Below are 54,627 nucleotides of genomic sequence, written 5' to 3'. Positions count from 1 at the left end.
CGGCTTCACCCCGGCGGCCTGTACTTACCTGATTCACGAATTGGGCAACAAGGCAGCGCCAGGCATCTGGCTGACCGGCGCAGCAGTGCTGGGCCTGGTGGCCACACTGGTGCTGTTCCGCAAGGGCGGGCAAAAGCTTGAAGCGCCCGTGGCGGCTTCAGCCAGCTGATCGATCGCTGCATCGCAAAAGAAACCCCGGCTCGAGCGTCTCTCGGCCGGGGTTTTGCGTTTTCAGACCTTGCGTTTCCAGGGACGAAAGCTGAGCCAGAGCAGCACGCCAGGCAATTGCAGCGCAATCATGAGGCCCAACGACCACTGGTACGCCTCGAGCGAGTGACCGGCGCCCTGGGACGCTGGCCATAGATTAAGTACGACTCCCATCAACCACTGGAGGAAAAACGCCAGCACGAACACCACCAGATTGAATGAAGAACTCACCCTGCCCGCCAGTTCCGGTGATACCGATTGCGCCACAATGGCGTAGTTCATGGTCGTCGAGGTGCCGAAGAAGCTGAAGCCCATGGCAACCAGATAGGGCGATACTGGCAAGCCGCTGGCCATCAGCACCTGAAAACCGACAAAGATCAGCATACCGGTGCCACAGATCATGATTGGCTGCACGCCGAACCTGCGCAGATAATCGGTGATCGCGCCGAACGTCAGGGACCCCGCCACCATCGCGATAGCTCCGAACAACAGCACATTGGCCATCCCGGAATCGCTCAAACCCGCCATATCACGTAACCATGGCCCCATCCAAAGAGACAGTACCGACATGTAGATGGCGTGCGCGAACACCGAGTACAGCGCCAGACGCCAGAACGTCCACGACGAGTACAGTTTGCCGACCGCGGCAAACATATCGCTGTAACGAGTTTTTTTGCTCTCGTAGGCTTTGGGAACGCTGAGGTGTATGACCACCGCCACACAAAAGGTCAGCAGCGCCAGAACCAGAAACGCTTCTCGCCAGGTCAACCAGTTCAGCAGCGCATGTAATGGCGTGGTTGACGCCATCGCGCCCAGCCCGCCAATCGACAGCAGGCAGGCGGTACTCAGCGGCAAACGCTCGACCGGCAACCAGATGGCACACGCTTTGATCGCACTCATCAGCGAGCCCGCTACCCCCAGGCCAATCAGCCCTCGCCCGATCAACAACCCTGTCTCGGTGCTGGAAATACTGAAGATGACCGAGCCGGCGACCGCGAACAGCAGCATCGGCGCCTGAACGCTGCGCGGCCCATAGCGGTCCAGCATGACGCCGAGCGGAATCTGTGCGGCGGCGAAGGTCAGAAAATACACGCCAGTCAGCAAACCCAGACTGCTGGCGGGCAAGCTCAGGTCGGTTTGCAGGTCGACGTAGATCACTGCGTTGACGGTACGAAACAGGTAGGAAACGAAATGCCCCAGCCCAAAGGGGATGAAGATCGTCAGAAACAGCAGGAAGAAGCTGCTTTTGAGGGGGTGTTGCGAACCGTCCAGGGCCGAACTGCTCATCCTTGATACTCCATCGTCCAGAAAATCTGCGCGCCACAGATTCTCATGGTCCGCCACAAAACAAAACGGGCCGAAGCCTGCTTGCGCAGGGTCCGGCCCGTTTATCTGCTGCCCTGGTCAGACCGGACAGCTCAAGCGTTCAACGTTTACTGCGGGAAAGCTGGCGGATTGACGTCTGCCATGTCTTCCATCACGCGAACCACTTGGTGGCTGTAACCGAATTCGTTGTCGTACCAGACGTACAGCACAACGCGATTGTCGTTGACGATGGTGGCTTCGGCGTCCACCACACCGGCGTGACGCGAGCCGACGAAGTCAGTGGAGACCACTTCCTGCGAGTTCACGAAGTCGATCTGCTTGTGCAGGTCCGAGTGCAGCGCCATGTAGCGCAGGTACTCGTTCATTTCTTCGCGAGTGGTCTGCTTCTCGAGGTTGAGGTTGAGAATGGCCATGGACACGTTCGGCGTCGGAACACGGATCGCGTTGCCGGTCAGCTTGCCAGCCAGCTCAGGCAATGCCTTGGCAGCAGCGGTGGCCGCACCGGTTTCGGTGATGACCATGTTCAACGCGGCGCTGCGACCACGACGGTCGCCCTTGTGGAAGTTGTCGATCAGGTTCTGGTCGTTGGTGTACGAGTGCACCGTTTCGACGTGACCGTTGGTGATGCCGAACTTGTCGTTGACTGCCTTGAGCACCGGCACAATGGCGTTGGTGGTGCAGGAGGCCGCCGAGACGATCTTGTCGTCCGCAGTGATTTCACCGTGGTTGATACCGTGCACGATGTTCTTCAGCTTGCCTTTGCCCGGCGCGGTCAGGACCACGCGGTCGATGCCCGGGCAGGCCAGATGCTGACCCAGACCTTCGGCATCACGCCATACACCGGTGTTGTCCACCAGCAGGGCGTCCTTGATACCGTACTGGGTGTAATCCACCTCGGACGGGTTCTTGGCGTAGATCACCTGAATCAGGTTGCCGTTGGCGGTGAGCGTGCTGTTGGCTTCGTCGATGGTGATGGTGCCATCGAACGGACCGTGAACCGAGTCACGGCGCAGCAGGCTGGCGCGCTTGACCAGATCGTTTTCCGCGCCCTTGCGGACCACGATGGCGCGCAGACGCAGGCCGTCGCCACCACCGGTCTTCTCGATCAGGATCCGCGCCAGCAGGCGACCGATACGACCGAAACCGTACAGCACGACGTCAGTGCCCTTGCGAGGGCTGGTGCCCTGCTGACCCACTACACTGGCCAGTTCCTCACGAACGAACTGCTCGGGCGTGCGGCCATTGCCTTCGGTCTTGAACTTCACGGCCAGCTTGCCCAGGTCCACCGAAGCGGCACCCAGCTTGAGCTCGCTCATCGCCTTGATCAGCGGGAACGTCTCGTGTACGGACAACTCAACCGCATCGGACTGACGATGACGCGCAAAGCGGTGAGCTTTGAGAATCGCGATGACTGAACGGTTGATCAGGCTACGGCCATAGATCGAGCTCACCACATTATTATTGCGGTAGAGCTGACCGATGAGCGGGATCATCGCTTCGGCGAGAGCTTCACGATCAATCCATTCACCAAGACACTGGTCGGGCTTCTGAGTCACGGGAACCTTCCACATGTAGGGGCTGAAAAAAGGGGCTACATTATGACCGCGCCTTTGTTTATGAGCAATGCACGGCTGTCATATCGACACGCACTACATAATTTTCGCCCGTAAATACTCGGTAATACTCCGGAAAACTGACAGCCACCACCTTCCCCCGTTACAATCGCCGCCCCTGTTGCAACGCCTGGAGCCCGACCTTCCCGTGCCAGTTCTGCGTCTACCGCATCTTTCTGCCGCTGCAGGCAAACAACACTGGGGCAATCTTCCCGGTGCCACACTGAGCCTGGCCATTGCCGAAGCCGCCAGCGCGGCCAAGCGCTTCACCCTGCTCCTGACCGCCGACAGCCAAAGCGCCGAGCGGCTTGAGCAAGAGCTGAAGTTTTTTGCACCTACGCTGCCGGTTCTGCACTTCCCGGACTGGGAAACCCTGCCCTACGACCTGTTTTCGCCGCATCAGGACATCATTTCCCAGCGTATTGCCAGCCTTTATCGCCTGCCGGAACTGGAGCATGGCGTTTTGGTAGTCCCCATCACCACCGCCCTACACAGACTGGCGCCGACCAAATTTCTGCTCGGCAGCAGCCTGGTGCTGGATGTCGGCCAGAAGCTCGATGTGGAAGCCATGCGTACGCGCCTGGAAGCCAGCGGCTACCGGTATGTGGACACGGTCTACGAACATGGCGAGTTCACCGTGCGCGGGGCGCTGATCGATCTGTTCCCGATGGGCAGCAAACTGCCGTTTCGGATCGACCTGTTCGACGATGAAATCGAAACGCTGCGCACCTTCGATCCGGACACCCAGCGCTCCATCGACAAGGTCGAGTCGGTGCGCCTGTTGCCTGCCCGTGAATTCCCGTTGCAGAAAGAAGAAGTCACACGTTTCAAGGCGCGCTTTCGCGAGCGCTTCGACGTGGACTTCCGGCGCAGCCCGATTTTCCAGGACTTGAGCAGCGGCATCACACCTGCCGGCATCGAGTACTACATACCGTTGTTCTTCGAGGAAACCTCGACGCTGTTCGATTACCTGCCGCAGGACACCCAGGTGTTCTCCCTGCCGGGCATCGAACAGGCGGCCGAGAACTTCTGGAACGACGTGCGCAATCGCTATGAAGAACGCCGCGTCGACCCTGCAAGGCCGCTGCTGCCGCCGGCCGAGTTGTTTCTACCGGTGGAAGACTGCTTCGCGCGCCTGAAAAACTGGCCGCGCGTGGTCGCCAGCCAGCAGGATGTCGACGCCGGTGCCGGACGCGAGCGTTTCCCGGCGCAGTCCCTGCCGGACCTGTCCATCGAAGCCAAGGCCACTCAACCACTGGCGGCCCTGTCGAGGTTTCTGGATGACTTCCCCGGTCGCGTGCTGTTCACCGCCGAGTCCGCCGGACGCCGGGAAGTGCTGCTGGAACTGCTCGAACGTCTCAAGCTGCGCCCCAAAACCGTCGACAGCTGGCTGGATTTCGTCGACGGCAAGGACCGGCTGGCAATCACCATCGCACCGCTTGACGAAGGCCTGCTGCTGGAACAACCGGCACTGGCGCTGATCGCAGAAAGCCCGCTGTTCGGCCAGCGCGTCATGCAGCGCCGGCGCCGCGAAAAACGCACCGACGGCGGCAACAACGACGCAGTCATCAAGAATCTCACCGAGCTGCGCGAAGGCGCGCCGGTGGTGCACATCGATCATGGCGTAGGCCGCTATCTCGGGCTTGCGACGCTGGAAGTCGAAAACCAGGTCGCCGAATTCCTGATGCTGGCCTACGCCGAAGACGCCAAGCTGTACGTCCCGGTCGCCAACCTGCACCTGATTGCCCGTTACACCGGCAGCGACGACGAAACCGCGCCGCTGCACCGCCTGGGCTCGGAAACCTGGCAAAAAGCCAAACGCAAGGCTGCCGAGCAAGTGCGTGACGTGGCCGCCGAGCTGCTGGATATCTACGCGCGTCGCGCAGCCCGCGAAGGCTATGCGTTTGCCGACCCCAAAGCCGATTACGCGACCTTCAGCGCAGGCTTCCCGTTTGAAGAGACACCGGATCAGCAAACCACTATCGATGCCGTGCGCGCCGACATGCTGGCGCCCAAGCCGATGGATCGTCTGGTCTGTGGCGACGTGGGTTTCGGCAAGACCGAAGTGGCCATGCGTGCCGCCTTCATCGCCGTGCATGGCGGGCGTCAGGTGGCCATTCTGGTCCCGACCACCCTGCTCGCCCAGCAGCACTACAATAGTTTCCGCGACCGTTTCGCCGACTGGCCGGTGACCGTCGAAGTGATGAGCCGCTTCAAGTCGGCCAAGGAAGTCAACGCTGCGGTTGCCGATCTGGCCGAGGGCAAGATCGACATCGTTATCGGGACGCACAAGCTGTTGCAGGATGACGTCAAGATCAAGAACCTCGGTCTGGTGATCATCGACGAAGAACACCGGTTTGGCGTGCGCCAGAAAGAACAGCTCAAGGCGCTGCGCAGTGAGGTCGATATTCTGACCCTGACCGCAACGCCGATCCCGCGCACCCTGAACATGGCCGTGTCGGGCATGCGCGACCTGTCGATCATCGCCACGCCACCGGCGCGCAGGCTGTCGGTGCGTACCTTCGTGATGGAGCAGAACAAGCCGACCATCAAGGAAGCCCTGCTGCGTGAGCTGTTGCGCGGCGGTCAGGTCTATTACCTGCACAACGACGTCAAGACCATCGAGAAATGCGCCGCTGACCTGGCCGAGCTGGTGCCGGAGGCGCGTATCGGCATCGGCCACGGGCAGATGCGCGAGCGCGAACTCGAACAGGTGATGAGCGACTTCTACCACAAGCGCTTCAATGTGCTGATCGCCTCGACCATTATCGAGACCGGCATCGACGTACCGAGCGCCAACACCATCATCATCGAGCGCGCCGACAAGTTCGGTCTGGCCCAGTTGCACCAGTTGCGCGGCCGCGTCGGGCGCAGTCACCACCAGGCCTACGCCTACCTGCTGACGCCGCCACGCAAACAGATCACCCACGACGCCGAAAAGCGTCTGGAAGCGATTGCCAACACCCAGGACCTGGGCGCGGGCTTCGTGCTCGCCACCAACGACCTGGAAATCCGTGGCGCAGGCGAACTGCTCGGGGACGGCCAGAGCGGTCAGATCCAGGCGGTGGGCTTCACCCTGTACATGGAAATGCTCGAGCGCGCGGTGAAGTCGATTCGCAAGGGCGAGCAGCCCAATCTCGATCAGCCGCTGGGCGGCGGACCGGAAATCAACCTGCGCGTGCCGGCACTGATCCCCGAAGCCTACCTGCCGGATGTGCATACGCGCCTGATTCTCTACAAGCGCATTGCCAACGCCGCTGACGAAGAGGCCCTCAAGGACCTGCAGGTCGAAATGATCGACCGCTTCGGCCTGCTTCCGGAACCGACCAAGAACCTGGTGCGTATCACGCTGCTCAAACTGCACGCCGAACAGCTGGGCATCCGGAAAATCGACGGTGGCCCGCAAGGTGGCCGTATCGAGTTCGCGGCCGAGACGCCAGTTGACCCACTGACCCTGATCAAGCTGATTCAGAGCCAGCCCAACCGCTACAAGTTCGAAGGTGCCACGCTGTTCAAATTCATGGTTCCCATGGAGCGCCCGGAAGAGCGCTTCAACACGATCGAAGCGCTGCTTGAGCGCCTGACCCCGAAAACTGCTTGAAGGATTCACGCATGCTTCTGTTTCGTTCATTGATCCTGCTGCTGACGCTGATCGCGCCGGCAGCGTTCGCCGATGGCCTGTATCAGGTCGAGATTCTGCTGTTTCGCCAGAACGGCGAGCCGGCCTCGACCCGCCAACTTGTACCGGAAAACTGGGACAAGGGCGCACAGAAGATCGACGCGAATGATGAACGAAGCCCCGCGCTCAATGATCTGGCGAGCAAACTGCAAAGCAGCGGCCACTATGAAGTGCTGATGCAGCGCGCCTGGCAGCAGAGCATCGGCAGCGAACCGGGCAAAGTTGCCATCACCAGTGGTGAAGAGCGGCTTGGTCATTACCCGATCGAGGGCACCGTGAGTCTGGCGATGGCACGCTTCACCGATATTGGTGCACAATTCTGGGTCAACCAGCTGGACCCGCATGGCGTGGTCATCAGCAGTGAACGATTGAAGCAGACTGCCAGGGTAAAGAACGGTGAGCTGACCTATCTGGACAACGGCAACCTCGCGTTGCTGATCAAGGTTTCTCCTCTTTGATCTTTACGTACGCAAGGGACGCCCAGGCGTCCCCTTTCTTTTTGAGCATCGCTGCGGCGTAGGGCTTTTTAAAACTTGTCGTCCATTCTCGAAAAAGTCCTGGCTGCGGCCTGGACAGACCTATTCCACGAGCGAACGCTTGAGCGAGGGCGCGACTACGCCCGGCAAAAACGCATCGTGCTGGAAGACTCCAGCCCGCAGATCATCCGCACCGCCTGTCGGGGCTCGGGCCTGGAAATCTACACCCAGACGCTGCTGTTCAAGGACCCCGATCGCTATAAGAACTACCTGACCTGCAAATGCACCTGCCCGGTTCGCAACGATTGCAAACATTGCGTGGCCGCCCTGCTGTTTCTGCAAGACCCGCACAACCGTCCGCTGCTGCAGGCCGCACTGGCCTCGCACCAGCAAGAGCCGGAAAAGCCCGTCGAGCAGAAGCCCAGGCTGCCGGAGCGCCTGATCGATGATCTGCAGCCACGGCCCAGGCTGATTCTGGCCAGCATCGAGTTCAGTGCCTACGAGCCGCGCAACGGGCGCATGCAGCGGCACATTCAGCACCGTGCCGCGCTGGCCTTTGCCTACGGCAAGCATTACGCGGTTGGCACCACCAACGTCAGCATTCTGGTCAGTTCGCTGGGCAGCGATCTGGTGAACCAGAAAAGCGACATCATCGAACACACCGACACCGAAACCCTGCGCATCCGTCGTCAGGGCGAACGGGAGCGGCAGTTGCGTCAGGAACTGGCCGATCTGGGTTTCAAGGTCGCCACCCGGCAAAGCAAGGCACTGCCCGACAGCGCCGGCGACATGTACGAACTGCCCAACGACAAGGCCTGGCTGCATTTTGTCCTCGATGACCTGCCGCGCCTGCGCGAACAAGGCTGGGAAATCGACATTCAGGAAGAGTTCGGCTTCGACGTCACGCCGGTGGAAGACTGGTACGCGGTCATCGACGAAGAGAACGAACGCGACTGGTTCGACCTGGAGCTGGGCATCATCGTCAACGGCGAGCGCCTGAGCCTGTTGCCGATCCTGATCAACCTGATCCGCAGCCATCCCGAACTGATGAGCCCGTCGGCCGTGGCCAAGCGCGGCGACGAAGAACAACTGCTGGTGCAGCTCAATCACTTCACGCAAAGCGGCGGCAGCCCGATACAGATCGCCCTGCCCTACGGCCGGCTCAAGCCGGTACTGGCGACACTGGGTGACTTCTACTGGCGTCAGGAAGGCAACAACGCGCTGCGCATGAGCAAAGCCGATGCCGCGCGCCTCACCCAGCTCGAAGACCTGCCGCTGACCTGGCAGGGCGGCGACCGCCTGCGTCACTTTGCCGAGCGCCTGATCAACATCAAGGACGCGCCGGTCAGCCTGCCCGATGGCCTGAACGCCACGCTGCGCCCGTATCAGTTGGAAGGCTTGAGCTGGATGCAGTCGCTGCGCGAGCTGGAAGTCGGCGGCGTACTGGCCGACGACATGGGCTTGGGCAAGACCCTGCAGACCCTGGCCCACCTGCTGATGGAAAAACAAGCCGGCCGCCTCGATCGCCCGGCACTGGCGGTAATGCCGACCAGCCTGATCCCCAACTGGCTGGACGAGTCCGAGCACTTCACCCCGGACCTCAAGGTGCTGGCACTGTATGGCGCCAACCGACATCAGGACGCCGGCAACCTTCAGGATTACGACCTGATCCTGACCACCTACGCTTTGCTGCCACGGGACCTGGAGCTGCTCGAAAAACAGCCCTTCCACGTGTTGATTCTCGATGAAGCGCAGTACATCAAGAATCCCAACAGCAAGGCCGCTCAGGCCGCACGCAACCTCAACGCCCGCCAGCGCCTATGCCTGAGCGGCACGCCACTGGAAAACCATCTGGGCGAGCTGTGGTCGCTGTTTCACTTCCTGATGCCCGGCTGGCTGGGCAACAGCAAGGAATTCAACAGCAACTACCGCACCGCCATCGAAAAGCATGGCAACCAGGACCGCCTGCATCACCTCAATGCGCGTATCAAGCCGTTTCTGCTGCGTCGCACCAAGGAGCAGGTCGCGACCGAACTGCCACCCAAGACCGAGATCATCCACTGGGTCGACCTCAACGACGCGCAGCGCGATGTGTACGAAACCGTACGTCTTGCGATGGACAAAAAGGTCAGGGACGAAATCACCCGTAAAGGCGTGGCACGCAGCCAGATCATCATTCTCGAGGCGCTGCTCAAGCTGCGTCAGGTCTGCTGCGACCTGCGCCTGGTCAATCAGGACATGCCGGTCAACAGCAAACAAGGCACCTCGGGCAAGCTCAACAGCCTGATGGAGATGTTCGAAGAACTGCTGGCCGAAGGTCGCAAGATTCTGTTGTTCTCGCAGTTCACTTCGATGCTCAGCCTGATCGAGGAAGAGCTCAAGCAACGCGGTATCGCCTATGCCCTGCTGACCGGCTCGACCCGCGATCGCCGCACGCCGATTCATGATTTTCAGAGCGGCAAGCTGCCGATTTTCCTGATCAGCCTCAAAGCAGGCGGCACCGGCCTCAACCTCACCGCCGCCGATACGGTGATCCACTACGACCCGTGGTGGAACCCGGCAGCGGAAAACCAGGCGACCGACCGTGCGTACCGTATCGGCCAGGACAAGCCGGTATTCGTCTACAAGATGATCGCGCGCGGCACCGTGGAAGAGAAAATCCAGCGCCTGCAACGGGAAAAATCAGCGCTGGCCTCGGGCGTGCTCGACGGGCGCACCAGCGGCGACTGGAAATTGCGCGACGAAGACCTGCAAGCGCTTTTCGCCCCACTACCCGCTGCGCCGAAGAAAACCCGCAAGTAAGCCCGTCAGGCGCTTATTCGACAGCAACCTGCTGGAGAATCTGCGCCGTCGACAGCACCGTAGCGTACTCGCCGTGCAGGTTGGCCAGTGACATCGCGTGCACTTCTTCGGCACTGCGCGGCGTGCCGAAGAAGTCCTGTTGATCGAAGGTAAAGCAGGCATCGTGCGCGACCAGCACGTCAAACCCCAGATTGCCGCCACTGCGCGCGGTGGACTCGACCGAGTTGTTGGTGACCACCCCGGCAATCACCAGTTGCCTGATCCCGTCGAAGCGTAACCACATTTCCAGGAAAGACCCGCAAAACGCGTCGGGTACCTGCTTGCTCAGCTCACGTTCATCGGATTGCGGCAAGAACGCTGGCTGGTACTCGACCCCTGATTGTTGCGGCCAGAACACTGATTCGGGTGACGTCGAGAAATGCCGGACGTGAATCACCGGCCGCCCGGATTGCCGCCAGGCACCGAGCAGAGCGCTGACATGGATCTCGGCCAGCGGGTTATTGCGTCGCCCGAGCTTGGGATGATGGATGCCCTGCTGCAGGTCGATCAGGATCAGCGCGCTGTTGTCTTGAATATCCATGATCAATCAGTCCGAACTTTTGGTTCAGCAAGACTATCGCAATCAAGGTCTATTCTGGTCGCAATCGTCGACAGGCTCAGGCTTGTCCGAGACCTGCCCCTAAGGAGAACATCATGATCGAACACCTTAAACTCGCCGGCAAAGTAGCGCTCGTGCAGGGCGGCTCACGTGGTATCGGCGCGGCCATCGTCCAGCGCCTGGCCAAAGAAGGCGCTGCCGTGGCGTTTACCTACGTCAGCTCCGAAGTCAGCGCTCTGGAGATTCAGGACAGCATCGTCGCCAATGGCGGCCGGGCCCTGGCCATTCGCGCAGACAGCGCCGACGAAAAAGCCATCCGCCAGGCCGTACAGACCACTGCCGAGACCCTAGGCAGGCTGGATATCCTGGTCAACAACGCCGATATTCTGGCCATTGCGCCGCTCAATGAGTTCAGCATGCAGGACTTCGACAAGACCCTGGCCATCAACGTGCGCAGCGTATTCATCGCCAGCCAGGAAGCCGCGCGACACATGGAAGAAGGCGGCCGCATCATCAACATCGGCAGCACCAACGCTGACCGCATGCCCTTTGCGGGCGGCGCCACCTACGCCATGAGCAAATCGGCGCTGATCGGCCTGACCAAAGGCATGGCCCGCGACCTCGGCCCGCAAGGCATCACCGTCAACAACGTCCAGCCCGGCCCGGTGGACACCGACATGAACCCTGCACAGGGCGAATTCGCCGAAACCCTGAAAGCGCTGATGGCCCTGCCCCGCTACGGCACCAGCGAAGAAATCGCCAGCTTCGTCGCCTACCTCGCTGGCCCTGAAGCGGGCTACATCACAGGTGCCAGCCTGACCATCGACGGCGGCTTCAGCGCCTAAGGCCTGCACCACAAGCGGCCCTTTGCCCAAGGGCCGCATCCCCCACCAGGGCCTTTTACTGACGAATCAGCGTTTATTTGCTTAAGCGCATGAAAAATCTGAAAAAAAGTTTTGCGTTAGGAAAAGCTTTCGACTACATTAGCGCGCCTCGGCAGACACAACGTTGTCGTCGAGATACGGTGAGGTGTCCGAGTGGCTTAAGGAGCACGCCTGGAAAGTGTGTATACAAGAAATTGTATCGAGGGTTCGAATCCCTCCTTCACCGCCATATTGATACAACGCAAAACCCCTGAATTCTGAAAGGAATTCAGGGGTTTTGTGGTTTCTTGGGCCTGAAAATATGGCCGTGGGATGGGTTGTTCAGAGGCAAGCGCTCGGCGTCGTATTGATTGAATTGATCGCGGCTCATCTGGGCGGCCCCTTCAAGGGGAGTTGTCCATAGCCATCAACTCATTAAGACGCGCGTCGACTTTCCAGGATAGGTAAAAAGTACATGCCGGCCAGCATGCCTAAAAAAAATATGAGAGCTTGCATGGACTTACCCCTACAAAACCGGACACCAACGCCCCGTTAAATTAATGCTGCCGCTAAGCGCCTGAACCCCCTCGGTGAACGATATTCAAGGTGCTGTGCGGATGCTGCTCGTTGTAATGCTCGAAGGCAATTGCCAGGTTGCGCAACGCCGTTAGCCGATCCGGCTTTGCATGTGCGCCACGTCGCTTGATCGTCCTCACGAAGCTCTCTGCCATGGCGTTGCTCTGCGGGCTGCGCACAGGCTTGGTCACCGGCTGTAAACACTTCACTGAACGCTTGGGATGGAATACCCTGCCGAGATGGCCAAGGCTGTGGTCTCGGAAGCCACCGAGTTTTCCAATCGAGCTTAAGGTTCAAGTGTCCCGAACAGCAGGGCTGGCGATACCAAAAAACGAGAGAGGCGCACTTGGACTATCTAGCAGCACTGACCGCTTTCGTAGAGTCTGCCAATGGCAACAGCTTTTCCAAAGCAGCAGAGCGTTTGGGGATCAAAGCGTCTACGGTTTCGCGTTACATCAAAGATCTAGAGCAAGATCTCGGCATTGCACTTTTCAATCGATCAACACGAAAACTCGCATTGACGGAGGGTGGGCAAACGTTCTTATACCATGCCCAAAAAGTCCTCTTTGAATTGTCAGAAGCCAAGGCGGCAACGTCAGCCCTCAATCAAAATCCCCGAGGGAGATTGAAGGTTAGTCTTCCGCCTGCTTTTGCGCGTCATCATATACTCCCTTTAGTAGGCGAGTTTATTAAGCGTTACCCAGACATCACACTAGATCTCTGTCTTGAGGAGTCACAAGTCGATCTGATCGCCACTGGAATCGATCTTGCGATTCGAATTGGCAGGCTGGCCAACTCCAATCTCAAGGCGAGAAAGCTGGCTGAGGTAAAGACTTTCCTGTGTGTGAGTCCAGAGTTTGCCGCTCGCTATTCTCAACCGGATTGCCCTGATCAACTGCCCGTCGACATGATGATCATCGGGCGCCAGTGCCCCGAGGCGTTGATATGGGCAAACGACAACGAGCAGGTTTCGTTGCCCGTTGGTGCTGTACTTTGGATAAATGACCTTGACGCTCAACTAATCGCGGTGAGCAGCGGGTTGGGAATGGCATTGCTCCCAGACTGGCTTGCCAGTGCCAGTTTGCGCGATGGTCGACTGGTGCGTTGGCTGCCTGATTGGGAGATCAAGACCTCACAGGAATCTGGCGCCGTCTGGTTTGTATATCCGCCGAAGCGAATCGTTTCTTCGAAGGTGCGATGCTTCATTGATTTCATTGCTGAACGCGTGGTTGACCCGCCCGTGTGGCAGCAATGATTCCCGGTATGAGCTAGTCATGCCGGGAGTCTATTTAGCTGAACCGAATATCCAGTGATCGCAGATATGTCTGTAGACCTGCATCCTGAATCGGGATCAGAAATGCTTCGCGATCCGACTCGTTGAAGTGAGCATGCCAATAGCCAGGTGGTGTGACGAACGCCAGCCCTGGTGTCCAATCTACGCGTTTTGGATTGCGAATCTGGCCATTTTCGTCCAGTTCGGTACCGACAAGCGAATAGCACCCGGCTGGGCAGTCAATGATGAAGTCCAGGGCGATGGATTGATGCCGGTGAGGTTTTTGGATCGAGCCGGCTGGGAGGATGCCATACATAGCCCACAGCACATGGGTCACTGTGCGTGTCTGAGGGAAGTTGCTGTTACCAAGCAAAATGCTGATGCGGCTGCGATCCTGTGCACGTGGATCATCAGCGGCTTCACGAAGCTTTGCCGATGCGACATCCGCAGGGTACAGCGTCGGGGTGAAGCGGTCTTCACTTCTGCTCACGCCTAAGTAGCGAAGAAGAGGCTCATCATGTACCCAGTAGAATCGTGCGTCCGCCGACGCCCTGAGGATTGTGCTGTTCATCCCTGGCAGGGCGATAAAACAACCCTTCGTCCATTCAAACGCCTCTTCACCGTACACAAAGCTGCCGCTACCATCGATGACATACAGAACCTGTGAGGTCGCGTTGGGCGCTAATGTGACGTCATCGCCGGCGTTCAGTCGAATGAAACTAGCGCAAAGACCTGGGCCGGTGGCTGGGCCTTCACACGCTAGTGTTTCGCTCAAATCGAGAGCAACTGTTCGAGATGGGCCCGAATCATAGAGCGAAGCAGGGAAGCTCTGGTACGGGATGCGGGTAATCAAGTTTGCGCTGATCGGGTTTGCCGCTTTGCTGTACTCGAAGTATTCGGCATCGATCTCATGTGGAGATACTTCCAGGTTTGAATGCGGTTGAATTGCACTGTTCATAATGAATCCTCGTTCCGGGTCTCATGATCAGGACGCTGCGGGAGCCAGCACGCCACGGTGGATTCAATATACGAGTCTGGTACGGCGCTATGAATAACCGCACCGGCACATCACTTGTGCGCAAAGGGGTGTTGATCCCCTCCCGATTTTGACTTTGAAAGGTTGGGGGCATTGTGATGCGGAAGTAGCGGCTTAATCTCACTCGCGCGCTGCGTCGGCAACTCGCTCATTTCTGAGCCATGCCGAATGCCTAGCCAGTGAAACCTGCCTTGATTCAACCGGCGAGCCGCCAGCCAAGTGCCGAAACCGCCATGCACCAGAACTTTCATCCGAGTGGTGCGCGTTTGGAAAACAGATACGCATAAGGAATGAAAGCTGGCAGCGCGACGCAGCACGGGGGAATTGCACTGTTAGCCTGAAGCGATAGTGTTTTTATGAATACGATCAAATAACCACAATCAAAATCCGAGCCCAGTCCTTAAGCCATCCGCCTCATGGACAAATTCATCTGCCCCATCAGGTCTCGTTGTTCCCTCAAAGAGAGCACCAGCCGCGCGATGGATCGGCTGCTGTCTACCTCGGACAGGGACAGCCCCGTTACGTAGAGCTGGATATCACCTGACTCGGGATGGAGAAGCTTCACCGAGAAGGTTTCATTTGGCGCGACGACGCACTCGCACTTTGAAGGCAGAAAAGCTGTTTCAAGAACTCGCTGAATATCGGGTTTTGAAAACATGGGGCGTCCTCTGGAAGGGGCCGAAGCGTGATGTGAAGTGTAGACGAGTTTCAGGCGAATAGGTTTCCGAGCTGCGCGCCGGATGCACGCGGCGCGTGGGGCTTTTTGTGGCGGCTGCCTGGGACTGTTTTGCCTGATCAAGGCAACTGCCTGCAACACCTCACGCTCTCTGGTCTAAAGTACCCTCTCCTGAACTCCCCGAGCCTCGACCGACATGAATGAACGCGCACGTGAACTGGCGTCTCGTCTGATTCGCAATTTCAACGAGGCTCCCCTCGCACATGAAGTTCGTGAACCGCTCTATGAAAGCTCGGCAGCCCGCCTGGGCACTGGCACGGCCGCGCAAAAGCTGGGGGCCTCGATTGACGTCGTGGCGCCGGGCAAGCGCTCCTGCCCTTATCATTTTCATCACGTGCAAGAAGAGATGTTCGTGATCATCGAGGGCGAAGGCAGTTTGCGTGTTGCGGGCGAGATGCTGCCGATCAAGACGGGGGACGTCTTGTTTATCCCTGCGGGTGCCGATTACCCGCATCAGCTAATCAATACCTCGCAGGCGCCGCTGAAATACCTGTCGATCAGCACCCGGGAAACACCCGAAGTGTGTGAATACCCGGACTCGGGCAAGTACCAGGCCATGGTTTCTGTCCAAGGCACCCGAGTGTTCACCGCCAACCAGCGGACCACGGAAAACCTCGATTACTGGGACGGCGAACCGTGATTTGAATTGTTTATAAATTGTATCCGGCAGTTCACGCTTTTTTCACGTTCGCGGGTTTATTGTTAACTCAATTCCCAGCAAGACCTTAAGCCCGCTACCCCCCATCGCGGGCTTTTCTTTGTCTGCGATTTGAGCATGCAGCGTTTGGCATGAGTCAAGAGACATCAGGGACACGACTGCTCAAGCAAGCGTCGGGCAGACAGGGAACATCATGCAGAATACGATTTCCAAGCCCTACCTCCCGGATGAAACCCGTCAATCATGAAAAACACCCTGAAAAAACTGCTCCTCGCTGTGGCATGTCTGGCGGCTGGCCCTGCTTTCGCTGCGTGTCAGATGACGCCAGTGGCGTACGACATGCCTTCGCAACGTCTGGACGAGGCCTTGCAGCAACTGGCGCATCGGTCCGGCTGCCCGGTGAAGGTCAACCTGGGCGCGGACAGCAGCAGAAAGGTCAAGAAATTCAAGGGCACCTTTACCCCGGATCAGGCGTTGTGGCTGGTCTTGAAAAAAACCGGACTGGAAGGTTATGTCGAAAATGACGGTCTTACGGTTGACCGTCGAGGCCAGGATTTTGTAAACCAGCGAGCAACTGAGCTGCGCACGGCTATCGATGAGGCTGGCACACGGATGGAGGCCAGAAAGAAGAAGCGCTTCCTTCATCAACTGGACACCATTGAGTCCGGAGCGAAGAAGGTGGTTCTTGAACAGAGCTTTGTCAGCGCAGCCGAGATGGCGAGTTACAAGCGTGACTTCGACGAACTGTCGAGCCAGATACCGGCCAGCAAGTGATCCCGCGATAATTGCGCTAAAATTTGCCCATTTTGAGCGCAATGGCCGAACGCGCAGTGGATGACCGATGAAAAAAACCGCATTACTCCTGATGGCACTGACCCTGCCTGCGCTTGCTCAGGGCGCAGGCGATGCCGAGGCCGGGAAAGCCGTGTTCACCCGCCTCTGCTCGGGCTGTCACAAAATCGGCCCCTCTGCACGCAGCGCATTTGGCCCGCCCCTCAACGGCATCATTGGTCGTCAGGCGGGGCAGCAGGAAGGCTACGTGTACACCGACGCGATGAAGAACTCGGGGCTGGTCTGGACGCGCGAAGAGTTGCGCACGTATATCAAGGACCCGAGCGAAGTTGTCCCCGGTACACGCATGAAGCTGTGGTGGATGGGTAGCGATGAGCGAATGGAAGATCTGCTGGAATACCTGGACGCCAACAAGTAGTACGAGGGGGTAAAGCGAGGTCCGGATATAAATCGCCCCCGGTACTCACCGAGGGCAATCTGTCAGCTACTTGTCCGGCGTGTAAGGCGGGTAATCATCCTTACTGCCTTTATCGGTAGCAGGCGTCTTCGCTGGCTCGGTAGGGTCGATCTGCGGGTCTTGGGTGTTCGGCGACTTCTCGTCGAAACCCGGATCGTTCTTGTTTCCGCTGTTGCTGCCTGGCTGGGTGCCGGTCATATGCGCCTCCGTTTTTAAATTCAGGACCTGATATTCAGAGAGCCTGTGGCCACAGCCGTGCGATGTGTCTGACGAACGGGCCTGGCAGAGGGATATGGCAGCGACAAAGAGCAAGTGGTAGCCTTGCGCCATGCTCGCGTCCAGTAGGGATAACCTCATGAAAAGGCTTTCAATAACGCTGTCGGTATTCGCTTTGCTGGGCAGCGGCGCAGCATACGGCGAGATCTTCAAATGCACATCACCCCAAGGCAAGGTGAGTTATGCATCTATCCCGTGTGATGAAAGCGCGCAAAGCGCACTGCAACGCGAAGGCCCGGCCTATATGCGGAACGCAGACGAGCCGCTGGACTACGTTCACAAGACCAACCTCAAGGCTATCGAATACCTGAAGGTCGGCGGTCGCACTCGAGTGCAAGTGATCGAGACCGAGCGCTACAAGGCCTTCCAGAGAAACCGCCCGCCTCCCCCGAACATTCCTTCGCAGTGCCAAAGCCCGCGTTACGACAGCCAATGTTTCGATCCATCGGGTGGAATGTCCTCGAAAAAACAGGCGGCCTTTCGGGATACCGCTCGATAATCTACTGAGCGGTTTTCACATCGGCACGCACTTCACTGATCTGAATTTCAGGGATCAGGTCGGTGTAGTTGATGATATCGGCATTGATCTGCTTTGAATGCGGCCCCATGCCGGCTTCAAAGTCTTCAATGGAATCACAGTAAATGTGGCACATGCCGATATACACAGGGTCGGAGCCTGGTGTGGCTCCGCCTATGCCGCGGTCCACGCTGTAACCCTTGCAGTACTTGCCCATCAGTTCCTGTACCAGCGGCATGTGTTTGTCACGATAGTAATCGTGGTCGAAACGGGCACCCTCTTCATACGCATACAGCACGCTGATTTTGATCATAACGACAGGTTCCTGTTCAAGTGGTCGATAAATTCGTGCGGACAACCGTTTGCAAGTGCTGACATCAAAAGCCACCTCCCTCACAATCACGCGGTCTTGCCAGACTATTAAAAGAGACAGCCTGGCTATCGAAACGTTTGAGGCAAAACCACATGAATACACTTGAGTGGAACGAGGCCGCGCTGGCGAAATACCTCGCGACCCATCCGACCCTGAAGGATGAAATCAGCGCCTTGAGCCCCAAGGAGCAACAGCAGCAAGTGCAATGGGCGTTCGAAGACGAGGCCGAGAGCCAGGGTATCGAGACCTGGGAGCTGGCGCTGGAACTGATTGCCGAGTCGCCCGAACAATTGCAGAGCATGCGCCTGGAAGCACACCGCCAGGTCGCCGAAGCGCTGGGGATGGAGTGGGAAGAATATTGCGGATTCAACGATATCCAGACATGACGCGGCGCGCAGTCGGCGCAAAATCAGCCATTGATCGGCACGCCATTCAGTGACCCGGCAGTCAGCGCTTTACCTGTTCCTTATGGATGAGTAACGTCTGCTCACTTCAATAAAGGAATCACGTCATGAGTGATCTGGTCTCGTACTATCTGGACGACGGCGTCGCCACGCTGACCCTGAACAACGGCAAGGTCAATGCCATTTCCCCGGACGTGATCGTTGCGTTCAACGCCGCACTGGACCAGGCCGAAAAGGATCGGGCCATCGTTATTCTCACCGGCCAGCCGGGCATTCTGTCGGGCGGTTACGACCTCAAGGTCATGACCTCCAGCGCCGAGGCCGCGATCGAGCTGGTCGCACAGGGCTCGACGCTGGCACGGCGCATGCTGTCGCACCCCTTCCCGATCATCGTCGCCTGCACCGGCCACGCGGTTGCCAAGGGTGCCTTTCTGCTGCTGTCTGCCGATTATCGAATCGGTGTCGCCGGGCCGTTCAGTATCGGCCTGAACGAAGTGCAGATCGGCATGACCATGCACCACGCCGGTATAGAGCTGGCGCGCGATCGCCTGCGCAAATCGGCGTTCAATCGCTCGGTGATCAACGCCGAGATGTTCGACCCTGAAGCAGCGATGGCCGCCGGCTTCCTCGACCGGGTGGTCAGCGTCGAGGAGCTGCGGAGCACCGCACTGGCCGTCGCCGGGCAGTTGAAGAAGATCAATATGAACGCGCACAAGAAGACCAAACTCAAGGTCAGAAAGGCCTTGCTCGACACGCTGGAGGCAGCGATCGAGCAGGATCGGCAGCACATGCTCTGATCCCCAACCGAAGCCCGTGTAAACGGGCTTTCGTTTATCGGCGAACTCATACGCGTTTGATCAATCTGATCAGCGACCGCGCATGTTTTTGCGCCACTGACAAATTGAAGAAGCGATAGCGCCATGGGCCGAGTTGTTGCAGCAGCGGTGTACACAAAGGGCAAAAAAGTCCGTGATATTACCCTCGATGAGGGCGCTGCCTGGGCAGCCAAGCCCGATCATTTCGTCTGGATAGGACTGGAGCAGCCCACCAACGCGGAGCTGACCAGCCTCAAGGAGCAGTTCAACCTGCATGAGCTGGCCCTTGAAGACGCGCTTGAGGTGCATAGCCGTCCGAAGCTGGAAACCTTTGGCGATGCACTGTTCATCGTGACTTACGCCCCCGTTCGCGACAACGGCAAGCTGCTGTTCATCGAAACCCATATCTTCGCCGGCAAGGGTTACATCATCACCTCGCGCAACGGTCACTCCAAGTCCTACGGGCTGGTGCGTCAGCGCTGCGAAGCCAGACCACTGCTGCTGGAGCATGGCGAAGATTTCGTGCTCTACGCGCTCTTGGACTTCGTGACCGAGAACTACCAGCCGGTGACCGAAGCCATCCACGCCGAGCTCGAGCAACTGGAGCAGAGCGTCATTGGTGGTTCGTTGCGCGAGTCCGACATCCAGCACATTCATGCTCTGCGCCGCGATCTGTTACGCATGCGCCGCTACGTAGCACCGATGGTGGAAGTGGGTGAGGAATTGCAGAAACTGAGTTTTCCGTTCATTGACAAGAACATGCGTCCTTACTTTCGCGATGTCGAAATTCACGTCAAGCGGCAGATGGAAGACCTAGGCAACCTGTGTGACATCGCCAGCCAGACAATCGAAATCGGCCTGCTGCTGGAGTCGTCGAGGCAAAGCATCGTGCAACGCAAGTTTGCCGGATGGGCCGCGATTCTGGCATTCCCGACGGCCATTGCCGGCATCTACGGCATGAATTTCGAGAACATGCCTGAACTCAAGTGGGAATACGGCTACTTCATCGTGCTGGGCGTCATTCTGGGCGGGTGTACGGCGCTGTTCGCCAGTTTCAAGCGCTCCGGTTGGCTATAACCCCGCCACCGCATTCCCATTCAAACAGTCCGCCGAGCGCATGACGATGAGTCGTGCGTCGGGTCAGACGGACTGTTTTTCCGGATTGTGCGCCACAAAGCGCATCATCCATTCCGCCACCGTCGCACCATGATGGTCGTGATCCAGGCTGGCGACACCCTGCTGGTAAATCTGCTCGCCCAGCGCTTCTTGGCGAAGGTCAAGCAAGGTGCGGGAAAAGTCATGAATGAACTCGGGATGCCCCTGGAAACAAAGCACCTGATCATTGATATGGTAGGCCGCAAACGGGCAGAACTCGCTGGACGCAAGCACCGTCGCGTTTTCGGGCAGCGCGGTGACCTGATCCTGATGGCTGATCAGCAGCGTGAGCTTTTCCATCGCCGGCGTCATCCACGGCCTGGCGGGGGCCAGCTGATAATGGTGAATGCCGACGCCCCACCCTTGCACCGCACGCTCGGTCTTGCCGCCCAGCAGCAAGGCCAGTAACTGATGACCGAAACAGATACCCAGCAGTTTTTCGCCGCGCTGATACAGCTCCAGCAGATAGACCTTCAAGGTCTGAATCCACGGGTCGGTGCCAAATGAGTCGGCCTTGCTGCCGGTCACCAGGTAAGCATCGAACTGCTCGTCTGCAGGTGGATAGTCCCCTTGCACCACGTTGTAAACCGTAAGCTCTGCGGCGATGGGCTGGCGGGCGAAAAGTGTTTCAAACATCCGCCCATACCCGTGGTATTGCTCGACCAGTTCAGGCCGCAGATTGTCGGTTTCCAGAATACAGATGCGTAAAGACATAAAAGGGACCCTGAAGCAGTAATGAGGCAATAGCGCACCGGCAGAGCCTGCCTTGAAGACCTCGGCAAATCAAGCAGCACCCCAGCCCGTTTCAGACGTTTATTCCATGTAGGAAAATTCTGTCCCGGACGAACGGTACAAAGCTGACGAGCAAAGACGAAGCGTCTAGAAAAGGACTGTGCGTTCAGTGCCGCACCCGGTAATAACGTTCGCTTCTAGATAAGAAAATTTAGATTCCCAACAGTTCTAAGCTAAACGGTACCTCGGCTCTATGGTTATATCTGTAACAGGAGGCGCGCAAAATCCTTTCAGCGCTCGGGCCAGCGGTCGAATGACCGGACCCACCTGTTCAATGTACAACCTTGCCAGCAGTCGATTATCTGTCTTGCAGATCGGGCCTGCTTCTGTCGCTCAGGAATAACAACAAAAGGCGGTCAGCCATGTTCAAGTACAAACACTCCAAAGTACGTCAGGCGGGATTGATCCTCTTCACCACTGCGCTGTTATTGATCGTGCCTAACCTGAATCGATTGTTTGGCTGATCCACGCGCTTTCGATCGACGTTCAACTGTGCCACTCTTTCCATTCGCACTGAGGGAGGTGGAGTTTATGCGCCAATGGATTGCTGTTTGTGCACTTGTCAGCAGTTTCGCAGCACACGCGGGGATGGTCGATCAGGCTGCGGCCGTGGCAGCGCTGAAGGAAGGCAAGCTGGCGATGGATGTACGCAGTCAGACCGACTATGACGCAGGCACGGTACTGAACGCCGTGCGCGTCGATGACCGACGGCTGGTCAATCAGATGAAACAGGTGCTCAACGACCGCAATGCGGTGTTCGTGATTTTCAGCAGCACGGACAGCAAGGCCGACAAGGCTCAGGACCAGCTCAGGGCCGCGGGCTACTTCAGCGTCATCAATGGCGGCAACTATGAAGAGCTGCACAACGCGCTCTACGACATCACCGACGACCCCGCCGAATAAGCAACGGCCGGGAACTTGAGCCCGGCCATTGCATGATGCACAGCCCAGTTACGCGTTACTGATGCTGCGCCTGGACCTGCACACGGGTTTTCACTTTCGGCGTGCCGGTCATGGGCGACACCACGACCTTGGCGTGCATATGCTCGGATCCGCCACCGCGCCGCATGCCGCGCACCGGACAGGCGTCCAGATAATCCAGCCCTACCGCCAGTTTCAAATGACGCTCGGGAATGGCCAACTGATTAGTGACATCGAAACTGTACCAGGCGTCGTCTATCCAGGCCTCGGCCCAAGCGTGGCTGGACAGATGCTCGCTGTCTTCGCTGCACAGGTAACCGGAGACATAACGAGCCGGCACCCCGAGACTGCGGGCACAGGCCAGAAACGCGTGGGTATGGTCCTGACACACGCCCGAGCGTCCGGCGAAAGCCTGCGCGGCACTGGTGTCCACCTCGGTCGCGCCCTGGGTGTAGGTCATGTGCTGGTTGAGCGCCTGCATCAGGTCGATCAACCCGGTGCGGTCAGCTCGTTTGCGGCACTCCATCGCCGCAAAACTGCGAATCGCTTCGTCAGGCTCGGTCAGTCGGGTCACGCGCAAAAACGGCAATGCCGACTGGCTTTCGTGCTCGGCCTCGCGGGTCTCGTCGATCTCCACCTGCCCGCGCGCGCCGATGATGATCGATTCGTGCGGCTCTTCCAGGCTCAGAACATGCAGGATATTGCCAAAGGGGTCTATCTGCGCACGCACCGGACGTGGCAACGTCAGCTGCCAGCTGAGCACTTGCTGACGCTCACTGTCGTGAGGTGTCAGGCGCAGATACTGGATACTTGAGCGCACCTGGTCATCGTAGTGATAGGTGGTCTCATGGCTTATCGAAAGTCTCATGCAGCCTCCAGATACGAAGTGTGAATGGCATCACCCAGTTGAGCCAGCATCGGAATGAATTCGTTCAACCACTCATGCAGGCCTTCAGACAGAATCTCGTCGATGCTGGTGTAGCGTAATCTGGCGTCCATCTCGGCCGCCATGCGCTGTGCGGGTCGACCGTTGACGCCGGGCAGGCTGGCCAGAATGACGTCCATCTCCTCCAGACAAGCGCGTAGCGAGCGCGGAATATCGGCACGCAGCAGCAACAGTTCGGCAACCTGACGCGCGCCTGGCGCATCCCGATAGACCTCAGTGTAAGCCTCGAACGAGGACAGCGCGCGCAGCAAGGCGCTCCACTGGTAATACCCGGCCGCCGAGTTGTCTGCCGCGGCGTTGGCCTGTGGCCCACGCAATTCAAGCATTTCATAACGGGCATCGAGCATGCGCATGGTGTTGTCGGCGCGCTCGATGAATGTGCCCAGACGGATGAAGCGGAATGCATCGTTACGCATGATGGTGCCGTAGGTCGCGCCACGGAACAGGTGCGAACGCTCCTTGACCCACTCGCAGAAACGGCTCATGCCGTAGCGGGTCAGGCCCTGCTGGGCGATGCCGCGAATCTCCAGCCAGGTGGAGTTGATGTTCTCCCACATGTCTGCGGTGATACGCCCGCGCACCGCGTGCGCACTGGCCCTTGCTGCGCCCAGGCAGCTGTAGATGCTGGCCGGGTTGGTGGCGTCCAAGGCAAAGAAATGCAGCATCCGTTCGGCGTGCAGCTCGCCATGACGCTCGATATAGGTTTCCAGCGTTCCAGTGATCAGCAACGGCATGGCTATTTCATCCAGCCCGTCGCCCCGCCCGTCCTGCGGCATCAGCGACAGCGAATAGCTCACGTCCAGCATTCGGGCGAGGTTCTCCGCTCGCTCCAGGTAACGCGACATCCAGAAAAGATCAGAGGCAGTTCTACTTAACATTGGCAGGCATCCTTAATCCTCGACCACCCAGGTGTCTTTGGTTCCGCCACCCTGTGACGAATTGACCACCAGCGAGCCTTCACGCAAGGCCACTCGGGTAAGCCCGCCAGGCACAACGCGGGTTTCACGACCGGACAGAACAAACGGGCGCAAATCGATATGTCGCGGGGCAATGCCGTTCTCGACAAAGGTCGGACAGGTCGACAGGCACAAGGTGGGTTGGGCGATGTACGCATGCGGCTTGGCCTTGAGGCGTGCCCGGAAGGCTTCGATCTCGGCGGCGGTCGCTGCGGGACCGACCAGCATGCCGTAGCCACCGGAGCCCTGGGTTTCCTTGACGACCAGGTCGCCCAGGTTGGCCAGCACATGTGACAGCTCTTCAGGCTTGCGGCACTGCCAGGTCGGCACGTTCTTGAGAATCGGTTCTTCGTCCAGATAGAAGCGAATCATGTCGGTGACGTAGGGATAAACCGACTTGTCATCCGCGACGCCGGTACCGATGGCATTGGCCAGCACCACGTTGCCGGATCGATAGGCAGACAGTAGCCCAGGGACGCCCAGCATCGAATCGGGGTTGAAGGCCAGAGGATCGAGAAATGCGTCATCGAGGCGACGATAGATCACGTCAACGGCTTTCGGGCCGTCGGTGGTGCGCATGAACACGCGGTCATCGCGAACAAACAGATCAGCACCTTCCACCAGCTCGACGCCCATCTCGCGAGCCAGAAACGCATGCTCGAAAAAGGCGCTGTTGAAGCGGCCTGGCGTCAGCACCACGACACTCGGGTTGTCCAGATGGCTGGAACTCTTGAGCGTATCGAGCAACAGATTCGGGTAGTGATCGATTGGCGCAATGCGCTGCGCAGAAAACAGCTCCGGGAACAGGCGCATCATCATCTTGCGGTCTTCGAGCATATAGCTCACGCCGCTCGGGGTGCGCAGATTGTCTTCCAGCACGTAATAGGTGCCGTCACCGTCGCGCACCAGATCAACGCCGGAAATATGCGAGTACAAATCGCGGTGCAGATTAAGACCCTGCATTGCCAACTGGTACTGCTCGTTGGCCAGCACCTGTTCGGCGGGAATTATCCCGGCCTTGATAATCCGCTGGTCGTGATACAGATCGGCCAGAAACATGTTCAGCGCCTTGACGCGCTGAATGCAGCCACGCTCGACAACCCGCCATTCGCTGGCCGGGATGCTGCGCGGGATGGTATCGAAAGGGATAAGCCGCTCGGTGCCCTGCTCATCACCATAGAGGGTGAAAGTGATCCCGGCACGGTGAAACAGCAGATCAGCTTCGCGCCTGCGTTGAGCCAAAAGCTCGGGAGGTGTATCACCCAGCCAGCGGGCGAACTCCCGATAGTGCGGACGGACTACGCCGGCCGCATCGTACATCTCGTCATAAAAGGTGCGGATCATGCCGTACTCCTTGTCACCATGGACACCAAGACCATCGCAAAGCCCGTGCCACCGGCATAAACGCTTTGATTTCAAAAGGTTAGGTAAACACTCGACGCTCTACGCACCATTCCTGTGCACTAAACGCCCAAGCCAATTCTTTTGCGCCTCATTCGGAAGCGTCATTCAACCGTGAAATCTATGATCAGCATAGTCAGAGTTGATTTCCGCCAACGACATTAGTTCGCCACACTCCACAGCAACCGAGCAAACAGGGCGCCAAACGCCGATTTTGCCCTAAACGATATTTTGTCCAGCAAGCCAAAAATGCCTGCGGATTTTAAACAGACTTCCCTTTGCGCCACTCGTTTGAGTGGCTTTTTTTTGACCACTGCTTATGAACCAGGCCCAGAAACAGAACCGGCCGATGCGGAACGTATCCCGAATCAGCCGGTGTTGGTGTAGTGCCTGACAATCCGCAGCCATCAAGCGTGCAGTCTTCTGATCTCCTGAGTAACGCCCCATCCCTCGACTTCGCCGTCCATAGGTGAAATGACCGTCTGGAAGTCCTGCTCGAAGTCACCAATGCCGTCATAGGTGGCGTACATGACTTTGCTCAATTGAAGGTGCCAATGACCGTCATCACGTACGTTTACCTGGGTGTTGAGGGATTCGCCGCGAAATTGCTCTGCGGCCTGCCGTGCCCGCTCCTCGTCCGGGAAGATGGCGTAGAACTCGATGGGATAGATTCGCGCGAAGTCAAAACCGCCTTCTTTCATGCGGCGCAGTACGTTACTGCTGATGTCCTCTTGATAGGCTGTGCTCATGAAACGTCCTCCTATGCAACGATAGATAGAGTTTCAACTCTTCCTGAGCGACCGCCGAGTCTTCGGAGGGCGCCTCGCGACAGATAATCCGACGCGGGGAATCAAGCATGTAGCTAACCGGACCAGGCTTGGCACCGGTCGGGTATCGAGATGTCAGAGGCTGCCTGAGCAGCCTCATCTGCAGAGTAGCCCCATCGTGGGCCGGATGCCAAGTGGTTGCCACTAAAAGGTTTTTGATCAGCGCAGATCAGGCGACTTCTGTAATGGAAATGATCTGCACACTGTTATGGTCCTTGAGCGTCTTCACGGTAGGATCTTCAGTACGCCCATCAAGATCATTCAGATTCAGCTCGTCGGTGACTGGATAGAGATCCTTGCGCAGGAAACGCGCGGCCTCCTCCTCACTCGGCCGCTCATCAAAACCAGCCTCGCGGTGCTGCTGCACACCATCCTTGTCCAGATACGAAATGGCCCACTGTTTCATCAATGCCTCCCATACGAAGCCAGGCACTCTGGCTTATGTGATCTGGACCTTTTGGCCCGTGTATTCGTTCAACCGATTGCGCCGCAGGGCCAGCCATGCCGGGCAAAAAAAAGACCCTCGCAGTCAATGCCGAGGGCCCTTGTCGCTTGACTGATCCGACTCGCCGGTCGCCCGGACGAGTCGGTTGTCATCAGTTGCGGTTCTTGCTGGCTTCTACACCTGCCGTGTTATCCAGAAGGCTCTTGGTGGCCGTCTGCAGGAAGCTTTCCAGCTTGCGCTTGAGCTCCTGCGTGTCGGGCGCATCAGGCACTTCTTCGGCATGCGGCTTGGCGCCAAGGGTGTAAGTCAACAACTTGGCAGGCATCTCGGTCGGCTCGATCAGGATACGGTTGCCGCTGATGATAGCGACCACCTGCTCACTGCCCGACGGCTTGATCACACCGAAGCCCTTGTCACCCTCAGGCAGGTTCAGCAGATCGCGGCCCCAGCACTGGTTGCGGTTCAGACCACCCAGACGTCCCATGATGGTCGGCACGACGTCGACCTGCGTCCCCACGATGCTGCTGCGCTGACCGAACTTCTCCTGCACACCAGGGCCGATCAACAGCAGAGGCACGTTGAAACGGCCCAGGTCCATTTCGGTCAGTTGCTTGTCGTTACCGAAACCGTGGTCGCCCAGCACTACGAACAGCGTGTTCTTGTAGTAAGGCTCTTTTTTGGCCTTCTCGAAGAACTGGCCCAGCGCCCAGTCGGCATAACGCATGGCGGTCAAATGCTCGTCCAGCGAGCCGTGCCCGGTGACGCGCTCGACCGGCAGAGGATCCGGCAGCGCATACGGCGTGTGGTTGGACAGGGTCTGCAGCAAGGCATAGAACGGCTTTCCGTCCTGACGGGCCTTGAGCTCCTGCGCGCCACGGTCGAACATGTCCTGGTCGGAAACACCCCAGGTCGGATCGGAGAACACCGGGTTGACGAAGTCTTCACGGCCGACAAAGTTCGTCATGCCCTGGTTGCTGAAGAAGCCCGACTGGTTGTCCCAGGCAAAGTTGCCGTTATAGACGTAGACGTCGTCGTAGTTGCGACCCGTGCTCAGCAATTGCGGAAGCCCCGACAGCTTGTGGCTGCCTTCCGGCGTCTGCATCAGGTACTCGAAGCCCGGCAGGTTCGGGAAACACGCCATGGTGGCGAACATGCCCTGGTGGGTGTGGGTACCGTTGGAGAAGAAGTGATCGAATAACAGGCCTTCCTTGGACAACTTGTCGAAGTACGGCGTGATGTTGGCATCGTTGCCCAGGGCGCCCACCGAGTGACCGGCGAAGCTTTCCATCAGGATCACGACCACATTGCGGATCGGCAAGGTGTTCTCTGCCGGCGGCGTGAAGTCGCGACGCACAGCGGCAATATCCGGCTCGACCAGCTTGTCATTCGGGGTCAGCAGCATGTCGCGCACGGTCTGCTGGGCCTCGTTCTGTGGCAGCGTGGCTTTCCAGATGTTGTCGCGATCTTCGGACATACGGCTCTTTGCCGCAGTGATCAACGTCAGTGTGCCGTTGAGGCCCAACTGGTTGGCGAAGTTGGAGTCAGTGGTGTAAGCGTCGCCCCAGCGCAGCGGCGGGCCTTGACGCAGAGTGCCACGGATGCAGACCACCATGACCAGCAACACCATAACGAACACCCCGGCGCGCACATACCACGGCGCGACAGAGCGAGTGGCCTCCGGGCTGGTTTTTGCAGCGACACGTGGACGGGTTGCACGGTCAATGCCCTTGAACACCAGGCTCAGCAGCCATGTCACCACGGCCCATGCCAGCAGGTAACGGACCACCGGGAAACCGTACCAGAGCATGCTTAGAACAGTCTTTGGGTCTTCCTTGACGTATTGAAACACCAGACCGTTCAGGCGCTGGTGAAACTCACGGTAGAAGTCCATTTCCATCAAGCCGAAGAACAGCGTAATGCTGCCAACCAGCGTCAGCCAGAAACGGAAGAACCCGCGTGCCGCCATGGCGCGTGCGCTGAACAGCGACAGCACCAGCGGAATGAGCAGGTACACGGTCAGGCGCAGGTCGAAGCGCGTGCCGTTGAACAGTGCTTCAAGGAACGTCGAGGCAGGCGTGTCGCCAATCATCTCGCGGTTGTAGACCAGCAGACCGATACGCAACAGCGTGTACATCACCATCAGGGCGAAGCCGCTGAGCAGGATGTACGCCAGATGCGATTTGACAGTGGGGTTTTGCAGGCGGGCTTGCCGATGAATCTGGGCGTCCGTTTTGGCCATGGTTGTCAGGATCCGGTGGATTCAGGGGTAGGTTCAGAGTGCAGCGCCGCCCTCTTCTTGAAGGAGACGGCGCGCGACAGGGCGCAGATATTACTTGATTGCGGGTCGACAGGGGCCAGGTCAGCCCATGAAGACGCGTGCCTGTTCAGCTTCGCGCGCAATTTTGTGACAGATCGTGTGAAATTTCTGTCGCGAATTAAGCGCTTATAAAGCCTCACAGGCCACGCTCGAGAAAATCCGGCTCGAGGAGCCGGACCGACTCATCAGTCGTTGCTGGCCTTGCCTACGGCCTGCAGAACGTACTGCGGCAAGGCGAACGCACCGATGTGGACTTCCGGATTGTAATAACGCGTAACAATACCGCTGCCCGAGAAACGCTGACGCAGGGTTTCCAGCGGCAGTTTGCGATAGCTCTTGTTGGTTGAGCCCCAGGCGAAGGTCATTGCTCCGCCGATGTAAGTAGGGATCGCAGCGTGATAGAAATGCCAGTCGGCAAACAGACCGTTCATGCGCCCGGCTGTGGTCTGCACGCCACTCAACTGCATGAAAGGCGTGCCATTCTGGGTGACCAGAATGCCGCCTTCATTGAGGCAGCGATGGCAGGCCTGATAAAAGTTTTCCGAGAACAGGACTTCACCCGGGCCGATCGGATCGGTGGAGTCGGAGATGATCACGTCGAACTTCTCTTCGGTGGTCGCGACGAAGCGCATGCCATCGTCGATGACCAGGTTCAGACGTGAATCGTCGAAGGCACCGCTGGAATGATTGGGCAGATATTCCTTGCACATCTCGACCACGGTCGCATCGATCTCGACCATGGTGATGTGTTCGACGCTCATGTGCTTGGCGACTTCACGCAGCATGCCGCCGTCGCCGCCGCCGATGATCAACACACGCTTGGCCGCACCGTGCGCCAGAATCGGCACATGGGTGAGCATTTCGTGGTAGATGAATTCATCCGCTTCGGTGGTCTGAATGACGCCGTCCAGCGCCATGACACGGCCCATGCGCGGGTTCTGGAAGATCACCAGGTGCTGGTGATCGGTACGTACTTCGTGAAGCATTTTTTCAATACGAAAGCGTTGGCCGTAGCCTTCGTATAACGTTTCCTGATAATCGCTCATGGGTAAGCTCCCGCTGGGTACTGATGACAGGACGGCCGACCGCCCACAACAAAGGCGCGCATTCTACGTCGAGGAACATGACAGGTCGAACCTCTATGCAGCTTAGCGTGTCACTGCCGCCGCGAATGCCCGGCGCATGAAACGAAAAACGCCTGATTACCCAGGGTAATCAAGCGTTGTTTGCCCAGCGTATGGACGTATCACATACGTACGTTGCCACGCGGCCCGAGGATTGCCCAGATGATCAGGCCCACCACAGGAAGCAGTACGATCAGCAATACCCAAAGGATTTTCTTGCCAGTCTCGGCACCGCTTTTCAAGACGTTGATGATGGCCCAGATATCGAGCGCCAGAATGATCAAGCCTACCAGGCCGTTGAAGCTAGAACCCATGGTGTTGCCCCTAAATTGAATGCTTACCCTCCTAGGATAGTCGCGCCGTTCGGGGGTTCCGTTGAACCAACCTTATATTCTCGGGCTCCCAGACGGGGTCGACTTTGTATTTCAGTCACCATTGCTTTCTCCCCCTTTACAAAGGTAGCCCTATCAATGCCTACGCCCGCATCATCCCGAACGCCCTGGGCGGCCTGGTTAAACCAGCTTCAGGGCAGCCCGCTGGTAAGCCTGGGCTTCGCCCTAGCCCTGCTGATCGTCGTCGGCCTGGGTGGCATCAGTCTTTACAACGCTTTCTATGGCACCAGTCAGGTCAACTTCAATCACGCCTTGCTCGGCGGTATCGCTGGTTTTCTGGCGACGGCGCTAGGCGCAGTAATGGCGGTTGCACTGCGCAATGTTTCGCAACGCGCTCAGGACATCATGCTCGGGTTTGCCGCCGGGATGATGCTGGCGGCCAGCTCGTTCTCGCTGATTCTTCCAGGCCTGGAAGCCGCCCGGGACATTACCGACAGCGGGCCGTGGGCAGCTGCTACGGTTGTCGCCGGTCTGGGGCTGGGTGTGCTACTGATGCTGGGGCTGGACAGGTTCACCCCGCACGAACATGAAAGCGTAGGCCGCCAGGGGCCTCATTCGGAGCGAATCAGCCGGGTCTGGCTGTTCGTGCTGGCGATCACCCTGCACAACCTGCCTGAGGGCATGGCGATTGGCGTCAGTTTCGCCAGCGGCGACATGAATGTCGGCCTGCCATTGACCACCGCCATCGCCATTCAGGACATTCCCGAAGGTCTGGCCATTGCGCTGGCCCTGCGTGCGACCGGCCTGTCGGCCTTCAAGGCGATGCTGGTAGCCATCGGTTCCGGCCTCATGGAGCCACTGGGCTCACTGGTGGGCCTGGGTATCTCCAGCGGCTTTGCCATCGCCTATCCGCTGAGCATGGGGCTGGCGGCAGGCGCGATGATCTTCGTGGTGTCCCATGAAGTCATCCCGGAAACCCACCGCAATGGCCATCAGACCTCGGCAACCCTGGGCCTGATGGGCGGCTTTGCGGTGATGATGTTTCTCGATACGGCGCTGGGTTAGCCGCGCAGTGCTTGCAGTGCAGGTGCGGCATGGATGCCCGCCGATGCTGCCAGCTCGACTACGCGCGCTTCGTCACGGCCGTACACCAGCACAGCTTGCAACTCGTCATCCAGTGGCTGGCTGAAGTTCATCAGCACATAGCCGCCCATCTCCTTGTTCATGCTGCTCAACTGAATCTGAATGCGATTGAGCGCAACCAGCGGCTCGACCTTGGCCAACTGCTTGGGCTTGATGTTGAAGGTCACGTCCTTGCCAAACGACTGAACGATCTGCTCGAACAGGTCCATGTAGCTGTCGGCCTGGAACAGAACGGTTTCCGGCAGGCTGCCCACCACGACCCACTCGCCCAGCGGGATCGGGAATGTATCGTCGTAGTTGATATCAGGGTTGGCGGCCAGAAATGCCTGCGGATCGGCATACGCCTGCGCGGCTTCATCGGCAATATGCACGATTTCATCGTCGCCCATGCAGCCGGAGCTGACTTTGCTGATTAATTCGACCAGTGAGTCTTTCATGGGGGCGATCCTGATAGCGGGCAAAAAAAGAGGCGCGAAGGATAACGGTAAATCCAGCGCGCCTCTATGTGTTCATGCTTTGCTGTCAGTGCACTCGCTGTCAGGACCGGGCTGGCTGCACGCCCATTTTGCTCAACTGCTCGATGGTGACGATCGCGCCCATTGCCTGAGCGGCGCCCAGTGCAGTGATGCCCTTGGCATCGGTGGCATGCGGGTCTGCGCCCTGACTGATCAGGTAATCGACTATCTCATTGCGGTTGAACATCGCCGCCATCATTAATGCGGTACGGCCGTCAGCAGAGGCACCGTCTATATCGGCGCCCGCCTCGACCAGCAACCTGACCACTGCCAGATCGCCCTTGAACGCTGCGCCGGCGATGGGGCTCTGGCCGTTATCGTTGCGGATTTCAGGATCAGCCTTGTGGTTCAGCAGCACACGGACCGCATCCGCATGGCAGTGGTAGCTGGCCAGCATCAGCAGCGTATCGCCCTTGTGGTTGCGCAGATCTGCGGGCACGCCCTTTTCAAGCAGACGGTCCAGCATGACGGCATTTCCCTGGCGAGCCACATCGAATACCTGCTCGGCGAACTCGGCGGCTTCGTCTTCAGTCATGGTTTTCGAGGCGCTGATATCTGTATCGGTCATTAACTACTCCTTGGCGCACGTTACTCCGGACATATGTTGACCCGGCACTGATAAACACACTGACCTCAACTCTCGCCAGCTGTTCGATCAGCATCGATCCGGATGCGCAATGCCTGCTCTTGATCGCCAGAAGCTATGCAATCCCCCTTCTGCCCGACCCCTATCGTGCAAGAAACGGCAAAATGCAGGGCGCACGACGGGTGTTCATGCAAAATGCACGAAGCCTGAAAATAGAAAATATTTTAAGCTATTGATTTTAAAGGATTTAATTTAAGAGAAAGTCTGGCACAGACACTGCAATAGTACTTGCAAGCTTGTTATCCCATGAGCAATGGAGCCGCCTCACATGACTTTTATTCAAGAAAAATTCGCTTCCGTATTCTCCGACTACACCGTCACCACTCAGCCGCGTCCTGATGGTGGTGTTCTGTTGTCACTGCGTACCCAGGATGGTAAGCAGATCCGTCGCTCAGTCTCTTATGCTCAGTTGCACACTCCGGTTCAACTGGAATGGGTAATCAGCGCTATTCGCCGCGATCTGGCTGCACAAGCCAGCGAGCTGCCAGCTATCTCGATGCTGCAAAGCCAGCACCGTTTTGATCTGCCGACGTACCACACACGTTGATTTGCCCGCCACCCTGATGGGTGGCATCCGCTGTACGCTCTCTCATCCCTTGTTTACCGCGATTACACTTTGTTCTCGCGGCTTTTTTTTGCCTGCGTTGTCCTGGTCGGCTACCTGATCAGCCCCCGACAAAGTGCTTCGCCCACCGCCTGTGCCCTGTTGGCAACGCCCAGCTTGGAGTAGATGGTCTTGAGGTGATACTTCACCGTCGACTCCGACACGTCGCGGATCATCGAGATCTCCCAGGCCGTCTTTCCATCCCTGGCCCACTGCAACACTTCCAGCTCACGATGGGTCAGACCGCGTGAACAGAACTTTAGACCCCGCGCGACACTGTGCAGCACCGGCATGAGACTGCTCATGAGGTACTTTTGTTCAGCGCTGATGGGCCGCTCCACTTCGCCCAGGGTACACACCGATGTCACGCTGTCGGCACCACGACAATGATTGGTGTAGCCGTAGGAGATGGCCGGAAGCAGTTCACAGGTATCGACGAGCGCGTCATAAAAGGCTGATACGGGGTATTGCCTGAACGCATCCTGCCAGTTCAGGAAGCCCAGTTGATTGCGATAACAACGGATCACCGGGTCTTGCGTGATCAAATCGTGCTGGCGGTAGGCATCGCCCCAGGCATCGTCGACGTTGGACGTGATGAACGTCAGTAACACCGGGCCCTTGAACTGAAAGAACATCGCGCGCTCGCTGTTGCATTCGCGCCGTAACCATTCGAGTGCGTTTTCGATGGCGGCCTGCCCATCGAGCTCGGTAATCGTGCTCACCATCTGCTGTATCAATAAGTCCCTGGTTGCGCTTTCTGTCATGGCACTGCCCATCGCTGCCGCTCCTTCTTCGCCGGGAAATCGGTACAGGTGTTGACCGTAACCCCGTTGACGATGGCGCAGAACTTACACGAATAATCACGTTGAAAAACGGCGAACAGAACAAACAGATTCAACGTACTTTCGACCAGGCAATCGCTCACCAAAAAGCAGGAAATACCTTACAAAAGAAGTGTTTAAGCGTTGGACTTCGATGCAGCGGCATCAGGACGATGCCGCGCACAGCAGGCGGGAGTTTTCTAGAAAGAGGCTGGATCGATAAGCGCAAAACTGGCCACATACGTGTGCCCGGCAAGCGCCCCGCCATCACGCGCAAGACCACAGGTGGCCATGCCGGCGGCCTTTGCAGCATCGAGCTCTTCGACGATATCCGACAGGAACAGAATGTCCTCGGCAGGACAGTCCATTGCCTGCGCAATGGTCCGGTAGGACTGCGCTTCGCGCTTGGGGCCGGACGTCGTATCGAAGTAACCACTGAACAGGCCGGACAGATCGCCTGCCTCGGAACAGCCGAAAATCAATTGCTGAGCCTGAATCGAGCCCGAGGAATAAACGTAAAGCCGGTAACCCTGTTGCTGCCAGTGCTTCAAGGCATCGACAGCATCCGGATAAACATGGCCCTTGAGCTGTCCGGCGTTGTAGCCCTGCTCCCAGACCATCCCCTGCAGAGCCTTGAGCGGCGTGGCCTTGCGATCTTCGGCGATCCATTCCAGCAATATTGCAATGACGCGCTCGACCTCAGCGTCAGGCTCACCGGCCTGGTCACGCACCGCCTGCAGCTGCTGCGCCACGGCCGGTTGCTCGGCATTTTCACGAACGAATGCGGGCAAGTGCTTTCTGGCGAACGGAAACAACACATCGAAAACGAAACTCACTGCACTGGTGGTGCCTTCGATATCCGTGAGGATAGCTTTGATGGGCATCAGAATGGGGCTCCTGTCAGTCTTCAAGCCGTGGGAAACGGCCCGCAATGTCTTCACCGGTAAAGTTTGCTACCCAGCCTTCCGGATTATTGAACAGGCGGATGGCAACGAAGTGCGGGTTCTCGCCCATATCGAACCAGTGCCGCGTGCCGGCCGGTACGGAAATCAGATCGTTCTTTTCGCACAGCACGGCGTACACATAATCGTCGATGTGCAAGGTGAACAAGCCCCGCCCGGCGACGAAAAAGCGTACTTCGTCTTCGCCGTGGCGGTGCTCTTCAAGAAACTTGGCGCGCAATTCGGCTTTTTGCGGGTGATCGCTGTTGAGACTGATGACATCCACGGTGACATAACCGCGTTCGCTCATCAGCCTGTCAATCTGGGTGCGATAGGCGCTGATCACCTCTTCCTGACTGGCACCGGGAGTGATCGGCGTGGCGGCCTCCCAGCGGTCGAACGCCACGCCATGCTCGGCCAGCGTCGACGCGATGTCTTCCAGATGGGTCAGCACCTTGTTGGGTATATCAGGGCTTGAAACGTGATAAACGGACAGGCTGCTCATGCGTGAATCCTCGGTTTGGTGCAACGCCTTCCGGCTTTTACAGGCCGGTCAGGCTTACAGGCTGGTTTGGCAAGACGTTGTCAGCGGTTCAAGACCGCGCGCATTTTCAGTTCGCACTCGAACAGGAACTCGAACGCTTCGATCTGGCGCAAGGCATCGCTCATTTTTGCCCCCCAAGTGTAGAGACCATGACCGCGGATCAGGTAGCCGGCGCACTCGGGATGGGTGTCCAGCCAAGGCTGCACCTTTGCCGCGAGACGGGCAATGTCCTGATCGTTGTCGAAAATCGGCACCACGACCTGCGACTCATGAGTGACCACGCCGCTAAAGGCCTTTTGCAGCTCGTAATCCTCGAACACCAGATGATCGGCCGTGGTCAGCCTCGACAACACGGTCGCGTTCACCGAGTGGGTGTGCAGCACGGCACCGATCTGCGGCCTGCAGCTGTACAGCTGGGTATGCAGCAAGGTTTCGGCAGACGGCTTTTTACCCGGCTCCAGGCTATTGCCAGCCAGATCGGTGGCCAGCACATCGTCAGGGCCCAACTGGCCCTTGTGCTTGCCGGATACGGTCAACAGCGCCTCGCTGGCAGAAAGGCGTGCGGAATAATTGCTGCTAGTGGCAGGCGACCAGCCTCGGCCATACAGAAAACGCCCGGCTTCGATGATCTCCAGGCTCAATTGTTCGCGGCTCATACACCTTCCTCTTTCTTGGGTGTGACAATCATGACGGCAGCGGCAAACGCTGCAAGGCTGGCAATGGCAAAGGTCCAGGTCGGCCCCAGCGCGTTCCAGCTGTAACCGGAATACAGAGCGCCTAGCGCCCCGCCGACCCCGGACAAGGCGGCATAAAGCGCTTGCCCTTGACCTTGTTGACGCGGACCGAAGCTACTTTGTACGAAATGAATGGCAGCGGCGTGAAAGCTGCCGAACGTGGCGGCGTGCATCACTTGGGCAATCAGCAGTGCGGTGAGGTGATCGGCAAACAGGCCCAGCAGCAGCCAGCGCAATGCGGCCAGCAGGAAGCTGGCGAACAGTACCTGGCGCACGGTAAAGCGCTGCAGAATCCGGCTCATGACCATGAACATCAGCACTTCAGCCACCACGCCGACCGCCCATAGCACGCCGATCAGGCCGCGGCTGTAACCGAGTTCTTCGAGGTGCAGGGTCAAGAAGGTGTAATACGGGCCATGGCTGAGCACCATCAGCGCGACACTGAGGTAGAACGCCCATACACCGGGGCGCGCCAGTTGCCTGAGAAAACCGCCCGCCCCGGCTTCGCGGCTCGACGGTGCGGGATGCGCATTCGGCACCCACCAGCTGCTGACAACGATACCGGACATGATCGCCAGCGCGATGTAGGGAAACAGGTCCAGGCTGAACCATTCGAATACCCGCCCCAGCACCACGACGGCCAGAATGAAACCGATCGAGCCCCACAGGCGGATCTGGCTGTAACGCGAGGTCTGGCCTTGCAGGTGTGCGAGGGTGATGACTTCGAACTGCGGCAGGACGGCGTGCCAGAAGAACGCATAGAGCGCCATGACCATCGCCAGCCAGGCATAGCTTTTTTCGACCAGGATCAGCGAAAACGCTAGCAACGTGCAGATGGCGCCAGACCGCACAATCGTCAGACGCCAACCGGTGTGATCACCCAGCCACCCCCAGAGATTGGGCGCGACGCAGCGCATCAGCATGGGAATGGCGACCAGCTCGCCGATCCGTGCGCTGGAAAAACCCAGATGATGCAGGTAAAGGGCCATGAAAGGCGCCGACAGGCCCAGCAAGGCGAAATAGCATACGTAGAACCCGGACAGCCGCCAGTAAGGCAGCTGTCCGCCGGCAGGTTGCGCCACGCTAGCAGTCCGCAACCGTGACGGCGTGCATTACACCTGCCCCAGCACAGGTGTGTTGACGCTGACGTCGGCGTTCTGACCGCGATGACGCAACAAGTGATCGAGCAGAACGATGGCCATCATTGCCTCGGCAATCGGCGTGGCACGGATGCCGACACACGGGTCATGCCGACCCTTGGTGATGACGTCGGCGGCGTTGCCATCGACATCGATCGAACGCCCTGGCGTGGTGATGCTTGAGGTCGGCTTGAGCGCCAGATGCGCGATGATCGGCTGGCCGGAGGAAATACCGCCGAGAATGCCGCCCGCGTGATTGGACAGGAAACCCTGTGGCGTCATCTCGTCGCGGTGCTCGGTGCCACGCTGGGCAACACAGTCGAAACCGGCACCGATTTCCACACCCTTGACCGCGTTGATGCTCATCAGCGCATGGGCGAGTTCAGCGTCCAGACGATCGAAGATCGGCTCGCCGAGACCCGGCATCACGCCTTCTGCGACCACGGTGATTTTCGCACCGACCGAGTCCTGATCACGTCGCAGCTGGTCCATGTAGGCTTCCAGTTCCGACACCTTGTCAGGGTCGGGGCAGAAAAACGCATTGTCCTCTACCGAATCCCAGGTCTTGAAGGGGATCTGGATCGGGCCCAGCTGGCTCATGTAGCCGCGAATGACGATGCCCTGGCTTGCCAGGTACTTTTTGGCAATCGCGCCTGCAGCCACACGCATGGCGGTTTCCCTTGCCGAACTGCGTCCGCCACCGCGGTAGTCGCGGATGCCGTACTTGTGGTGATAGGTGTAATCGGCGTGGGCCGGGCGGAACAGGTCTTTGATCGCCGAATAGTCCTTGGATTTCTGATCGGTGTTGCGGATCAGCAGGCCGATGGAGGCGCCGGTGGTCTTGCCCTCGAAGACACCCGAGAGAATCTCGACCTCATCGGCCTCCTGACGCTGCGTGGTGTGGCGGCTGGTGCCCGGCTTGCGCCGGTCGAGGTCGCGCTGCAGGTCTTGCAGGTCCAGCTCCAGCCCCGGCGGGCAGCCGTCGACGATAGCGACCAGCGCCGGGCCGTGGCTTTCGCCGGCGGTGGTGACAGTGAACAGCTTGCCGAAAGTGTTGCCGGACATGCGGGCGCTCCGAAAAATCAGCCAAAAAACCAGATCGTTAAACCAAGCGCGCCAGTATACGCAGGCTCGCGGTTCAGTTCATCCTCGAACCTTCTGTCACGGCGTGCGTCCAAGCGTGACTCCCCCAATGATGGCCTTGCGATGTTATCCGGTATTTCCCTGCTTCGAGTTCCCAATGCGCTGCGTCTGCTGGCCCTGCCGATAACCCTGATCCTGAGTCTGGCCGCCGCAACCGCCAGCGCTGCGGCGCCCAGCGCGGTGCAGCGACCGATAAGCGTGGACACCGAAAACGGCAAGCTGTACGGCACGCTGCTCATGCCGCGTTCTGACAAACCGGTGCCGGTGGTGCTGATCGTCGCCGGTTCCGGCCCCACTGACCGCGACGGCAACAACCCGGAAGGTGGACGCAACGACAGCATGAAACGCCTCGCGGTGATCCTGGCCAGCAACAATATCGCCAGCGTGCGCTACGACAAACGCGGCGTCGCGGCCAGCAAGGCGGTTACACCGGATGAACGCAACCTGAGCGTCGAGCGCTACGTGGCCGATGTGCAGCTCTGGGCCAGAGCGCTGAAAGCCAACCCGCGCCTGGGCCAGCTGATTCTGTTGGGCCACAGCGAAGGTGCGCTGGTGGCGACGCTGGCAGCTGAAAAGGTAGGTGCAGCCGCACTGATTTCCGTAGCCGGCACCGGACGACCTGTGGATCAGGTCCTGCGCGAACAGTTTCAGGAGCGCCTGCCACCGGACCTGCTGCAGCGCAGCGATCAGTTGCTCGACGAACTCAAGGCCGGCAAGACCGATGACAACGTGCCCGCCGAGCTGGAAGTGGTCTTCCGCCCCAGTGTCCAGCCTTACCTGATCTCGCTGTTCCGCCAGGACCCGGCGGCGGCTTTCGGTGCTTTGCACATTCCGGCGCTGATCGTTCAAGGTCGCAACGACATTCAGGTCGGTGTGGGTGACGCCCTGCTGCTGCAGAAAGCCAAACCGGATGCCCAACTGGCCCTGATCGACGGCATGAATCATGTACTGCGCATCGTCCCGGACGATTTGCAGCAGCAACTGCTCTCCTACCGCAATCCGACCCAACCTCTGGCCAGCGAAGTGACCGAGCGGATCCTGAGCTTCATCAAGGCGCTGCCCCACCCGGAAAAAAGATCTGACGCGCGCTAGTTAAAGTCCTTCAGTCCTGGCGAATCTGGCCGATAGCAATGTGCTGGCCCTGTGTTCCGGCACCTTAGTGTTTCGGCACCTTTATGCCCCGGCAAACGTGCCCCGGGGCAAGGCCCAGGAAAGGACACCCTTATGACAGACGCAAATACCATGACTGAAACCCTCGCAGAACCGGCCAGCGCAGAAGTTGCAGTGCCGGTGCCCCCGCAGCCGTGGGAAGACGTTCTGCCCGAAAGCTTTCAAATGCTGCGTCTGTCGCCACTGCCCACCGACCGTGCTACCGGCGGCCGCCCTCTGCGCTTCGTACAGTTCGGCCGTGCCGAGCGGCACAGCAAGGCATTGAGCCTGCTGCGCATCACGGTGCAATTGCCAGGTCAGCGGGTCCGCAAGGAACAGAACCATCTGGATATCTGGGCCGACCACGAAAAACGCATGGTGCGCTTCGGTCCCGAGTCAGGCTTGCAGATCGAGCCGTGGAACCGCGGTATCGGACGCTTCATGATTGCTCATGCGGTGCATTGGGCGCAGAAAAGATGGTCTTCCTACAAGATTGAAGGCGTGGCGCTGGCCAGCAAGGACGGTCTGAACGAAGACACACGTCTGCGTCGCGATCACTTTCTGCGCACTCTGGGTTTTGAAGTGACGTATGCCGATGCCCAGCACATGAAAGGCGCGATCAAGGATGTACACGTAGGCAACCTGCACAGCACCTGGAACAACGACAAGGTGCAGATCATCGAGATTCTCGAAGCCTCGCAGATGCTAGAAAAGGCCGAGAAAAATCTGATCGAGCAAGAAGTGACGATACGCCAGCATGAAGACCGGGTCAGCAAATACAAGCGTGAAGACAGCGGCCTGCGCTTCACGATTGCCTGTCTGGTGACCTTCGCGGTATTCCAGGCCGGCCTGCTGATCTGGATCGCGACTCACCGATAAAAGACGCGCCGATAAAGCCGATAAAAAAGGGAGGCTGATATCAGCCTCCCTTTTGTCTCAGCCGCTTATCGCGGCTCTTGACCTCAAACCTTCGACTGGAACAGCGCCTGATGGTCGCGGCACTGTTCTGCCGTGAGCATGAACACGCCATGCCCGCCCCGCTGGAAGTCCAGCCAGGCGAAATCGACCTCCGGGTACAGCGCTTGCACGTGCACCTGGCTATTGCCGACCTCGACGATCAACAGGCCCTTCTCGTTCAGATGATCGGCGGCCTGGGCGAGCATGCGGCGGACCAGGTTCAGACCATCGCTGCCACAGGCCAGCGCCAGCTCTGGCTCATGCTGATACTCGTCGGGCATGTCGGCAAAGTCTTCGGCGTCCACATAAGGCGGGTTGGACACGATCAGGTCAAAGCGCTGACCCGGCAGGCCATCGAATCCGTCACCCTGAACGGTGTAGACGCGATCCTCCATGCCGTGACGCTCGATGTTCTGATTGGCCACTTCCAGTGCGTCATAGGACAGGTCGGCCAGGGCCACCTCGGCATCGGGAAACACCTCGGCGCAGGCGATACCGATGCAACCGGAGCCTGTGCACAGATCGAGAATCCGCGCCGGTTCGTCGGCCAGCCAAGGGGCGAAACGCTCTTCGATCAGCTCGGCGATGGGCGAACGCGGGATCAACACGCGGTCATCGACAATGAACGACAGGCCACAGAACCAGGCCTCGCCCAGCAGATACGGGGTTGGCACACGCTCGTCGATGCGCCGCTTGATCAAGCGTTGCAGGTCGGATATTTCGTCGACTTCCAGACGGCAATCCAGGTAGCTGTCGGCAATTTCCCAAGGCAAGTGCAGCGCCCCCAGCACCAGTTGCCGCGCTTCATCCCAGGCATTGTCGGTGCCATGACCGAAAAATACGTCTTCCTCGTGAAAGCGGCTGACGGCCCAGCGTATATGGTCGCGCACGGTACGCAGACGGGAAGTGATCATGGACAAACTCCTTGAAAGGCAACGAACTGCTGTAAGACGAGCCTCGGTGAACAGTCTGGTTACGAACAACGTGCATTCTTCGTACCCGATAGGCGTGGAAGTTTCCATGATTCGTCTACCGCCATCAAGGCAAACCGCCAGCCACCCCCTCCTTCAACTGCCCTGCAGGCCATAAAAACCGTGGCCTGCGATGGTTGCCATTCCCAGAACGCTTCAGCCAGAGGACAATGTCGCAAAAGCCCCACACAAAGGAGCCCGTGAATGTCCGATTTAAAGACCATGTTTCAGCTCAGCGGCCGGGTGCATGCGCCCGCTCATCTGAGTAACGCGACGCTGATCATCATCGACGCGCAAAAAGAATACCTCCGAGGCCCGCTGGCCCTGACAGGCGTCAGGGAAGCGATGGCCAACATCGGCAGGCTGGTCGAGAAGGCTCGTGCGGTCAAGTGCCCGATCGTTCACATCCGCCATCTGGGCACCGTGGGCGGCCCGTTCGACCCACATGGCGAGCGCGGTGAACTGGTGCCGGAGCTGTTGCCGCAGGGCGATGAACACCTGGTCGAGAAACGCCTGCCCAATGCTTTCAATGGCACCGGACTGCATGAGCTGCTGCAGAGTCTCGGGCATCTGGACCTGATCGTCTGTGGTTTCATGAGTCATTCGAGTATCAGCACCACGGTTCGCGCCACCAAGGACTACGGTTATCGCTGCACCCTGGTCGACGATGCCTGCGCAACCCGTGACCTGCCGAGCCCGCACGGCGTGGTCAGCGCAGAGGTCGTGCACAGAACCGAGATGGCAATCATGGCCGACAACTTCGCCACCCTGGCGCTGACCAAAGACCTTGTTTGAAGCTACACGGGTAAGGGAGCATGTGACACCGCTCACATAACCGCCCATCCTGTGCCGTTATGGATCGTCCCGGAGGCGGGAACCACCCCTCCTTCCCCGGGTCAGAGCGCCGATACTCCATTGAGCTGATACCTGTTGAGGAAAAGGCATGAAAACGTCAGATGGTTTCGATGCACGTCGCCTGCGCCCCAGGGGTCAGGGCAACTGGGGCAAACGCATCGGCACGCTGATCGCACTGCTCCTTGTGGTCGCGGGCCTGTTGCTGGCGGTTGCCGGTGCATCCAGCCTCACGGTTCATCCGCAGATGCTGGGCGAACTCAATGCCAGCCCGGGCGGCGCGGCGTTTGTCGCCATCGGCGGATTGCTGGTGCTGTACATCGGCGTCTGGCTGTGGCGCCGCTGCCGTCGTCAGCGTAGTGGCGGCGGCTTGAGCATCTCTTCGCATCTGATGAAAAAACACAACTGACCCCCTCGCCTGAGCGGTTAGAATGGCCTCCTTCGCGGAGGCCCCATGCAAGACGACGATTTTTCCCTGTTCAGAAGCGAGACGCGCGGCGTCAAGCCGCTCAAGCATGAACACGCCGATGTCGGCAAACCCAAGACTGATCGAAAAATGCTCGCCCGCCTGCGCCAGTCTGCAACTGTGCGCACCGACTCGGTGACCGTCGACGGCTTGTCGGATCAATTCGTGATCGATGTCGGCCCTGAAGATGTCCTGAGCTGGTCGCGTGACGGCGTGCAGGAAGGTCAGATGCGCAAGCTCAAACTCGGGCAGATCAGCTTCGAGGGCAGCCTGGACCTGCATGGCATGAGCGTGGAAGTAGCGCGTGAGACGCTGTGGGAATTTCTGGCTGAAGCGACCCGTCTGGAAATACGCTGCGTACGCGTCACTCATGGCAAGGCGGTACGCCTGGACGGCAAGCGCCCCATGATCAAGAGCCACGTCAACACCTGGCTGCGTCAGCATTCGCAGGTGCTGGGCTTTTGCTCCTGCCTGGCCAAACACGGCGGTGCAGGTGCGGTGTACGTGATCCTCAGGCGCACCATGATGGAAGGGCGCGACGAGTAGAACCCGCCGCGCCCTTGCAGTCAGTCCGCCCCTCTACGCCGGGCAGCAAGCCGCCGCCCCGCTGGTGACTCAGCGACCCGGACCAGGACCGCCAGGGCCAGGGCCACCGCCTTCATGGTGTCAGCCACCGCCGCCATGTCCACCCGGACCAGGCCAGAACGGCCAGCAACCGGAAACCGACGACAGTACAATCGCGAACAACGCTACTTTTGCTACTCGACTCAACATCCGGATTTACTCTCTAGACAGGCAATGGATTGATAACCTGCCTACTCAGACCGCAATGGACCCCGGAAGTGGGTAGCGATCTGGTCGCCAACGTGTAAGCGAGAGGATACAAAAGCTGTAAAAGCGGATTTTTCAGGGCAAACAAAACAACCGCCAGACACAAAAAAGCCATACGACTTTGGACCTGACTCAGACGACTCACTGCCCTGGCATAGCTATCGCAGGCGTTCAGAACCAGACCTTGAATGCAAGCCATGAAAAAACCAGAGCAAATACTGCACCGGATGCAGCAGACACCAGAACGTTTCGTGGTTCATGGGCAGGCATGTTGCGGACCTCGTTGCCCAACTGCTCGAGGTCTTCGCGCATCCGCTTTATGACTTGATCGTGACTCATACTCATCTTCTCTCGAAATGCCGATTCATGCGTTGCGTACACACTTTCGCTTGGTCCAGACTGAATCTCAAGCGCTGCAAGTCGCTGTCCGCTACTGGATACTGGCTGCCTGGAGCTTGTGGATGAAAGCGGCAGCAGTAACGATTACGGTGATCAACCCACCAGCCGCCACAAATGGATAAAAGCTCGTTTCGCGCTGGAGCTTATTGGTCTCCGCGATCATTTTTCGTGCCTCAGCCACAAACTTGTGAACCTCAGCCTGGAGTTTCTCAAGTTCCAGCTCGTCCTTTTGACTCGGCATCCAACCTCCTATCAGACTCTGGCCTGCATCTCACAAGCCGCCTTCATGAAGCAAGGATACGCTTCACATCTGCTTTGCAAACGCTTGAAAAAGCTACGGCATATGTCATTCCAGCGCTCCAATCAAGGCAACAGAAACGCATGTCGGAGAGCCCAAGCCAAAGCGCATGCTCCCTGCATTCGCTTTTCTGCGACACTGAAAAGCACCGGGCTATAGCGCAACGCCGGGCAAAGTCTAAAAACCGGCGCTGATTGCGAAAGCATTACGAGGCCACGGCAGTACAACTGCGAGCACACCTACGCTACCATGTGCCCAATCGCCGGGATAAACCCCGCATTCATCGCCAATCAACGAGATCCGTAGGTTACGTATGCGAAATCGCCCAACTCCACTGGAGCGGGATCGGCAAACGGGACACCAGCTCGATTGGTAAAAAATCGGTACAGCCCCAAACGTACCGCTCTGAAACCTATACGGAATCACCCTCTGTGACACTGGAACAGAATTACACCGCCATCCTCGGGCAACTGGGCGAGGACGTCTCGCGCGAAGGTCTGCTGGACACCCCCAAGCGCGCCGCCAAGGCCATGCAGTATCTGTGTCGCGGTTACACGCAGACCCTGGAAGAAGTGACCAACGGCGCACTGTTCAGCTCCGATGCCAGTGAAATGGTGATGGTCAAGGACATCGAACTGTACTCGCTGTGCGAGCACCACCTGCTGCCGTTCATTGGCAAGGCACATGTGGCTTACATCCCGCAGGGCAAGGTGCTTGGTTTGTCGAAAGTGGCGCGAATCGTCGACATGTATGCGCGCCGTCTGCAAATCCAGGAAAACCTCAGCCGCCAGATCGCCGAGGCTATCCAGCAGGTCACCGGCGCGCTGGGCGTAGCGGTGGTAATCGAAGCCAAGCACATGTGCATGATGATGCGTGGCGTCGAGAAGCAGAACTCGGCCATGATCACCTCGGTGATGCTGGGCGAGTTCCGTGAAAACGCGGCCACCCGCAGTGAGTTTCTCAGCCTGATCAAGTGATCGTTCAGCCTGCGTTCACCTGCCATGAGGCAAGCTGAACGCACGGCTGAGCACGCCACCGCCCGCAAGAGGTATGACCTTGTTCATGAAAGCGTTAAGAGTCGGCCTCGGCCAACTCGTCATCGGCATCGATTTCCTGACTCGCCCGAGCAGGAAAAAACGTGACCCGCAGGCCCAGGCGGCTGTCGCTGAAGCGGCTCAGGACCTGACGCTGTATCAGTTTCATGCCTGCCCGTTCTGCGTGAAGACGCGTCGCGCCCTGCGCCGCCTCAATGTTCCGGTCGCGTTGCGCGATGCGAAAAATAACGAGCTCGATCGCCAGACCCTGCTCAACGAGGGCGGCAGGATCAAAGTGCCTTGCCTGCGCATCGAGGAAGGCGACAAAACCGTGTGGATGTATGAATCCAAGGTGATCATCGACTACCTGAACCAGCGCTTCGGAGCGATCTGACGCCTGTTTGCCCGGCGCCTCTCAGCGCGGGCAACCTTCCTCGCGACAGGCCACATAGGCTTGCAACTGCTTAAGCCGCACACGGGTCTGCTCAGCCAGACATTGCGACTGCAGCAAGGGCCAGATAGAGCCTGAGTCCTCGGCCTTGCCCGCCTGATACAGGCAATCGGCATCACGCAGGGCTATCCACTTTCGTTGCGCATCCTTGAATGCCTGCTTTTTCGCCGGGGTCTTCAACCACGCCATTTGCGCGTTGTACTGCTTGTTGAGATCGGCATCGAGCGCTGCCTGCTCATTGGCAGCGCAGCGGTTCATGCTGGCCTGATTGGCGTCGCAGTCCTCGGCCTGGGCCGAGCAGCCGATACCCAGCGCAATGAAAGCGCCCAGAAGTACGATTGGAACGCGCATACATTTCCCTTTGTTCACATGACGGATGTGTCAGTCCAGCATACCGATATAACCCGGATGTGCCTTGACCCGATCCAGCCAACGGCGGATCCCGGTATAGGGTGCCAGATCGAAACCGCCCTGATGCGCGACATGGGTGTAGGCATACAAGGCAATGTCGGCGATGGAAAAATTCTCGCCGACCAGAAACGGCGTACGGTCGAGCTGCTGCTCCATGACTGCCAGTGCGCGATAGCCGGCCTTCTGCATGGCGCGATACTCGGTCATGCGTTCGGCCGGCAAGCCCAGATAGAACTGGATGAAACGGGCCACCGCGACCGACGGCTCATGGCTGTATTGTTCGAAGAACTGCCACTGCAGCACCTGGGTGCGCAACCTCGGCTCGCTCGGCAGGTATGAAGAGCCATCAGCCAGAAAGTTGAGAATCGCGTTGGACTCCCACAGGCAAGTGCCGTCTTCCAGCTCCAGCACCGGAATCTTACCGTTGGGGTTCTTTTCCAGAAACGCCGGGGTCTGGGTTTCGCCGTTGAGAATATCCACCGGCACCCACTCGTACTCGCTGCCCAGCAGGTTAAGCATCAGCTTGACCTTGTAGCAGTTGCCCGAGTTGTAATCGCCATAAACCTTGTACATCAGACTGCTCCCTTGCTGCGTCTATGTTGACGTCTTGAATCAGGCGGCCTGCAGAAGGTGAGCTGCGCGGACCACCGACGCCAGACGTTTTATACCCTCATCGAGCCGTGCAGGGTCGATATGGCTGAAATTGAGCCGCAAGTGACCGTGATTGGCGTCCGGATCGGCAAAGAAAGGTTCGCCCGGCATGAACGCCACATCGTGCGCCAGCGCTGTATCCAGCAAGGTGCGCGTGTCCAGCGGCTGCTTCAGCGTCAACCAGAAGAACAGTCCGCCTTGCGGGCTGTTCCAGGTGGCCAGGTCGGAAAAATGCGTTTGCAAGGCGCTCTCGAACGCATCACGACGGCCCCGGTAAAACTCGCACAGCGTCACCAGATGCTCACGATAGTGCTCAGTACCAATCCACTGCAAGGCCTGCCACTGGCCGAGGCGATTGGTATGCAGATCGGCCGACTGTTTCAGACGCAGCAAGTGCGGAAACAGATCGGGGCTGGCGATCAGATAGCCCACTCGCAGGCCCGGCAGCAGCGTTTTGGAAACCGTGCCGGTGTAAATCCAGCTGGCCGTCTTCAGACCGCTGACGATCGGCCTGGCACTTCCGCCATCAAAGCTCAGTTCACGATACGGCTCGTCCTCGATCAACGTGACACCGAACTCGTCGAGCAAGGCCGCAACGGCATCGCGACTGGCCTGGCTGTAGCGCACCGCCGAGGGGTTCTGGAACGTCGGGATGAGGTAGGCGAACGCTGGCGTGTGCTGCTCCAGACGCTGACGCATGGCAAGCAGGTCCGGGCCTTCGGCCTGCAGCGGCACGGTGATGCAGTGGGCGCCGAACAGCTGGAATATCTGCAACGCCGCCAGATAGGTGGGCGCTTCGAGGAGAATTTCGGTGCCTTTGTCGATGTACAGCTTGGCCGCCAGGTCCAGTGTCTGCTGAGAACCACTGACCACCATGACCTGACTGGCGTCGCAGTCGATACCCAAGGCACGGGCATCGGCGGCCAGCGCCTCACGCAGCGCAGGTTCGCCCTCGCTCATGCCGTACTGGCCCAGCGCAACAGGCATGTCGGCCCACTCTACTTTGGGTAGCATCGACTCGGCGGGCAGACCACCGGCGAACGACATCACTTCCGGACGCTGAGCAGCGGCGAGGATCTCGCGGATCAGAGAACTTTTCAGACGGGAAACGCGTTCGGAGAAAGCCATGGCAGTTACCTGTAGCCGAGACAATTGGAAATACGTCAAACTGGTTGACTCAAATTACGACGACCAACCCGGATACGTCAACATGCTTGACCTTAAAAAACCTGCCAATCAACAAATGGCCATGGAAGCCTTCTTCTTCGGCTATCAGGCGTTCACTGCCAAGGCTGATGAAATGCTGGCCAGACGCGGCTTCAGTCGTGTGCACCAGCGCATCGTATTTTTCATCGCCCGTTACCCCGGCCTGAGCGTCAAGGAACTGCTCACCGTATTGGGCGTCAGCAAACAGGCCCTCAATGCCCCGCTGCGCCAGCTGATCGCCATGAATCTGGTGCACAGCGCGGCCCCCGAGAATGACAAGCGCAAACGACTGCTGGGCCTCACCGATGAAGGCGCCCTTTTTGAACAGGGCTTGCGCCGCGAACAGGTCAAACTGCTGCAGCGGGTGTTCGCCGAAGCGGGTCAGGATGCCGTGGATGGCTGGCTGACGGTCAATCGGGCGCTGGGGCAGACCCTGCAATCCGGCGCCTGCCCGACCGGGGCTGACGCCGAGTAAACGCCACGTCTGCAACTGTGCTGGCGTTTACTTGTGTCGCTGTATTGCAAGGCCGAGCGGCCATGCGTTTAGGCTTGGCGCCCTTTGCTACCTGCCCGTTTCAAGGAACGCCCTGCATGAACCAATCCCTCAAGGTGCCATTGCGCCCGCTGACAGACTCATCGCCGTCGGCGGTGGTTGCCGGTTTCATCGCCATGATGACCGGCTGCACCAGTTCGCTGGTGCTGATGTTCCAGGCGGGCCAGGCGGCAGGGCTGAGCAGCGTGCAGATTTCGTCCTGGCTGTGGGCGCTGTTCATGGGCATGGCGGTGTGCAGCATCGGCCTCTCGCTGCGCTACCGCATGCCGATTACCGTGGCGTGGTCGACACCCGGCGCCGCCCTGCTGATCACCAGCCTGGGCGGCGTCGGCTACCCGCAGGCCATTGGCGCGTTCATCACCAGCGCGCTGCTGGTGACTCTGTGCGGGGTGACCGGCAGTTTCGAGCGCATCGTGCGGCGCCTGCCAGCCTCGCTGGCCGCGGCCTTGCTGGCAGGAATTCTGTTCCGGATCGGCAGTGAGATTTTTATTGCCGCACAGCACCACACCCGCCTGGTGCTGGGTATGTTTTTCACTTACCTGCTGGTCAAGCGCCTGTCGCCACGCTATTCGGTGCTGCTCGCGCTGCTGGTCGGTATCGGCCTCTCAGGCCTGCTGGGCTTGCTGAACTTTGATGGCCTGGCGCTGGAAGCCGCCATGCCGATCTGGACCACTCCAGAGTTTTCATGGGCGGCGACGGTCAGCATTGGCATCCCGCTGTTCGTGGTGGCCATGACCTCGCAGAACATGCCCGGTGTGGCCGTATTGCGAGCCGACGGCTACTTCCCGCCGACCTCACCACTGATATCGGTGACAGGCTTTGCCTCACTGCTCACGGCACCGTTTGGCTGCCACGGGATCAATCTGGCGGCGATCAGTGCCGCCATCTGTACCAGCCCTCATGCCCATGAGGACAAATCCAAACGCTATACAGCGGCGATCTGGTGCGGGATTTTCTATGCAATAGCCGGCATTTTCGGTGCCACCCTGGCGGGTCTGTTCAGTGCGTTCCCCAAGGAACTGATGCTCTCGATTGCTGCGCTGGCGCTGCTCGGATCGATCACCAATGGCCTGACCGTTGCGATGGCCGAACCGAGGGAACGCGAACCCGCCTTGATCACCTTCATGGTCACTGCTTCGGGACTGACGCTGTTCTCCATAGGCTCGGCGTTCTGGGGCATCGTCGCGGGCTTGCTGACCTTGCTGATCCTGAACACACGCAAAACCGACTAGGCCAACCACCAGCAGCGTGGCAGAGACATCAGCTACGCGCGGCAGCCGCTACCAACAGGGTTCCGGCGTCGGCATCAAGTATCGCCTGAGTGCCCAGTGGCACTGCCTGATTGAGATCTCCATGGCCTACCGGCAGACCGCCGAGCACCGGGATGCCAAGACTGCCCAGCCGCTCCATCAGCACATCGGCGGGGCTGATGGTGCGGCCAGTGTTCGGAGCAGGGGTAAATTCGCCAACGGCAATGCCGGCCAGAGACGCAAGAATTCCGCAGTTACCCAAGTGGGTGAGCATGCGGTCGACCCGGTAGGCGGGTTCGTTGACCTCTTCGATGAGCAGGATCGCACCGCTCAGGTCAGGCATGAACGGCGTACCCACAGAGGTATCGAGGATGCACAGGTTGCCGCCCAACAGCAGGCCCTGTGCGCTACCACCAGTTCTGACCCTGGCCGTTGGCGAGGCCGGATCAGCCTTGAGCAACACCGGCTCGCTACTCATCAGCACATGGCGCATACCACTGACGAACAGGCCGCCTCGTTCCAGCTGCGAAGCGACCGGCCCATGAATGGTCGCCAGGCGCGCGTGGTTCCACAGCGCACCGTGCAACGCGGTGATGTCGGAAAAGCCGGTCACCAGCTTGGGGTCGCGACGCACCGCGTCCATATCCACCTGCTGAACGATCCGTTGTACGCCATAACCCCCGCGAGTGCAGATGACCGCGCGGATTTCCGGATCAGCCAGCGCGGCGTTGAGGTCGGCGAGCCGCTCTTCATCGGTCCCCGAATAGAACGAGTAGCTGCCCAGCGCATGCGGATAGACCCGTGGACGCAGCCCCCACCCTTCGAGTACCGCCACCGCCGCCTGGATCTTGCCGGGGTCCACAGGCCCTGCCGGAGACACCAGTGCCACGGCGTCGCCAGCTCGCAGAGCACGGGGGTGGAGAGTGTTTGAAGAGGTGGCAGGCATCACGGTCGTCCAAGCGTTGATCGAACAAGGAATCTAGAGCACTGAGGGGGGGCGACTCAAGCCATATCCGTCATCAGCATGTTTCATCCGCAGATCCGTCTGAACGCCAGCGGCGCAACGGACTCCTATCAACCACATGGATCAAACGGCATTCGCTGGGTGATCGCTTCTTGCCCGAATGGCGCGATGAGCGTTTGAATCCATTCTTGAACCCTTTTCAGGAGACCCTCCATGACCGATCTTTCCAACCGCCAGTTCCTGCTCGCCAAGCGCCCTTCGGGCGATGCGCGCCGTGATGACTTCACCTATCAGGAAGCCGCGGTCAGCGCACTTGCCGACGGGCAGATTCTGGTCAGGAACAAATACCTGTCACTGGACCCGGCAATGCGTGGCTGGATGAATGACGGCAAATCCTACATTCCAGCCGTGAAGCTGGGCGAAGTGATGCGCGCCCTCGGCGTGGGTGAAGTACTTGAATCGAAAAACCCCAAGTTCGCCGTAGGTGATCACGTCCAGGGCGCCTTGGGCGTGCAGGACTACTTTGCCGGTGAGCCGAAGGGCTTCTACAAGGTAGATACCAGCCTTGCGCCCCTGCCGCTTTATCTATCGGCATTGGGCATGACCGGCATGACCGCCTACCTGGCGCTGCTGGACGTCGGTCAACCGAAAAGCGGTGACACCGTGGTGATTTCCGGTGCGGCAGGTGCTGTCGGCAGCGTGGCCGGGCAGATCGCCAAGCTCAAGGGCTGCCGGGTCGTCGGCATCGCGGGAGGCACGGCAAAATGTCGTCTGCTGACCGAGGAGCTAGGCTTTGACGCAGCCATCGACTACAAATCCGAAGACGTCATGGACGGTCTGAAACGCCACTGCCCGGATGGCGTGAATGTGTACTTCGACAACGTCGGTGGCGATATTCTCGACGCAGCACTCAGCCAGCTGGCGGTCGGCGCGCGCGTCGTGATCTGTGGTGCCATCAGTCAGTACAACAGCACCAAGGCAATCAAAGGCCCGGCCAACTACATGTCGTTGCTGGTCAATCGCGCCCGCATGGAAGGCTTCATCGTACTGGACCACCCGGAGCGCTTTGCAGAAGCGGGTCAGGTCATGGCCGGCTGGATCAAGGAAGGCAAGCTCAAGAGCAAGGAGCACATCGTGGACGGTCTCGAGACGTTCCCGGAAACCTTCCAGATGCTGTTCAGCGGTGAGAATCAGGGCAAGCTGATCTTGAAAGTGGAATAAACCCGCAGGCTTTTCGCAGCGTCACAGCCCTTCTCCGCTATGCGGGTAAAGCGCCGTGACGCTACGCATCCATCTACTCAAGCCAGCTCGGCAACCACCGCCGCCAGAGCTTTAGCCGGGTCAGCCGCCTGGCTGATCGGGCGACCGATGACAAGGTAGTCAGAGCCTGCATCCAGTGCCTGACGAGGGGTCAGGATACGACGCTGATCGTCCTGCGCACTGCCCGCCGGACGAATGCCAGGCGTCACCAGCTGCAACGACGGGTGAGCGGCTTTCAAGGCCTGCGCTTCCAGCGCCGAGCAGACCAGACCATCCATCCCGGCCCTCTCGGCCAGAGCAGCGAGGCGCAGCACCTGCACCTGCGGGTCGATGTCCAGACCAATACCGGCCAGGTCTTCACGTTCCATGCTGGTCAGAACGGTCACACCGATCAGCAACGGCTGTGGACCGGTGCGCTGCTCAAGCACTTCCCGACAGGCCGCCATCATGCGCAAGCCACCCGAGCAGTGCACATTGACCATCCACACGCCCATCTCGGCCGCCGCCTTGACTGCCATTGCCGTGGTGTTGGGGATGTCGTGGAATTTGAGATCCAGAAACACTTCGAAGCCCCTGTCGCGCAAGGTCTCGACGATGTCGGCCGCGCAACTGGTGAACAGTTCCTTGCCGACTTTGACCCTGCACAGCTTGGGATCGAGCTGATCAGCCAAGCGCAAGGCGGCTTCGCGGGTCGGAAAATCCAGGGCGACGATGACAGGAGTCTGGCAGGCGGACATGAGCGTGGTCTCAGGTAAGTCGAAATCGGCGCGCATTGTAGCCGAACCGGCGCACAGGCGGGACCCATAGGTCGGCATTTGTCCAATGGCGGTCTTAAAAGGTCACGATTTCCTGCACCTGCAGCGACCGTCATTGCACTAGCCTGCACCGAATCTGCACAACAAGGTGAATCAGTTCACCCAAACGTTCCACAAACGACCTGTTTTGAAGCAACACGACGTTGAACAGTGCACTGGCACGGCCTCTGCAACAGGATGTTTCAACGATTATCGAATCCCAGGGAGAAAACAATGAGCACACAACTCAAGCCGACGCTCGGCACGATTCATTTATGGGGGATCGCGGTAGGGCTGGTGATTTCCGGCGAATACTTTGGCTGGAGCTACGGCTGGGGCGTCGCGGGTACGTTGGGCTTTTTGGTAACAGCCCTGATGGTTGCCACCATGTACACCTGTTTCATCTTCAGTTTTACCGAACTCACCACAGCCATCCCGCACGCCGGCGGTCCGTTCGCCTACAGCCGTCGCGCCTTTGGCGAAAAAGGCGGACTGATCGCCGGCATGGCCACCCTGATCGAATTCGTCTTTGCGCCACCGGCCATTGCCATGGCGATCGGTGCGTACCTTAACGTGCAATACCCGGGTCTTGACCCCAAGCATGCGGCAGTCGGCGCCTACATCGTATTCATGGCGCTCAACATCGTGGGCGTGAAGCTCGCGGCAACCTTCGAGCTGGTGGTGTGCATTCTGGCTGTGGCCGAGTTGCTGGTGTTCATGGGCGTCGTCGCACCTGCGTTCAGCTTCAGCAACTTCGCCCTGAACGGCTGGGCCGGTTCACAGACTTTCGGACCCGAAGCCATTGCCGGCATGTTCGCTGCCATCCCCTTCGCCATCTGGTTCTTCCTGGCCATCGAAGGCGCTGCGATGGCCGCCGAAGAAGCCAAGGACCCGAAACGCACCATTCCGAAGGCCTACATCAGTGGCATTCTGACCTTGGTCATTCTGGCTATCGGCGTCATGCTGTTTGCCGGTGGCGTGGGCGACTGGCGCACCCTGGCCAACATCAACGATCCGCTGCCGCAGGCCATGAAAGCCGTGGTCGGTGACAGCTCCGGCTGGCTGCACATGCTGGTGTGGATCGGCCTGTTCGGTCTGGTCGCCAGCTTCCACGGGATCATCATGGGTTACTCGCGCCAGTTCTTCGCCCTCGCCCGCGCTGGCTACCTGCCCGCCTCGCTGGCCAGACTCTCGCGCTTCCAGACAC

Annotated in this window: 59 protein-coding genes, 1 tRNA gene and 1 pseudogene (2 of these 61 cut by a window edge); 28 read left to right on the top strand and 33 right to left on the bottom strand. The window is 58.9% G+C overall.

Features of this window, described 5'->3' with window-relative positions:
* Positions 1–169, top strand: partial view of an MFS transporter gene (locus JOE39_RS03095; protein ID WP_003415899.1) — the end only. 1,124 nt of this gene lie to the left of the window's left edge; the window shows 169 of its 1,293 coding nt (coding positions 1,125–1,293); the start codon falls outside the window, past its left edge; the stop codon is at positions 167–169.
* Between the two features lie 62 nt (positions 170–231).
* On the opposite strand, the gene JOE39_RS03090 is transcribed toward JOE39_RS03095, so the two are convergent.
* Together JOE39_RS03090 and JOE39_RS03085 are read right to left on the bottom strand one after the other, a co-directional pair.
* Complete coding sequence (locus tag JOE39_RS03090) at positions 232–1,494, bottom strand: MFS transporter (protein WP_057445859.1); 1,263 nt, start codon at positions 1,492–1,494, stop codon at positions 232–234.
* 146 nt (positions 1,495–1,640) lie between these two features.
* Positions 1,641–3,104 (bottom strand): glyceraldehyde-3-phosphate dehydrogenase, encoded by a 1,464-nt coding sequence (locus JOE39_RS03085; protein ID WP_003315085.1) that lies wholly within the window; start codon positions 3,102–3,104, stop codon positions 1,641–1,643.
* A 190-nt stretch (positions 3,105–3,294) separates the two neighbouring features.
* Here JOE39_RS03085 and mfd point away from each other — a divergent pair, with 190 nt between their 5' ends.
* The 3 genes from mfd (at position 3,295) to JOE39_RS03070 (ending at position 10,103) form a co-directional block, all read left to right on the top strand.
* The gene (mfd, locus tag JOE39_RS03080) at positions 3,295–6,747 is read left to right on the top strand and encodes a transcription-repair coupling factor (RefSeq protein WP_004418369.1); all 3,453 of its coding nucleotides are present in this window, start codon (positions 3,295–3,297) and stop codon (positions 6,745–6,747) included.
* Between the two features lie 11 nt (positions 6,748–6,758).
* Positions 6,759–7,283 carry a CsiV family protein gene (locus tag JOE39_RS03075; protein WP_003396734.1) on the top strand — a complete coding sequence of 175 codons (525 nt, stop codon included), beginning with the start codon at positions 6,759–6,761 and terminating at the stop codon, positions 7,281–7,283.
* A 75-nt stretch (positions 7,284–7,358) separates the two neighbouring features.
* Entirely contained in the window at positions 7,359–10,103 is a 2,745-nt protein-coding gene (locus JOE39_RS03070) for a DEAD/DEAH box helicase (RefSeq protein ID WP_024663040.1), read from the top strand.
* Between the two features lie 13 nt (positions 10,104–10,116).
* On the opposite strand, the gene JOE39_RS03065 is transcribed toward JOE39_RS03070, so the two are convergent.
* Positions 10,117–10,683: a cysteine hydrolase family protein gene (locus JOE39_RS03065; RefSeq protein ID WP_210077909.1), complete on the bottom strand. Its 567-nt coding sequence runs from the start codon at positions 10,681–10,683 to the stop codon at positions 10,117–10,119.
* Between the two features lie 113 nt (positions 10,684–10,796).
* Here JOE39_RS03065 and JOE39_RS03060 point away from each other — a divergent pair, with 113 nt between their 5' ends.
* Together JOE39_RS03060 and JOE39_RS03055 are read left to right on the top strand one after the other, a co-directional pair.
* Complete coding sequence (locus tag JOE39_RS03060; protein WP_210077911.1) at positions 10,797–11,546, top strand: 3-oxoacyl-ACP reductase family protein; 750 nt, start codon at positions 10,797–10,799, stop codon at positions 11,544–11,546.
* Positions 11,547–11,724: 178 nt separating this feature from the next.
* Positions 11,725–11,814, top strand: a tRNA-Ser gene (locus JOE39_RS03055).
* A 302-nt stretch (positions 11,815–12,116) separates the two neighbouring features.
* Here JOE39_RS03055 and JOE39_RS03050 read toward each other — a convergent pair.
* Positions 12,117–12,340, bottom strand: a pseudogene (locus JOE39_RS03050) (integrase core domain-containing protein); the annotation flags it as partial.
* A 146-nt stretch (positions 12,341–12,486) separates the two neighbouring features.
* On the opposite strand from JOE39_RS03050, the gene JOE39_RS03045 reads away from it, so the two are divergent.
* Entirely contained in the window at positions 12,487–13,395 is a 909-nt protein-coding gene (locus JOE39_RS03045) for a LysR family transcriptional regulator (protein ID WP_010425987.1), read from the top strand.
* Positions 13,396–13,429: 34 nt separating this feature from the next.
* Here JOE39_RS03045 and JOE39_RS03040 read toward each other — a convergent pair whose 3' ends face one another.
* Together JOE39_RS03040 and JOE39_RS03030 are read right to left on the bottom strand one after the other, a co-directional pair.
* Complete coding sequence (locus tag JOE39_RS03040; RefSeq protein WP_010425986.1) at positions 13,430–14,371, bottom strand: hypothetical protein; 942 nt, start codon at positions 14,369–14,371, stop codon at positions 13,430–13,432.
* A 478-nt stretch (positions 14,372–14,849) separates the two neighbouring features.
* Entirely contained in the window at positions 14,850–15,107 is a 258-nt protein-coding gene (locus tag JOE39_RS03030) for a DUF1652 domain-containing protein (protein WP_003315097.1), read from the bottom strand.
* Positions 15,108–15,321: 214 nt separating this feature from the next.
* On the opposite strand from JOE39_RS03030, the gene JOE39_RS03025 reads away from it, so the two are divergent.
* The 3 genes from JOE39_RS03025 to JOE39_RS03015 all read left to right on the top strand — a co-directional run bounded on the left by JOE39_RS03025 (position 15,322) and on the right by JOE39_RS03015 (position 17,053).
* Positions 15,322–15,825, top strand: a complete 504-nt coding sequence (locus JOE39_RS03025; RefSeq protein ID WP_210077913.1) for a cupin domain-containing protein — start codon at positions 15,322–15,324, stop codon at positions 15,823–15,825.
* A 261-nt stretch (positions 15,826–16,086) separates the two neighbouring features.
* Positions 16,087–16,617 (top strand): hypothetical protein, encoded by a 531-nt coding sequence (locus JOE39_RS03020; protein ID WP_024959220.1) that lies wholly within the window; start codon positions 16,087–16,089, stop codon positions 16,615–16,617.
* A gap of 67 nt (positions 16,618–16,684) precedes the next feature.
* Complete coding sequence (locus JOE39_RS03015; protein WP_096113299.1) at positions 16,685–17,053, top strand: c-type cytochrome; 369 nt, start codon at positions 16,685–16,687, stop codon at positions 17,051–17,053.
* A gap of 66 nt (positions 17,054–17,119) precedes the next feature.
* Here the strand turns inward: JOE39_RS03015 and JOE39_RS03010 are convergent, their stop codons facing one another.
* Positions 17,120–17,290 (bottom strand): DUF6021 family protein, encoded by a 171-nt coding sequence (locus tag JOE39_RS03010; RefSeq protein WP_003315102.1) that lies wholly within the window; start codon positions 17,288–17,290, stop codon positions 17,120–17,122.
* Positions 17,291–17,447: 157 nt separating this feature from the next.
* Here JOE39_RS03010 and JOE39_RS03005 point away from each other — a divergent pair, with 157 nt between their 5' ends.
* On the top strand, positions 17,448–17,867 hold the full coding sequence (locus JOE39_RS03005; RefSeq protein WP_010425981.1) for a DUF4124 domain-containing protein: 420 nt from the start codon (positions 17,448–17,450) through the stop codon (positions 17,865–17,867).
* A gap of 1 nt (position 17,868) precedes the next feature.
* Here JOE39_RS03005 and JOE39_RS03000 read toward each other — a convergent pair whose 3' ends face one another.
* Positions 17,869–18,198 (bottom strand): EthD family reductase, encoded by a 330-nt coding sequence (locus JOE39_RS03000; protein ID WP_004418416.1) that lies wholly within the window; start codon positions 18,196–18,198, stop codon positions 17,869–17,871.
* A 152-nt stretch (positions 18,199–18,350) separates the two neighbouring features.
* On the opposite strand from JOE39_RS03000, the gene JOE39_RS02995 reads away from it, so the two are divergent.
* The 3 genes from JOE39_RS02995 to JOE39_RS02985 all read left to right on the top strand — a co-directional run bounded on the left by JOE39_RS02995 (position 18,351) and on the right by JOE39_RS02985 (position 20,554).
* A complete protein-coding gene (locus JOE39_RS02995) occupies positions 18,351–18,644 on the top strand; it encodes a DUF6388 family protein (RefSeq protein ID WP_210077915.1) in 294 nt (97 codons plus the stop codon).
* A gap of 125 nt (positions 18,645–18,769) precedes the next feature.
* Positions 18,770–19,459, top strand: coding sequence for a crotonase/enoyl-CoA hydratase family protein (locus JOE39_RS02990; protein ID WP_210077917.1), 690 nt, complete (start codon positions 18,770–18,772; stop codon positions 19,457–19,459).
* A gap of 123 nt (positions 19,460–19,582) precedes the next feature.
* Positions 19,583–20,554, top strand: a complete 972-nt coding sequence (locus tag JOE39_RS02985; protein WP_003396697.1) for a magnesium and cobalt transport protein CorA — start codon at positions 19,583–19,585, stop codon at positions 20,552–20,554.
* 63 nt (positions 20,555–20,617) lie between these two features.
* On the opposite strand, the gene JOE39_RS02980 is transcribed toward JOE39_RS02985, so the two are convergent.
* Positions 20,618–21,346: an amidotransferase gene (locus tag JOE39_RS02980; RefSeq protein ID WP_210077919.1), complete on the bottom strand. Its 729-nt coding sequence runs from the start codon at positions 21,344–21,346 to the stop codon at positions 20,618–20,620.
* Between the two features lie 609 nt (positions 21,347–21,955).
* Here JOE39_RS02980 and JOE39_RS02975 point away from each other — a divergent pair.
* The gene (locus tag JOE39_RS02975) at positions 21,956–22,327 is read left to right on the top strand and encodes a rhodanese-like domain-containing protein (protein ID WP_003415870.1); all 372 of its coding nucleotides are present in this window, start codon (positions 21,956–21,958) and stop codon (positions 22,325–22,327) included.
* A gap of 55 nt (positions 22,328–22,382) precedes the next feature.
* On the opposite strand, the gene JOE39_RS02970 is transcribed toward JOE39_RS02975, so the two are convergent.
* From JOE39_RS02970 to JOE39_RS02935, 8 genes are all read right to left on the bottom strand, one after another.
* Positions 22,383–23,213, bottom strand: coding sequence for a transglutaminase family protein (locus JOE39_RS02970; protein ID WP_003315112.1), 831 nt, complete (start codon positions 23,211–23,213; stop codon positions 22,383–22,385).
* Positions 23,210–24,169, bottom strand: a complete 960-nt coding sequence (locus tag JOE39_RS02965; protein WP_003315113.1) for an alpha-E domain-containing protein — start codon at positions 24,167–24,169, stop codon at positions 23,210–23,212. The genes JOE39_RS02970 and JOE39_RS02965 overlap by 4 nt, the downstream gene beginning before the upstream one ends.
* A 12-nt stretch (positions 24,170–24,181) precedes the next feature.
* Positions 24,182–25,591: a circularly permuted type 2 ATP-grasp protein gene (locus JOE39_RS02960; protein WP_004418420.1), complete on the bottom strand. Its 1,410-nt coding sequence runs from the start codon at positions 25,589–25,591 to the stop codon at positions 24,182–24,184.
* A gap of 464 nt (positions 25,592–26,055) precedes the next feature.
* Positions 26,056–26,397, bottom strand: a complete 342-nt coding sequence (locus tag JOE39_RS02955; protein WP_003315117.1) for a ribonuclease E inhibitor RraB — start codon at positions 26,395–26,397, stop codon at positions 26,056–26,058.
* 247 nt (positions 26,398–26,644) lie between these two features.
* On the bottom strand, positions 26,645–26,881 hold the full coding sequence (locus JOE39_RS02950) for a hypothetical protein (protein WP_003315118.1): 237 nt from the start codon (positions 26,879–26,881) through the stop codon (positions 26,645–26,647).
* Between the two features lie 190 nt (positions 26,882–27,071).
* Positions 27,072–29,159, bottom strand: a complete 2,088-nt coding sequence (locus tag JOE39_RS02945; RefSeq protein ID WP_210077921.1) for an LTA synthase family protein — start codon at positions 29,157–29,159, stop codon at positions 27,072–27,074.
* Between the two features lie 263 nt (positions 29,160–29,422).
* Positions 29,423–30,283, bottom strand: a complete 861-nt coding sequence (gene speE / locus JOE39_RS02940; protein WP_003423476.1) for a polyamine aminopropyltransferase — start codon at positions 30,281–30,283, stop codon at positions 29,423–29,425.
* Between the two features lie 200 nt (positions 30,284–30,483).
* A complete protein-coding gene (locus JOE39_RS02935; protein WP_003315122.1) occupies positions 30,484–30,675 on the bottom strand; it encodes a PLDc N-terminal domain-containing protein in 192 nt (63 codons plus the stop codon).
* Between the two features lie 156 nt (positions 30,676–30,831).
* Here JOE39_RS02935 and JOE39_RS02930 point away from each other — a divergent pair, with 156 nt between their 5' ends.
* Positions 30,832–31,758, top strand: a complete 927-nt coding sequence (locus JOE39_RS02930) for a ZIP family metal transporter (protein ID WP_024693040.1) — start codon at positions 30,832–30,834, stop codon at positions 31,756–31,758.
* Here JOE39_RS02930 and JOE39_RS02925 read toward each other — a convergent pair.
* Together JOE39_RS02925 and JOE39_RS02920 are read right to left on the bottom strand one after the other, a co-directional pair.
* Positions 31,755–32,273, bottom strand: coding sequence for a hypothetical protein (locus JOE39_RS02925; RefSeq protein WP_065350227.1), 519 nt, complete (start codon positions 32,271–32,273; stop codon positions 31,755–31,757). The genes JOE39_RS02930 and JOE39_RS02925 overlap by 4 nt on opposite strands.
* Positions 32,274–32,373: 100 nt before the next feature.
* Entirely contained in the window at positions 32,374–32,919 is a 546-nt protein-coding gene (locus JOE39_RS02920; RefSeq protein ID WP_210077923.1) for an ankyrin repeat domain-containing protein, read from the bottom strand.
* Between the two features lie 346 nt (positions 32,920–33,265).
* Between JOE39_RS02920 and JOE39_RS02915 the strand changes: the two genes are divergently transcribed.
* Positions 33,266–33,544, top strand: coding sequence for a DUF3509 domain-containing protein (locus JOE39_RS02915; RefSeq protein WP_003315128.1), 279 nt, complete (start codon positions 33,266–33,268; stop codon positions 33,542–33,544).
* Positions 33,545–33,654: 110 nt separating this feature from the next.
* Here JOE39_RS02915 and JOE39_RS02910 read toward each other — a convergent pair whose 3' ends face one another.
* From JOE39_RS02910 to aroC, 6 genes are all read right to left on the bottom strand, one after another.
* Positions 33,655–34,377: a LuxR family transcriptional regulator gene (locus tag JOE39_RS02910; protein ID WP_004418428.1), complete on the bottom strand. Its 723-nt coding sequence runs from the start codon at positions 34,375–34,377 to the stop codon at positions 33,655–33,657.
* A gap of 245 nt (positions 34,378–34,622) precedes the next feature.
* Complete coding sequence (gene mtnC / locus JOE39_RS02905; RefSeq protein WP_096133352.1) at positions 34,623–35,306, bottom strand: acireductone synthase; 684 nt, start codon at positions 35,304–35,306, stop codon at positions 34,623–34,625.
* A gap of 16 nt (positions 35,307–35,322) precedes the next feature.
* Positions 35,323–35,868, bottom strand: coding sequence for an acireductone dioxygenase (locus JOE39_RS02900; protein ID WP_003423469.1), 546 nt, complete (start codon positions 35,866–35,868; stop codon positions 35,323–35,325).
* A gap of 80 nt (positions 35,869–35,948) precedes the next feature.
* On the bottom strand, positions 35,949–36,563 hold the full coding sequence (locus JOE39_RS02895; RefSeq protein WP_003396398.1) for a methylthioribulose 1-phosphate dehydratase: 615 nt from the start codon (positions 36,561–36,563) through the stop codon (positions 35,949–35,951).
* On the bottom strand, positions 36,560–37,723 hold the full coding sequence (locus JOE39_RS02890; protein ID WP_010425964.1) for an MFS transporter: 1,164 nt from the start codon (positions 37,721–37,723) through the stop codon (positions 36,560–36,562). The genes JOE39_RS02895 and JOE39_RS02890 overlap by 4 nt, the downstream gene beginning before the upstream one ends.
* 30 nt (positions 37,724–37,753) lie before the next feature.
* Positions 37,754–38,845, bottom strand: coding sequence for a chorismate synthase (aroC, locus tag JOE39_RS02885; RefSeq protein WP_024682750.1), 1,092 nt, complete (start codon positions 38,843–38,845; stop codon positions 37,754–37,756).
* Between the two features lie 141 nt (positions 38,846–38,986).
* Here aroC and JOE39_RS02880 point away from each other — a divergent pair, with 141 nt between their 5' ends.
* Positions 38,987–40,015 carry an alpha/beta hydrolase gene (locus JOE39_RS02880; protein ID WP_017278051.1) on the top strand — a complete coding sequence of 343 codons (1,029 nt, stop codon included), beginning with the start codon at positions 38,987–38,989 and terminating at the stop codon, positions 40,013–40,015.
* A 132-nt stretch (positions 40,016–40,147) separates the two neighbouring features.
* Positions 40,148–40,951 (top strand): hypothetical protein, encoded by an 804-nt coding sequence (locus JOE39_RS02875; protein ID WP_003396390.1) that lies wholly within the window; start codon positions 40,148–40,150, stop codon positions 40,949–40,951.
* A gap of 83 nt (positions 40,952–41,034) precedes the next feature.
* Here JOE39_RS02875 and prmB read toward each other — a convergent pair whose 3' ends face one another.
* A complete protein-coding gene (prmB, locus tag JOE39_RS02870) occupies positions 41,035–41,943 on the bottom strand; it encodes a 50S ribosomal protein L3 N(5)-glutamine methyltransferase (RefSeq protein ID WP_003315141.1) in 909 nt (302 codons plus the stop codon).
* Between the two features lie 261 nt (positions 41,944–42,204).
* On the opposite strand from prmB, the gene JOE39_RS02865 reads away from it, so the two are divergent.
* The 3 genes from JOE39_RS02865 (at position 42,205) to JOE39_RS02855 (ending at position 43,864) form a co-directional block, all read left to right on the top strand.
* Positions 42,205–42,795 carry a cysteine hydrolase family protein gene (locus tag JOE39_RS02865; RefSeq protein WP_003315142.1) on the top strand — a complete coding sequence of 197 codons (591 nt, stop codon included), beginning with the start codon at positions 42,205–42,207 and terminating at the stop codon, positions 42,793–42,795.
* A gap of 148 nt (positions 42,796–42,943) precedes the next feature.
* The gene (locus JOE39_RS02860; RefSeq protein ID WP_003396385.1) at positions 42,944–43,261 is read left to right on the top strand and encodes a hypothetical protein; all 318 of its coding nucleotides are present in this window, start codon (positions 42,944–42,946) and stop codon (positions 43,259–43,261) included.
* 45 nt (positions 43,262–43,306) lie between these two features.
* Complete coding sequence (locus tag JOE39_RS02855) at positions 43,307–43,864, top strand: Smr/MutS family protein (protein WP_002552837.1); 558 nt, start codon at positions 43,307–43,309, stop codon at positions 43,862–43,864.
* A gap of 456 nt (positions 43,865–44,320) precedes the next feature.
* Here the strand turns inward: JOE39_RS02855 and JOE39_RS02850 are convergent, their stop codons facing one another.
* Both JOE39_RS02850 and JOE39_RS02845 read right to left on the bottom strand, forming a co-directional pair.
* Positions 44,321–44,488 (bottom strand): hypothetical protein, encoded by a 168-nt coding sequence (locus JOE39_RS02850; RefSeq protein ID WP_003405800.1) that lies wholly within the window; start codon positions 44,486–44,488, stop codon positions 44,321–44,323.
* A gap of 91 nt (positions 44,489–44,579) precedes the next feature.
* Positions 44,580–44,789 carry a hypothetical protein gene (locus JOE39_RS02845; protein ID WP_003343114.1) on the bottom strand — a complete coding sequence of 70 codons (210 nt, stop codon included), beginning with the start codon at positions 44,787–44,789 and terminating at the stop codon, positions 44,580–44,582.
* Positions 44,790–45,277: 488 nt separating this feature from the next.
* Between JOE39_RS02845 and folE the strand changes: the two genes are divergently transcribed.
* On the top strand, positions 45,278–45,823 hold the full coding sequence (gene folE / locus JOE39_RS02840) for a GTP cyclohydrolase I FolE (RefSeq protein ID WP_003343112.1): 546 nt from the start codon (positions 45,278–45,280) through the stop codon (positions 45,821–45,823).
* Positions 45,824–45,896: 73 nt separating this feature from the next.
* A complete protein-coding gene (locus JOE39_RS02835; RefSeq protein ID WP_003315148.1) occupies positions 45,897–46,274 on the top strand; it encodes a glutathione S-transferase N-terminal domain-containing protein in 378 nt (125 codons plus the stop codon).
* A gap of 21 nt (positions 46,275–46,295) precedes the next feature.
* Here the strand turns inward: JOE39_RS02835 and JOE39_RS02830 are convergent, their stop codons facing one another.
* From JOE39_RS02830 to JOE39_RS02820, 3 genes are read right to left on the bottom strand one after another with little or no spacing between them, the layout of a single operon-like run.
* Positions 46,296–46,682, bottom strand: a complete 387-nt coding sequence (locus JOE39_RS02830; RefSeq protein ID WP_029573630.1) for a lysozyme inhibitor LprI family protein — start codon at positions 46,680–46,682, stop codon at positions 46,296–46,298.
* Between the two features lie 30 nt (positions 46,683–46,712).
* The gene (locus JOE39_RS02825) at positions 46,713–47,315 is read right to left on the bottom strand and encodes a glutathione S-transferase family protein (RefSeq protein WP_046265796.1); all 603 of its coding nucleotides are present in this window, start codon (positions 47,313–47,315) and stop codon (positions 46,713–46,715) included.
* A gap of 39 nt (positions 47,316–47,354) precedes the next feature.
* Positions 47,355–48,521, bottom strand: a complete 1,167-nt coding sequence (locus tag JOE39_RS02820; RefSeq protein ID WP_046719707.1) for a PLP-dependent aminotransferase family protein — start codon at positions 48,519–48,521, stop codon at positions 47,355–47,357.
* An 82-nt stretch (positions 48,522–48,603) separates the two neighbouring features.
* On the opposite strand from JOE39_RS02820, the gene JOE39_RS02815 reads away from it, so the two are divergent.
* A complete protein-coding gene (locus JOE39_RS02815) occupies positions 48,604–49,074 on the top strand; it encodes a MarR family transcriptional regulator (protein ID WP_003423460.1) in 471 nt (156 codons plus the stop codon).
* A 116-nt stretch (positions 49,075–49,190) separates the two neighbouring features.
* On the top strand, positions 49,191–50,384 hold the full coding sequence (locus tag JOE39_RS02810) for a benzoate/H(+) symporter BenE family transporter (RefSeq protein ID WP_210077925.1): 1,194 nt from the start codon (positions 49,191–49,193) through the stop codon (positions 50,382–50,384).
* A gap of 28 nt (positions 50,385–50,412) precedes the next feature.
* Here the strand turns inward: JOE39_RS02810 and JOE39_RS02805 are convergent, their stop codons facing one another.
* Positions 50,413–51,348, bottom strand: coding sequence for an LD-carboxypeptidase (locus JOE39_RS02805; RefSeq protein WP_110817921.1), 936 nt, complete (start codon positions 51,346–51,348; stop codon positions 50,413–50,415).
* A gap of 231 nt (positions 51,349–51,579) precedes the next feature.
* Between JOE39_RS02805 and JOE39_RS02800 the strand changes: the two genes are divergently transcribed.
* Complete coding sequence (locus tag JOE39_RS02800; RefSeq protein WP_003315157.1) at positions 51,580–52,587, top strand: NADP-dependent oxidoreductase; 1,008 nt, start codon at positions 51,580–51,582, stop codon at positions 52,585–52,587.
* 77 nt (positions 52,588–52,664) lie between these two features.
* Here JOE39_RS02800 and pyrF read toward each other — a convergent pair whose 3' ends face one another.
* Positions 52,665–53,363, bottom strand: a complete 699-nt coding sequence (pyrF, locus tag JOE39_RS02795; RefSeq protein ID WP_003423454.1) for an orotidine-5'-phosphate decarboxylase — start codon at positions 53,361–53,363, stop codon at positions 52,665–52,667.
* Positions 53,364–53,654: 291 nt separating this feature from the next.
* On the opposite strand from pyrF, the gene eat reads away from it, so the two are divergent.
* Positions 53,655–54,627, top strand: the 5' portion of a protein-coding gene (gene eat / locus JOE39_RS02790; protein ID WP_003423452.1) for an ethanolamine permease. It continues 392 nt past the right edge of the window; only the first 973 of its 1,365 coding nucleotides appear in the window; it begins with the start codon at positions 53,655–53,657; its stop codon lies beyond the right edge, outside the window.

Origin of the sequence: Pseudomonas sp. PvP100 (assembly GCF_017833055.1) — a bacterium.
Taxonomy (GTDB): domain Bacteria; phylum Pseudomonadota; class Gammaproteobacteria; order Pseudomonadales; family Pseudomonadaceae; genus Aquipseudomonas; species Aquipseudomonas syringae.
This window is presented reverse-complemented; position numbering and strand designations above follow the sequence as displayed.

What these genes read in the sequence shown, in the direction of transcription:
- JOE39_RS03090 (WP_057445859.1), bottom strand. Translation starts at nt 1,494, where the DNA reads ATGAGCAGTTCGGCCCTGGACGGTTCGCAACACCCCCTCAAAAGCAGC.
- JOE39_RS03085 (WP_003315085.1), bottom strand. Translation starts at nt 3,104, where the DNA reads ATGTGGAAGGTTCCCGTGACTCAGAAGCCCGACCAGTGTCTTGGTGAA.
- JOE39_RS03075 (WP_003396734.1), top strand. Translation starts at nt 6,759, where the DNA reads ATGCTTCTGTTTCGTTCATTGATCCTGCTGCTGACGCTGATCGCGCCG.
- JOE39_RS03065 (WP_210077909.1), bottom strand. Translation starts at nt 10,683, where the DNA reads ATGGATATTCAAGACAACAGCGCGCTGATCCTGATCGACCTGCAGCAG.
- JOE39_RS03060 (WP_210077911.1), top strand. Translation starts at nt 10,797, where the DNA reads ATGATCGAACACCTTAAACTCGCCGGCAAAGTAGCGCTCGTGCAGGGC.
- JOE39_RS03040 (WP_010425986.1), bottom strand. Translation starts at nt 14,371, where the DNA reads ATGAACAGTGCAATTCAACCGCATTCAAACCTGGAAGTATCTCCACAT.
- JOE39_RS03030 (WP_003315097.1), bottom strand. Translation starts at nt 15,107, where the DNA reads ATGTTTTCAAAACCCGATATTCAGCGAGTTCTTGAAACAGCTTTTCTG.
- JOE39_RS03025 (WP_210077913.1), top strand. Translation starts at nt 15,322, where the DNA reads ATGAATGAACGCGCACGTGAACTGGCGTCTCGTCTGATTCGCAATTTC.
- JOE39_RS03020 (WP_024959220.1), top strand. Translation starts at nt 16,087, where the DNA reads ATGAAAAACACCCTGAAAAAACTGCTCCTCGCTGTGGCATGTCTGGCG.
- JOE39_RS03015 (WP_096113299.1), top strand. Translation starts at nt 16,685, where the DNA reads ATGAAAAAAACCGCATTACTCCTGATGGCACTGACCCTGCCTGCGCTT.
- JOE39_RS03010 (WP_003315102.1), bottom strand. Translation starts at nt 17,290, where the DNA reads ATGACCGGCACCCAGCCAGGCAGCAACAGCGGAAACAAGAACGATCCG.
- JOE39_RS03005 (WP_010425981.1), top strand. Translation starts at nt 17,448, where the DNA reads ATGAAAAGGCTTTCAATAACGCTGTCGGTATTCGCTTTGCTGGGCAGC.
- JOE39_RS03000 (WP_004418416.1), bottom strand. Translation starts at nt 18,198, where the DNA reads ATGATCAAAATCAGCGTGCTGTATGCGTATGAAGAGGGTGCCCGTTTC.
- JOE39_RS02995 (WP_210077915.1), top strand. Translation starts at nt 18,351, where the DNA reads ATGAATACACTTGAGTGGAACGAGGCCGCGCTGGCGAAATACCTCGCG.
- JOE39_RS02990 (WP_210077917.1), top strand. Translation starts at nt 18,770, where the DNA reads ATGAGTGATCTGGTCTCGTACTATCTGGACGACGGCGTCGCCACGCTG.
- JOE39_RS02985 (WP_003396697.1), top strand. Translation starts at nt 19,583, where the DNA reads ATGGGCCGAGTTGTTGCAGCAGCGGTGTACACAAAGGGCAAAAAAGTC.
- JOE39_RS02980 (WP_210077919.1), bottom strand. Translation starts at nt 21,346, where the DNA reads ATGTCTTTACGCATCTGTATTCTGGAAACCGACAATCTGCGGCCTGAA.
- JOE39_RS02975 (WP_003415870.1), top strand. Translation starts at nt 21,956, where the DNA reads ATGCGCCAATGGATTGCTGTTTGTGCACTTGTCAGCAGTTTCGCAGCA.
- JOE39_RS02970 (WP_003315112.1), bottom strand. Translation starts at nt 23,213, where the DNA reads ATGAGACTTTCGATAAGCCATGAGACCACCTATCACTACGATGACCAG.
- JOE39_RS02965 (WP_003315113.1), bottom strand. Translation starts at nt 24,169, where the DNA reads ATGTTAAGTAGAACTGCCTCTGATCTTTTCTGGATGTCGCGTTACCTG.
- JOE39_RS02960 (WP_004418420.1), bottom strand. Translation starts at nt 25,591, where the DNA reads ATGATCCGCACCTTTTATGACGAGATGTACGATGCGGCCGGCGTAGTC.
- JOE39_RS02955 (WP_003315117.1), bottom strand. Translation starts at nt 26,397, where the DNA reads ATGAGCACAGCCTATCAAGAGGACATCAGCAGTAACGTACTGCGCCGC.
- JOE39_RS02950 (WP_003315118.1), bottom strand. Translation starts at nt 26,881, where the DNA reads ATGAAACAGTGGGCCATTTCGTATCTGGACAAGGATGGTGTGCAGCAG.
- JOE39_RS02945 (WP_210077921.1), bottom strand. Translation starts at nt 29,159, where the DNA reads ATGGCCAAAACGGACGCCCAGATTCATCGGCAAGCCCGCCTGCAAAAC.
- speE (WP_003423476.1), bottom strand. Translation starts at nt 30,283, where the DNA reads ATGAGCGATTATCAGGAAACGTTATACGAAGGCTACGGCCAACGCTTT.
- JOE39_RS02935 (WP_003315122.1), bottom strand. Translation starts at nt 30,675, where the DNA reads ATGGGTTCTAGCTTCAACGGCCTGGTAGGCTTGATCATTCTGGCGCTC.
- JOE39_RS02930 (WP_024693040.1), top strand. Translation starts at nt 30,832, where the DNA reads ATGCCTACGCCCGCATCATCCCGAACGCCCTGGGCGGCCTGGTTAAAC.
- JOE39_RS02925 (WP_065350227.1), bottom strand. Translation starts at nt 32,273, where the DNA reads ATGAAAGACTCACTGGTCGAATTAATCAGCAAAGTCAGCTCCGGCTGC.
- JOE39_RS02920 (WP_210077923.1), bottom strand. Translation starts at nt 32,919, where the DNA reads ATGACCGATACAGATATCAGCGCCTCGAAAACCATGACTGAAGACGAA.
- JOE39_RS02915 (WP_003315128.1), top strand. Translation starts at nt 33,266, where the DNA reads ATGACTTTTATTCAAGAAAAATTCGCTTCCGTATTCTCCGACTACACC.
- JOE39_RS02910 (WP_004418428.1), bottom strand. Translation starts at nt 34,377, where the DNA reads ATGGGCAGTGCCATGACAGAAAGCGCAACCAGGGACTTATTGATACAG.
- mtnC (WP_096133352.1), bottom strand. Translation starts at nt 35,306, where the DNA reads ATGCCCATCAAAGCTATCCTCACGGATATCGAAGGCACCACCAGTGCA.
- JOE39_RS02900 (WP_003423469.1), bottom strand. Translation starts at nt 35,868, where the DNA reads ATGAGCAGCCTGTCCGTTTATCACGTTTCAAGCCCTGATATACCCAAC.
- JOE39_RS02895 (WP_003396398.1), bottom strand. Translation starts at nt 36,563, where the DNA reads ATGAGCCGCGAACAATTGAGCCTGGAGATCATCGAAGCCGGGCGTTTT.
- aroC (WP_024682750.1), bottom strand. Translation starts at nt 38,845, where the DNA reads ATGTCCGGCAACACTTTCGGCAAGCTGTTCACTGTCACCACCGCCGGC.
- JOE39_RS02880 (WP_017278051.1), top strand. Translation starts at nt 38,987, where the DNA reads ATGTTATCCGGTATTTCCCTGCTTCGAGTTCCCAATGCGCTGCGTCTG.
- JOE39_RS02875 (WP_003396390.1), top strand. Translation starts at nt 40,148, where the DNA reads ATGACAGACGCAAATACCATGACTGAAACCCTCGCAGAACCGGCCAGC.
- prmB (WP_003315141.1), bottom strand. Translation starts at nt 41,943, where the DNA reads ATGATCACTTCCCGTCTGCGTACCGTGCGCGACCATATACGCTGGGCC.
- JOE39_RS02865 (WP_003315142.1), top strand. Translation starts at nt 42,205, where the DNA reads ATGTCCGATTTAAAGACCATGTTTCAGCTCAGCGGCCGGGTGCATGCG.
- JOE39_RS02860 (WP_003396385.1), top strand. Translation starts at nt 42,944, where the DNA reads ATGAAAACGTCAGATGGTTTCGATGCACGTCGCCTGCGCCCCAGGGGT.
- JOE39_RS02855 (WP_002552837.1), top strand. Translation starts at nt 43,307, where the DNA reads ATGCAAGACGACGATTTTTCCCTGTTCAGAAGCGAGACGCGCGGCGTC.
- JOE39_RS02850 (WP_003405800.1), bottom strand. Translation starts at nt 44,488, where the DNA reads ATGAGTCACGATCAAGTCATAAAGCGGATGCGCGAAGACCTCGAGCAG.
- JOE39_RS02845 (WP_003343114.1), bottom strand. Translation starts at nt 44,789, where the DNA reads ATGCCGAGTCAAAAGGACGAGCTGGAACTTGAGAAACTCCAGGCTGAG.
- JOE39_RS02835 (WP_003315148.1), top strand. Translation starts at nt 45,897, where the DNA reads ATGACCTTGTTCATGAAAGCGTTAAGAGTCGGCCTCGGCCAACTCGTC.
- JOE39_RS02830 (WP_029573630.1), bottom strand. Translation starts at nt 46,682, where the DNA reads ATGCGCGTTCCAATCGTACTTCTGGGCGCTTTCATTGCGCTGGGTATC.
- JOE39_RS02825 (WP_046265796.1), bottom strand. Translation starts at nt 47,315, where the DNA reads ATGTACAAGGTTTATGGCGATTACAACTCGGGCAACTGCTACAAGGTC.
- JOE39_RS02820 (WP_046719707.1), bottom strand. Translation starts at nt 48,521, where the DNA reads ATGGCTTTCTCCGAACGCGTTTCCCGTCTGAAAAGTTCTCTGATCCGC.
- JOE39_RS02815 (WP_003423460.1), top strand. Translation starts at nt 48,604, where the DNA reads ATGCTTGACCTTAAAAAACCTGCCAATCAACAAATGGCCATGGAAGCC.
- JOE39_RS02810 (WP_210077925.1), top strand. Translation starts at nt 49,191, where the DNA reads ATGAACCAATCCCTCAAGGTGCCATTGCGCCCGCTGACAGACTCATCG.
- JOE39_RS02805 (WP_110817921.1), bottom strand. Translation starts at nt 51,348, where the DNA reads ATGCCTGCCACCTCTTCAAACACTCTCCACCCCCGTGCTCTGCGAGCT.
- JOE39_RS02800 (WP_003315157.1), top strand. Translation starts at nt 51,580, where the DNA reads ATGACCGATCTTTCCAACCGCCAGTTCCTGCTCGCCAAGCGCCCTTCG.
- pyrF (WP_003423454.1), bottom strand. Translation starts at nt 53,363, where the DNA reads ATGTCCGCCTGCCAGACTCCTGTCATCGTCGCCCTGGATTTTCCGACC.